Annotated in this window: 44 protein-coding genes (1 of these 44 cut by a window edge); 25 read left to right on the top strand and 19 right to left on the bottom strand. The window is 67.1% G+C overall.

The features are described from left to right. Positions 1–1,332 (bottom strand): tryptophan halogenase family protein (locus ASE83_RS07120; protein ID WP_156352849.1); only part of this gene is annotated, 1,332 nt, incomplete at its 3' end. Between the two features lie 370 nt (positions 1,333–1,702). After that, a complete protein-coding gene (locus ASE83_RS07115; protein ID WP_055785885.1) occupies positions 1,703–4,753 on the bottom strand; it encodes a TonB-dependent receptor in 3,051 nt (1,016 codons plus the stop codon). A gap of 318 nt (positions 4,754–5,071) precedes the next feature. Between ASE83_RS07115 and parA the strand changes: the two genes are divergently transcribed. From parA to ASE83_RS18455, 3 genes are all read left to right on the top strand, one after another. Then, a complete protein-coding gene (gene parA / locus ASE83_RS07110) occupies positions 5,072–5,725 on the top strand; it encodes a ParA family partition ATPase (RefSeq protein WP_055785882.1) in 654 nt (217 codons plus the stop codon). After that, positions 5,722–6,006, top strand: coding sequence for a ribbon-helix-helix domain-containing protein (locus tag ASE83_RS07105; RefSeq protein ID WP_055785880.1), 285 nt, complete (start codon positions 5,722–5,724; stop codon positions 6,004–6,006). Before parA ends, ASE83_RS07105 begins: the two co-directional genes overlap by 4 nt. Positions 6,007–6,100: 94 nt before the next feature. Further along, positions 6,101–6,286 carry a hypothetical protein gene (locus ASE83_RS18455; RefSeq protein ID WP_055785877.1) on the top strand — a complete coding sequence of 62 codons (186 nt, stop codon included), beginning with the start codon at positions 6,101–6,103 and terminating at the stop codon, positions 6,284–6,286. Between the two features lie 417 nt (positions 6,287–6,703). Here the strand turns inward: ASE83_RS18455 and ASE83_RS07100 are convergent, their stop codons facing one another. From ASE83_RS07100 to ASE83_RS07090, 3 genes are all read right to left on the bottom strand, one after another. Further along, complete coding sequence (locus ASE83_RS07100; protein ID WP_055785874.1) at positions 6,704–7,273, bottom strand: class I SAM-dependent methyltransferase; 570 nt, start codon at positions 7,271–7,273, stop codon at positions 6,704–6,706. A gap of 244 nt (positions 7,274–7,517) precedes the next feature. Then, positions 7,518–8,636 (bottom strand): sensor histidine kinase, encoded by a 1,119-nt coding sequence (locus ASE83_RS07095; RefSeq protein ID WP_055785871.1) that lies wholly within the window; start codon positions 8,634–8,636, stop codon positions 7,518–7,520. Between the two features lie 174 nt (positions 8,637–8,810). Beyond that, the gene (locus ASE83_RS07090) at positions 8,811–9,992 is read right to left on the bottom strand and encodes a sigma-54-dependent transcriptional regulator (protein ID WP_235513142.1); all 1,182 of its coding nucleotides are present in this window, start codon (positions 9,990–9,992) and stop codon (positions 8,811–8,813) included. Positions 9,993–10,140: 148 nt separating this feature from the next. On the opposite strand from ASE83_RS07090, the gene ASE83_RS07085 reads away from it, so the two are divergent. The 7 genes from ASE83_RS07085 to ASE83_RS07060 all read left to right on the top strand — a co-directional run bounded on the left by ASE83_RS07085 (position 10,141) and on the right by ASE83_RS07060 (position 17,108). Continuing rightward, a complete protein-coding gene (locus tag ASE83_RS07085) occupies positions 10,141–11,427 on the top strand; it encodes an efflux RND transporter periplasmic adaptor subunit (RefSeq protein WP_235515976.1) in 1,287 nt (428 codons plus the stop codon). Between the two features lie 10 nt (positions 11,428–11,437). Continuing rightward, positions 11,438–12,115 carry an ABC transporter ATP-binding protein gene (locus ASE83_RS07080; protein WP_055785868.1) on the top strand — a complete coding sequence of 226 codons (678 nt, stop codon included), beginning with the start codon at positions 11,438–11,440 and terminating at the stop codon, positions 12,113–12,115. Between the two features lie 191 nt (positions 12,116–12,306). Beyond that, positions 12,307–13,053: a GIN domain-containing protein gene (locus ASE83_RS07075; protein WP_055785865.1), complete on the top strand. Its 747-nt coding sequence runs from the start codon at positions 12,307–12,309 to the stop codon at positions 13,051–13,053. Between the two features lie 16 nt (positions 13,054–13,069). Continuing rightward, positions 13,070–15,499 carry an ABC transporter permease gene (locus ASE83_RS07070; protein ID WP_055785862.1) on the top strand — a complete coding sequence of 810 codons (2,430 nt, stop codon included), beginning with the start codon at positions 13,070–13,072 and terminating at the stop codon, positions 15,497–15,499. A 200-nt stretch (positions 15,500–15,699) separates the two neighbouring features. Further along, positions 15,700–15,873, top strand: coding sequence for a hypothetical protein (locus ASE83_RS18450; RefSeq protein WP_156352846.1), 174 nt, complete (start codon positions 15,700–15,702; stop codon positions 15,871–15,873). A gap of 408 nt (positions 15,874–16,281) precedes the next feature. Continuing rightward, positions 16,282–16,575, top strand: coding sequence for a hypothetical protein (locus ASE83_RS07065; protein ID WP_055899572.1), 294 nt, complete (start codon positions 16,282–16,284; stop codon positions 16,573–16,575). Positions 16,576–16,673: 98 nt separating this feature from the next. Then, positions 16,674–17,108, top strand: a complete 435-nt coding sequence (locus ASE83_RS07060; protein ID WP_055785856.1) for a hypothetical protein — start codon at positions 16,674–16,676, stop codon at positions 17,106–17,108. A 22-nt stretch (positions 17,109–17,130) separates the two neighbouring features. Here the strand turns inward: ASE83_RS07060 and ASE83_RS07055 are convergent, their stop codons facing one another. Next, on the bottom strand, positions 17,131–17,517 hold the full coding sequence (locus ASE83_RS07055; RefSeq protein ID WP_055785853.1) for a type II toxin-antitoxin system VapC family toxin: 387 nt from the start codon (positions 17,515–17,517) through the stop codon (positions 17,131–17,133). Then, on the bottom strand, positions 17,514–17,804 hold the full coding sequence (locus ASE83_RS07050; protein WP_235513137.1) for an AbrB/MazE/SpoVT family DNA-binding domain-containing protein: 291 nt from the start codon (positions 17,802–17,804) through the stop codon (positions 17,514–17,516). Before ASE83_RS07050 ends, ASE83_RS07055 begins: the two co-directional genes overlap by 4 nt. Before the next feature lie 209 nt (positions 17,805–18,013). Here ASE83_RS07050 and ASE83_RS07045 point away from each other — a divergent pair, with 209 nt between their 5' ends. Then, positions 18,014–18,574, top strand: coding sequence for a recombinase family protein (locus ASE83_RS07045; protein WP_055785847.1), 561 nt, complete (start codon positions 18,014–18,016; stop codon positions 18,572–18,574). A gap of 133 nt (positions 18,575–18,707) precedes the next feature. On the opposite strand, the gene ASE83_RS07040 is transcribed toward ASE83_RS07045, so the two are convergent. Further along, a complete protein-coding gene (locus ASE83_RS07040) occupies positions 18,708–21,071 on the bottom strand; it encodes a bifunctional diguanylate cyclase/phosphodiesterase (RefSeq protein ID WP_082443178.1) in 2,364 nt (787 codons plus the stop codon). Between the two features lie 244 nt (positions 21,072–21,315). On the opposite strand from ASE83_RS07040, the gene ASE83_RS07035 reads away from it, so the two are divergent. Next, a complete protein-coding gene (locus ASE83_RS07035) occupies positions 21,316–22,482 on the top strand; it encodes a nucleotide sugar dehydrogenase (RefSeq protein ID WP_055785844.1) in 1,167 nt (388 codons plus the stop codon). A gap of 437 nt (positions 22,483–22,919) precedes the next feature. Here the strand turns inward: ASE83_RS07035 and ASE83_RS07030 are convergent, their stop codons facing one another. From ASE83_RS07030 to ASE83_RS07005, 6 genes are all read right to left on the bottom strand, one after another. Continuing rightward, positions 22,920–23,684 (bottom strand): hypothetical protein, encoded by a 765-nt coding sequence (locus ASE83_RS07030; protein ID WP_055785841.1) that lies wholly within the window; start codon positions 23,682–23,684, stop codon positions 22,920–22,922. Beyond that, positions 23,684–24,166 (bottom strand): hypothetical protein, encoded by a 483-nt coding sequence (locus tag ASE83_RS07025; RefSeq protein WP_235513136.1) that lies wholly within the window; start codon positions 24,164–24,166, stop codon positions 23,684–23,686. The genes ASE83_RS07030 and ASE83_RS07025 overlap by 1 nt, the downstream gene beginning before the upstream one ends. Next, positions 24,163–25,578 (bottom strand): hypothetical protein, encoded by a 1,416-nt coding sequence (locus tag ASE83_RS07020; RefSeq protein WP_055785836.1) that lies wholly within the window; start codon positions 25,576–25,578, stop codon positions 24,163–24,165. The genes ASE83_RS07025 and ASE83_RS07020 overlap by 4 nt, the downstream gene beginning before the upstream one ends. Positions 25,579–25,600: 22 nt before the next feature. Continuing rightward, complete coding sequence (locus ASE83_RS07015) at positions 25,601–26,236, bottom strand: hypothetical protein (RefSeq protein ID WP_055785833.1); 636 nt, start codon at positions 26,234–26,236, stop codon at positions 25,601–25,603. A 96-nt stretch (positions 26,237–26,332) separates the two neighbouring features. Beyond that, positions 26,333–26,950 (bottom strand): helix-turn-helix transcriptional regulator, encoded by a 618-nt coding sequence (locus tag ASE83_RS07010; protein ID WP_055785830.1) that lies wholly within the window; start codon positions 26,948–26,950, stop codon positions 26,333–26,335. Positions 26,951–27,060: 110 nt separating this feature from the next. Then, positions 27,061–28,416 carry a tetratricopeptide repeat protein gene (locus tag ASE83_RS07005; RefSeq protein WP_055785827.1) on the bottom strand — a complete coding sequence of 452 codons (1,356 nt, stop codon included), beginning with the start codon at positions 28,414–28,416 and terminating at the stop codon, positions 27,061–27,063. A 293-nt stretch (positions 28,417–28,709) separates the two neighbouring features. Between ASE83_RS07005 and ASE83_RS07000 the strand changes: the two genes are divergently transcribed. Together ASE83_RS07000 and ASE83_RS06995 are read left to right on the top strand one after the other, a co-directional pair. Continuing rightward, positions 28,710–28,979, top strand: coding sequence for a type II toxin-antitoxin system ParD family antitoxin (locus ASE83_RS07000; RefSeq protein WP_082443184.1), 270 nt, complete (start codon positions 28,710–28,712; stop codon positions 28,977–28,979). Beyond that, positions 28,976–29,272: a type II toxin-antitoxin system RelE/ParE family toxin gene (locus ASE83_RS06995; RefSeq protein WP_055785823.1), complete on the top strand. Its 297-nt coding sequence runs from the start codon at positions 28,976–28,978 to the stop codon at positions 29,270–29,272. Before ASE83_RS07000 ends, ASE83_RS06995 begins: the two co-directional genes overlap by 4 nt. Before the next feature lie 6 nt (positions 29,273–29,278). Here the strand turns inward: ASE83_RS06995 and ASE83_RS06990 are convergent, their stop codons facing one another. The 3 genes from ASE83_RS06990 to ASE83_RS06980 all read right to left on the bottom strand — a co-directional run bounded on the left by ASE83_RS06990 (position 29,279) and on the right by ASE83_RS06980 (position 34,619). Then, positions 29,279–30,616, bottom strand: a complete 1,338-nt coding sequence (locus tag ASE83_RS06990; RefSeq protein ID WP_055785820.1) for an ABC1 kinase family protein — start codon at positions 30,614–30,616, stop codon at positions 29,279–29,281. A gap of 281 nt (positions 30,617–30,897) precedes the next feature. Next, positions 30,898–31,986 (bottom strand): Ca2+-dependent phosphoinositide-specific phospholipase C, encoded by a 1,089-nt coding sequence (locus ASE83_RS06985; protein ID WP_055785818.1) that lies wholly within the window; start codon positions 31,984–31,986, stop codon positions 30,898–30,900. Continuing rightward, on the bottom strand, positions 31,986–34,619 hold the full coding sequence (locus ASE83_RS06980) for a TonB-dependent receptor (RefSeq protein ID WP_055785816.1): 2,634 nt from the start codon (positions 34,617–34,619) through the stop codon (positions 31,986–31,988). Before ASE83_RS06980 ends, ASE83_RS06985 begins: the two co-directional genes overlap by 1 nt. Positions 34,620–34,914: 295 nt before the next feature. Here ASE83_RS06980 and ASE83_RS06975 point away from each other — a divergent pair, with 295 nt between their 5' ends. The 8 genes from ASE83_RS06975 to ASE83_RS06940 all read left to right on the top strand — a co-directional run bounded on the left by ASE83_RS06975 (position 34,915) and on the right by ASE83_RS06940 (position 39,870). After that, on the top strand, positions 34,915–35,349 hold the full coding sequence (locus ASE83_RS06975) for a DcrB-related protein (RefSeq protein ID WP_156352843.1): 435 nt from the start codon (positions 34,915–34,917) through the stop codon (positions 35,347–35,349). Between the two features lie 16 nt (positions 35,350–35,365). Next, positions 35,366–36,589, top strand: a complete 1,224-nt coding sequence (locus ASE83_RS06970; protein WP_055785812.1) for a glycohydrolase toxin TNT-related protein — start codon at positions 35,366–35,368, stop codon at positions 36,587–36,589. Then, a complete protein-coding gene (locus ASE83_RS18445; RefSeq protein WP_156352840.1) occupies positions 36,589–37,164 on the top strand; it encodes a hypothetical protein in 576 nt (191 codons plus the stop codon). The genes ASE83_RS06970 and ASE83_RS18445 overlap by 1 nt, the downstream gene beginning before the upstream one ends. A 123-nt stretch (positions 37,165–37,287) precedes the next feature. Beyond that, the gene (locus ASE83_RS06960; protein WP_055785807.1) at positions 37,288–37,728 is read left to right on the top strand and encodes an SMI1/KNR4 family protein; all 441 of its coding nucleotides are present in this window, start codon (positions 37,288–37,290) and stop codon (positions 37,726–37,728) included. 79 nt (positions 37,729–37,807) lie between these two features. Next, positions 37,808–38,278 (top strand): SMI1/KNR4 family protein, encoded by a 471-nt coding sequence (locus tag ASE83_RS06955; protein ID WP_055785805.1) that lies wholly within the window; start codon positions 37,808–37,810, stop codon positions 38,276–38,278. Next, on the top strand, positions 38,275–38,850 hold the full coding sequence (locus ASE83_RS06950; protein WP_156352836.1) for a hypothetical protein: 576 nt from the start codon (positions 38,275–38,277) through the stop codon (positions 38,848–38,850). Before ASE83_RS06955 ends, ASE83_RS06950 begins: the two co-directional genes overlap by 4 nt. A 41-nt stretch (positions 38,851–38,891) precedes the next feature. Further along, a complete protein-coding gene (locus ASE83_RS06945) occupies positions 38,892–39,548 on the top strand; it encodes a hypothetical protein (protein ID WP_156352833.1) in 657 nt (218 codons plus the stop codon). Positions 39,549–39,633: 85 nt separating this feature from the next. Continuing rightward, on the top strand, positions 39,634–39,870 hold the full coding sequence (locus ASE83_RS06940) for a hypothetical protein (protein ID WP_055785795.1): 237 nt from the start codon (positions 39,634–39,636) through the stop codon (positions 39,868–39,870). Between the two features lie 174 nt (positions 39,871–40,044). Here ASE83_RS06940 and ASE83_RS06935 read toward each other — a convergent pair whose 3' ends face one another. After that, entirely contained in the window at positions 40,045–41,526 is a 1,482-nt protein-coding gene (locus ASE83_RS06935; RefSeq protein WP_235513143.1) for a TonB-dependent receptor, read from the bottom strand. On the opposite strand from ASE83_RS06935, the gene ASE83_RS06930 reads away from it, so the two are divergent. The 3 genes from ASE83_RS06930 (at position 41,522) to ASE83_RS06920 (ending at position 44,320) form a co-directional block, all read left to right on the top strand. After that, entirely contained in the window at positions 41,522–42,478 is a 957-nt protein-coding gene (locus ASE83_RS06930) for a DUF4272 domain-containing protein (protein WP_055785790.1), read from the top strand. The two genes, ASE83_RS06935 and ASE83_RS06930, sit on opposite strands and share 5 nt — an antisense overlap. Positions 42,479–42,558: 80 nt before the next feature. Then, positions 42,559–43,026: a suppressor of fused domain protein gene (locus ASE83_RS06925; RefSeq protein WP_055785788.1), complete on the top strand. Its 468-nt coding sequence runs from the start codon at positions 42,559–42,561 to the stop codon at positions 43,024–43,026. Between the two features lie 256 nt (positions 43,027–43,282). Continuing rightward, positions 43,283–44,320, top strand: coding sequence for a GSU2403 family nucleotidyltransferase fold protein (locus ASE83_RS06920; protein ID WP_055785784.1), 1,038 nt, complete (start codon positions 43,283–43,285; stop codon positions 44,318–44,320). A gap of 22 nt (positions 44,321–44,342) precedes the next feature. Here the strand turns inward: ASE83_RS06920 and ASE83_RS06915 are convergent, their stop codons facing one another. Then, positions 44,343–45,858, bottom strand: partial view of a TonB-dependent receptor gene (locus tag ASE83_RS06915; protein WP_055785780.1) — the 3' portion only. 938 nt of this gene lie beyond the right edge of the window; the window shows 1,516 of its 2,454 coding nt (coding positions 939–2,454); its start codon lies beyond the right edge, outside the window; the stop codon is at positions 44,343–44,345.

Raw genomic sequence — 45,858 nt, 5'->3', positions numbered from 1 at the left:
CAGCCAGCTCGGGTCCTGGAACGTATCCCACTCGTTGCGCACGAATTCTCCTCCCGAACGCCATGCGTCCAGCTTGATCTGCAGGGGTTCTGGCGGTTCGACCGCACGGATGGCCTGCCAGAACGGCTCGGTCCGGCCATTGGCAAGGTAATGGAGGAACAGGAAGTCGCGCAGCCGTTCGAACTCCAGCACCGATTGCCGGTTATAGGTGGCGGCAAGGCGCGGGTCGCAGTCCCGGTCGGGAAACAGCGCGACGAAGCGTTCGAGGCCGGACTGGATCAGCGAGATGCTGGTCGATTCCAGCGGTTCGAGAAAGCCCGAGGCCAGCCCCAAGCCGACGACATTGCCGCTCCAGAACCGCTCGCGGTGCCCGGTGACGAAGCGCAGCCGGTTGGGACCGGCCAGCGGTTCACCCTCGATCGAGGCGAGCAGCGCGTCTTCGGCATCGCCGTCCGACTGGAAATCACTACAATAGACCGATCCGTTGCCGATGCGGTGGCGCAAGGGGATGCGCCATTGCCACCCTGCCGTGCGCGCGGTGGCGACGGTATAGGGGACCGGATCGCCCGGCGCGGCACGACACGGGATCGCCACCGCCCGGTCGCACGGCAGCCAGTGCCGCCAGTCGACATAGGGCACGCCCAGCGCCTCGCCCAGCAACAGGCTGCGAAAGCCGGAAGCGTCGATCCACAGGTCGCCGGCGATCTGACGCCCGTCGTCCAGCGTGACATGGGTGACATGGCCGCGCGCCGGATCGGTCGTCACCTGCTCGATCCGCCCGTCGACATGCGCGACGCGGTTGGCGAGCGCGAGGCGGCGCAGCAGCGCGGCGAACTTCGCCGCGTCGAAATGCAGCGCGAAGTTGAACACGCCTAGGTCATTGGCCGGATGGTCGGCCGGCGGCAGGAACAGGCCGCCCCGCGCCAGCTGGGTCGCGAGGCAATAGTCGCCGATCGGCCCGGCGCGGCCCGCCGCGTTCAGTTTCAGCCAGTATTGGTGGAAGGCGACGCCCCCCGCCCCGACGCCGTACAGGCCAAACGGGTGGAAGAAACGGTGGTCGTCCCCGCCCCAGCCATCGAAGCGGATGCCGTATTTGATCGTGCCGCCGGTTTCGCGCAGCACATCGGGTTCGCCCAGCTCGATCGCCGACAGGAAATCGCGGATCGCGGGCACCGTCGCCTCGCCCACCCCGACCGTGCCGATCGCGGCGCTGTCGACGACGGTGATCGACAGGTTCAGATGGGTCAGCCGCCGCGCCAGATAGGTCGCCGCCATCCACCCGGCGGTGCCGCCGCCGACGATGACGATCGAGCGGACCGGTTCGTGTGGCATGGTCGGTTTCCCCTTCGATCCGATGGTCCCTTGATACGCCAATTCCGTTCGTCCTGAGTAGCTGTTGAGCTTGTCGAAACAGCGTATCGAAGGACCGTTTGAGGCAGGTGCTTCGATACCGTAACAGGTAAACCATGCCCCGCATGGTTTAGGATCGTCCGGGGGACGATCCGACCTGTTACGCTTCGACTTCGCTCAGCCCCTACTCAGCACGAACGGTCTGGTATTTCTCGCGCATCCCGCATCCGTTCGTGCAACTGTCCTACCCCCATATCGTCACCCCAGCCTGCGCTGGGGTGACGTGGGAGGGTAGGTGCTGCCACCCGGCCATGGCGACATGTCGACAATCCGACACGTCGCCACCGGGTCATCAGAACTTCGCCCGCACGCCGGCGATGAAGCGGCGTTCGTAGATGTTCTCGTTGAACACCTGGTCCTGCCACGTGAGGTAATAGCGTTCGGTCTCCCCGGTCAGGTTCGATGCCTGGCCATAGATGCTGAACTGCGGCGTCACGTCGTAGCTGATCGACGCGTCGAGATAGCTGGTCGGCTCCTGATACTGGGCGAGGCCCTGGATGCCGCCATAGTTGGACGAGGCGAGCCGCTTCGAACGGAAGTTATAGGCGACGCGCGCCTGCAATCCGTATTTCTCGAACCACAGGGCGGCGTTGACCTGATGCTTGCTGTTGTCCTGGAACGGCATCTTGTTGCCGGCCAGGTCGACCTGCCCCGCATCGCCCAGCGACAACGTGTAGTTGGCATCGACGCCGAACCCGCCGAGCAGGCCGTTCACGCCGTAATCGGCCAGCGACTGGCGCGCCGACGCCTCGATGCCCTTCAGCGTGCCGCCCTCGCCCTGCGCCAGCGTGTTGGTGATGACCGGACGCCGGATCACGCCGTCATTGTCGGGGATGTCGTTGCGGGTCTCGGTCGTCGTCGTGATGAAGCTGTCGACCGAGATATAGAAGGCGCCGACCGCCACCAGGCTGGAGCGCCCGGTATAATATTCGAGGCTCGCCTCGGCATTGGTCGCACGCCACGGGTTCAGGTTCGGGTTGCCGCGCGAATCCGCGGTCCGCGCCTCGAACCGGGCCGGGTTCACCTGCGTGTTGATCGCGTAATTGACGTTCAGACCGCCGCCCCATTGCAGGAAGTCGAGGACCGTCATCGTCTTCGAGAAGGCGGCGCGCGCCCGCAGCTTGTCGGTCACGTCGAACGCGACGTTGAACGCGGGCAGGAAGTCGGTGAACTCGCGCTTGGTCACGACGTCACCGGCATCGACCCCCGACACGCCGTAAGGCTGCGGCGCGCCGACGATGTTCTGGCGCACGTTCAGGCGGGTGTTGACCACCTGCAACCCGCCATTGGCGCGGAACGGCATCCCGAACAGCTCGCCCTCGCCCGACACCTGGCCATAGCCCGAAATCTGGCGGACGTTGACCGTGAAGCTGTCGGCCGGGTTCACCAGATTCTGGCTGCCCGGATAGAATTTGTTCTGCCACGCCTCGCTGTCGTCCATCGCATGCGGGTCGAGCGCATAGAGCGCGGGCGTACCGCCGGCGGGCAGCGCATATTGCTTGATGAGGCCGGCAAAGACCGGGTCATTCGCCTGCCGGGTATAGCCTGCGGTATAGGCATTGCCCTGCGCATCGCGCACTGCGCACTTGTTGTCGTTCAGGTTGACGTCGAACGCCTTCCACTTGACCAGGCAGCCGCCCGCCGGATTGGCGGCATTGTCGCGGTTGCCGGCATAGAAGGGCGATACCCGGTCGAAGGTGAACTGGTCGACGCTGCGTTCGCCATAGCGGCCGCCGAACGACAGCTTCACGCCGTTTTCGGCGGTATATTCGCCATCGGCGCGCACCGCCCACAGGTCGCCATTCTGATACTGGTTGCCCTCCGACGAAATCGTCTTCAGGCCATAGCGCGACGGATCGGATGCCTGCGCCAGGAAGGCGGGCGAGAAGCCGAACACCGGCGCGCCGCTCGAATAGTCGACGGTCGCGGTCTGGCTGTAGATCTGGTAGCCGGTCGGATTGAACTGGCGATCGCCGCCGACCGATGCCGGATAGTTGCCGACGCCGTTATACGCCCATTGCGTGCCGTTGGTCAGGCTGAACTGGGTATAGGCCTGGTCGCGCTTGCGCGATGCCTTGCCATAGATGCCGCGGATCGTGCCCTTGAACTGGTCGCTCGGCTGCCAGTCGAGCTGGACATTATAATTCTGCGACTCGCTCTTGGTGCGGAAGGTTTCCGAATAGCTGTCGAAGCTGGGCAGGCTGTAGGTGTATTGCTGCACCGTGTTGACGTTGTAGCCGTTCACCACCGCGCCGGTATCGCGCGACTTGGTCGGCAGGAACGGCGACGACAGCCAGTCGACATTCTGGAACTGGAACCCGGCGGTACGGTCATACTGCGTCTGGCGGGTATAGAAGCCGTCGGCGGTCAGCTTCAGCGCGTCGTTGATCTCGAACTGGAGCGAAGCGTTGGCACCGAAGCGTTCGCGGTTGGTGATGCGGTTCCACGCGGTGTGCGACTGCGGCGTGATGAACGCGTCGTTGGCGTCGCCGTCGCCGTTCACGTCATAACCGATGATCGTGCCCGCGCCGTTGCGCACCGCGCGGCCCCGGCTGACGCCGTTGTTGCCGGTCGCGAACGCGCCCTGGTTGGTGGCGCTGCCGGCTTCGGTGTTGAGCGCGACGCCGTAATCCTGCAGCCCACGGAAGCTGTTGCCGAGCGTCAGGTCGCTATAGGCCGCCGACACCAGCACGCCGAAGCGTTCGCCATGATAGGCGACCAGGCCGTTGGCCGACGGGCTCCACTTCTCGGTCTTGTCGCCATATTGCCCTTCGGCGGCTGCCGACAGGGTCAGGCCACGCTTCAGGTCCATCGGCCGGCGGGTCAGCAGGTCGACGGTGCCCGACAGGCCGGCCTGTTGCAGCGAGGCGGTCGGCGACTTGAACACGGTCGCGCCCGAGAACAGCTGCGACGGGATGTCGGTGAAGTTCGGCTGCACCGTCGTCACCGAATTGGCGCCGAGGAACTGTTCGCCGTTCATCAGGGTCGTGACCTGCGGCAGGCCACGGATGTTGACCGCGCCGCCCTCACCCGCTTCGCGGCGGATCTGCACGCCGGGGATGCGTTGCAGCGAGTCGGAAATGGTGACGTCGGGCAGCTTGCCGATGTCCTGCGCGCTGATCGCCTCGACCACGCTGTCGGCGTTGCGCTTGATTTCGACCGAGCGCGCCTGCGACGCGCGGATGCCGGTGACGACGATGTCGTCGGCCGGGGCCTCCGTCTGATCGGCGGTGGCGGGCGGGCCGGCCGGATCGGTCTGTGCCAGCGCCGGTGCGGCAAGCCCCAGCACGGACACTGCCCCGAGCAGCATCGAACGAACGATCGACGACGAACCGTAACGCATGAAAACCTCCCCATGCTGCGGCGACACGACATGGTGCTCCGCTTCTAATTAGAAAAATTGATATTAAATTAGGTCCAGCGTTGTCAAACGATCAATCGCTCCGCGGCGAAGTTTTTGACGACGATTACATGGCCGTACTTGCTCGGGCATCGGATGGGTGTCGACAGTCAGCTACTCCCGGTGTCGTTCCTGATCGACTCCTCCAGCCTCCCCGTCACCCCGGAACACGTCCCGGATGACGAAAGACCGGTGCATGTCGATCCGGCTTGGTATCCGACAACTTGACCTGTCGGCATGTCGACACGTAGAAGCGCCGACATGCCGACAATCGCCATCATCTCCCAGAAGGGCGGCGCGGGAAAGACCACGCTCGCGCTGCATCTTGCCGCCGCGGCCCAGGCGTCGGGCCGGGTCGCGCTGGTCATCGATACCGATCCGCAGGCCACCGCCAGCCAATGGGCGGCGTGGCGGCAGGAGGCCCCGCCCGAAGTGATCGACAGCCCCCCGCCCCGCCTGGCCGCCAAGATCGCGGCGGCAAAGGAACAGGGTGCGGAGGTGATCGTGATCGACACCCCGCCGCACGCCGACAGCGCGGCGCGCGCGGCGGTGGAGGCGGCGGACCTCGTGCTGATCCCGTGCCGGCCCAGCGCCTTCGACCTGTCGGCGATCCAGACGACGGCCAAGCTGGTGCAGCTGCTGCGCCGCCCGGCCTTCGTCGTGTTCACCGCTGGCCCGCCCAACGCGCCGCGCATCTATCAGGAGGCGGGTGAGCTGGTCGACAGCTTCGGCACGCCGCCCTGCCCCGTGCTGCTGCCCGATCGCGCCGCGTATCGCCATGCCAGCGCCGAGGGCCGCACCGTCATGGAAAGCGAACCCGCCGGCAAGGCCGCCGAGGAGGTTCGCGAACTCTACAAGTGGACATGTCGACAGCTCGACATGCCTGTTCCCCGCTTCAAAAAGGTCGCGTCATGAGCCGCAAGCCGTCCTTCGCCAATCTGCGCGACCGCAGCGCACCCGCCGCCCCTGCCCCCGCGCCGGCAAAAGCCGCAGCAGCGACGCCGGCCGCCGAAACCGAGGCAAAGGGTCCGGCAAGCCGGCAGGGCCGCAAGCAGATCGCCGGCTTCTTCACCCCCGACATGTCGCTGGCGATGCACATGCTCGCGCGGCGGCAGGACCGCAGCCTGCAGGCGCTGATGGCGGAGGCGTTCAACGATGTCCTTCGAAAATATGGGGAAAGCCCCATCGGCGATTGATTGTCGATCTGTCGATTTGTCGACCTGTCGACACACTATGCGGTGGTGCGGCATATTTTGTCGGTGAACCACCGGTTCAGATGAACAAAAGTTAATGTCCGGCATGGACAATCCGGCCGCCGGATTGCAAGAAACCGGCATGGACGTCTCCCGCGAACTTCTCGCCTATGCCATTATCGGCCTCGTGCTGCTGATCGGCGGGCCGGCGCTCGGCGTCATGCTGCACCGCCGCAAACGCCGCAAGCTGCGCCAGCGCGGGATCAAGCGCTACGGCCACTGACGCGCGTTCGGCGCGCTGTCGTTCCGTCGCATCGGACCCAGACGTCCTGCCAGCGAAGGCTGGGATTTCCCGGTTGCAGCACGGGACAGCCGCCGCCCGCGCCGGCCCCCTTTCCTACATCGCGATACCCTGACAGGCTCGCCCCACGCTCTGTCCCATCGTCGACGCCCACCATGCTCCCCGCGCGCCCTGCTGCAAATAGCGTGCGAGAGTGAACTTAGTGACCTTTGGCGGTTTTCCGCCGGTTTTCGGGTAAGCATCAGCCGCTCCGAACATCCCCAGCCCGTACCCCGGCGAAGGCCGGGGCCCAGTTGGGGGACGTTGGCGAGATGCGGATAGGCTTTCCCAACTGGACCCCGGCCTTCGCCGGGGTACGGCGCATGGTAAGTCTGCCCACAGGCCCCGACCCGATCCGCCCTACCCGACCGCCGCGAAATAATGATTGCCGCCACTGTCTTCGTACCCCTCGACCAACCGCAGCCCGGCCTTCTGCAGCAGCACGCGATATCCCGCCTCGCCCAGCGATTGTGACTCCCGCCCGGTCAGCGTGTCGGTCCAGCGACAGGCGACCGACGGCGCACTGAACAGGAACCGACCACCCGGTTGCAGCACCTGCGCGACCCGGCCGATCACCACTGCCTGCGTCGCGGGCGGCAGCAGGAACAGCAGCCCGATCGCCACCGCGCCATCGAAGCGCCGCCCGAAATAGCCACTCGCCTCCGCTGTCTCGCACGCCGCCGGTGCATGGGGCAGGGCGCGGCGGAACGCGGCGAGCAGGGTAGGCGAGGGGTCGATCCCCGACACCGCGAACCCCGCCCCGGCCAGCGCCAGCGCGACCGGCCGTCCGCTGCCGCACCCGATATCGACGACGCTGCCCCCCGGTGGCAGGTCCGCCGCCCAGCGGCGCACAACGTCCGCGCCGATATCGCTGCGGATCGTGGCGAACTGCCCGGCGATCGCCTCCCAGCCTCGTGTCACATCCGTCATCGATGATCCGACAGGTAGAGGTGTCGACATGTCGGGCGGTCCAATCTGTCCTGCCATAGAGGCGAAGTCCTGCTATCCGACAGCAACCCGTACCCCGGTGAGGGCCGGGGTCCAGTTGGCGAACGGCGGCGACATGCGGAACGGCTTTCCCAGCTGTACCCCGGCCTTCGCCGGGGTACGCTATGGCTGCGGTCCCGCCGCCCGCTATTATTGATGTCGATCCCTCTACCTGTCGACATGTCGATCATGCCGGCACCGTCAGCCGGAACCGCGTTTCCCCCGTATCGAGCAGCGCCAGCTCCCCGCCATGCGCCCGGGCGATGCGGCGGGCCAGCGTCAGGCCGATGCCTGACCCGCCGGGCTTGTCGGTGTGGAAGGCGCGAAAGATACGGGCGCGGTCGGCGGCGGCGATGCCGGGGCCGCTGTCGGCGACCTCGATCGTTAACCGCTCGCCGCCCGCGATCGACAGCGTGACACGCGCCGGGGCGGGGGCGGTGCGGGCCGCCTCGGCACCGTTCTGCAGCAAGGCCCAGACCGCCTGAACGACCTGCGCCCGGTCGATAGTCGCCACGCCCTCTGCCGCTACCGCCAGCGTCACGCCCGTGCCGAAGCGCCCCCGGAACAGCCGCGCCAGATCGTCGGCTAGCGCGTCCAGCGCGACCGGCGCCACCATCGGATCGGGCAGCCGGGCCAGTTCGCGATAGGCGCGGGTGAAGCCCTCCAGCCCCTCGGCCCGGCGGGCGAGGGTGGCGAGGATGTCGCCCAGCATCGCGTCGCCCTGCTGCGCGGCGGTCACCGCGCTGTCGGCCAGCGACACGATCGGCGACAGGCCGTTCAGCAGTTCGTGGCCGAGAATGTCGATCATCTCGTCCTGCGCCCGCTCCTGCGCGGCATGTTCCTCGGCATCGACATCGATCAGCGCGGCGAGGCGGTGGGCGCTGCCCAGCGCCACCGAATCGATCCGCCAGCGCCGCCCGGCGTGGCGCAGGTGGCGCGCGGCCGGATCGGTCAGCGCGGGCGGCGGCGCAGGGATGCGGTCGTCGGCGACGAACAGCGCACGGGCCGCGCGATTGATCGCGCGGACCTGTTCCCCCTCGATCCGCAGCAGCGGGACCGGCACCTGGTCGAGCAGCGCGGCGATCGGCCCGTCGCTCCGCGCCGCCGGTGCCGGGGCAGGGGCGCCGCCGCGCCGCGCCGCGACCCAGCAGCCGAGCGTCAGCGCCCACGCGACCACGCCGCCCGTGCCGAGCAGCGTGCCCCACATCCCCGCCTGCGCGGCGGCCAGCGCGGCGGCCCCGCCGGCGGTGAGGGTGATGCCCGAACCAAGCGCGGCGAGGGTGCGACGGCGCTCGGGCGTCAGCATCGCGGGCCGCTTTCGTCGTGGGACGGCGGAATAAGCCGGTGACGGGCCATCGAGCGACAGGCCCGCCCAGCCTCCGCCGTACCCCCGCGCAGGCGGGGGTCCAGGGTCCCGAACGCAGGGGGTGCTGCTGGGCTCTGGATCCCCGCCTGCGCGGGGATACGGGGCGGGATCACCCTACAACCCATGGCGCGCCATCCGGCGATACAGCGCGCCCCGGCTCAGCCCCAGCGCCGCCGCCGCGTGGGACACGTTATGGCGATGTTCGTGCAGTGCCGCCTCGATCACCGCGCGTTCGTTCTCGTCGAGGTCGAAGCGGGCGGCGGGGCTTTCGGTCACTGCCACGACGGGATCGGGGGCGAGCAGTGCCGCATCGATCATGTCGCCCTCGCCCAGCAGGATCGCGCGCTCGACCGCTGCGCCGAGGCCTCGGACCTCGTCGGCCCATGGCCCCGACAGGATGCGCGCCTCCGCCGCCGGCGTGAAACGGGGTACCGGACGGCCATAGCGCACCGCCGCGATCCGGGCGAAATGGCGGGCGAGCAGCAGCGCATCGCCCGTCCGCATCGCCAGCGGCGGCACCGCGATCTCGACGGTGGCGATGCGGCGGGCGAGGGCGGGTAGGATGCCGCCCGCGCTGTCGGCAATGGCGATGCAGCGCGTCGCGGGCGGGATGCGCGCGAGCAGGCGGGCCTGCGCCACTTCCCCCAACCGGTCGGGATGGCGCAGCAGCAGGGACGCGGGACCGTCGAGCAGCCCCCACGCCGTATCGTCGCGCAGATCGATCACTGGCATCGCCATCGCCGCATGGGGCGAGGCGGCGTGGAGCGTGGCGGCGGTCAGCCCGCGTCCCGATCCGGGCGGGCCGGTGACGACCACCCCCGCCTCGGTCGGGCCGATCCGGCGGACCAGCGCGCGCAACCGTTCGATCGCCGGGCTGTCGCCGAGCAGCCGGGCGGGTTCTGCCGCGACAGAGCCGGTCACGGCCACCGCCCGCGGCGCGGCGGCGGCGGCGATGCGGGCGAGCAGGTCGGCGTTGCGCCACGGCTTCATGATAAAATCGCGCGCGCCGGCGCGCATCGCCTCCACCGCGATCCGCACCCCGCTATGCGCGGTGATGACGACCACCGCAGCTTGCCGGTCGTCCGCCAGGATGCGCGCGAGCAGCGCCAGCCCCTCCGCCCCGTCGGTGCGGTTCGCGGCATAGTTCATGTCGAGCAGGATCACGTCGTAGCGCGCGGCGGCAAGGCGCGACAATGCCTCTTCCGGACCGCACGCGCAGTCGATCCGGTGCCGGCCGAGCCGCAGCGCCAGCGCGATCGATTCGGCGACGCTGGCATTATCGTCGATCAGTAGCACCGACAGTCCGCTTGACGGCGCTGGCGACTGTCCATTTCCGGACAGGCTGTCCACGATCGGACGGTCACCCGGCGGACAGTCGGTGTAATATAGCGATATTTCAGGCACTTAGGATTTTCCGCCCCGATCGGTGACACTGGGTCCCATGATGACCGAAGCGACACAGGGCGCAAGCACCACCGAAACACCCCCCGGCGCGGCGATGGACAAGCGCATTGCGCGGCCGAAGCGTGCATGGTGGCAACGGCGCGTGACGTGGATCGTGGTCGCGGCCGTGCTGGCGGCGGTGGCGCTGTGGCGCTGGCTGCCCGCCGCCGGATCGACCGACATCGCCGCCAGCGCGATCGAGACGGGGGAGGTGACGCGGGGCGCGTTCGACGATTACCTGCCGGTGCGCGCCACCGTCGCGCCGCGGCTGACCACATTGGTCGGGGTGCTGGCAGGCGGGCAGGTCGAACAGCTGCTGGTGCAGGACGGGGCGATGGTCGCCGCCGGCCAACCGCTCGCCACGCTCGCCAATCCTGAACTGCGCCTCGATGTGCTGACCCGCGAGGCGGCGATCGCCAGCCAGCTGGGTAGCATCGCCGGCGAAGGGCTGGGGATCGAGCGCAGCCGGCTCGACCGGTCGGCACAGGTGTCGCAGGCGGAATATGACCTCATCAAGGCGCGGCGTGAACTGGCGATCCGCCAGCAGCTGTTCGACAAGGGCATCGTGACCGAGGCCGGCGTCGCGGGCTATCGCGCCGAGGCGGAGTATCAGGCGCGGCGCCTGGCACAGCTGCGCGCCGGCACCAGCACCGAGGCGCGCATTACCGCGACGCAGGGGCAGCGGCTTGCCGATACCCAGGCACGGTTGTCGGGGAACCTGGCGGCGGTGCGCGGCGGGCTGTCGGCGCTGACCATCCGTGCCCCGGCGGCCGGGCGGCTGACCAACTTCACGCTGCAACCCGGCCAGACGCTGAAACCCGGCGACCCGGCGGGGCAGGTCGACAGCGAAGGATCATGGAAGCTGACCGCCGATGTCGACGAATATTATCTCGGCCGGGTGGCCGTTGGGCAGAAGGCGCGCGCAGAGGGAGCGACCCTGACCGTCAGCAAGGTACTGCCCGCCGTGAAGGAAGGGCGGTTCCGGGTCGAGCTGACCTTCGACACCACGCCCGCCAATCTCAACCGGGGCCAGACCCTCGACATCCGCATCACGCTGGGCGCCGCGTCGAAGGCGGTGGTCGCACCCGTGGGCGGGTGGCTGGCGGCGGACAATGGCGCGTTCGCCTTCGTCGTCGATGCCGACGGCACCCATGCCACGCGCCGTCCGGTGAAGCTCGGCCGCCGCAATCCCGAAGCGGTCGAGATCCTGTCGGGCCTGAACCCCGGCGAGCGCATCGTCACCAGCAATTTGTCGTCCGTGAAGGGCGACGCGATCAACATCCGATAAGGGGAACGCCATGATTCGGCTAGAAAATATCCAGCGCCGCTATGTCTCCGACGAGGTGGAGACGACTGCGCTGACCGACATCAACCTCCATGTCGAAGCGGGTGAGTTCGTCGCGATCATGGGGCCGTCGGGCTGCGGCAAGTCGACCCTGCTCAATACGCTCGGCACCGTCGACCGCCCGACCGGGGGCAAATATCTGTTCGGGGCGCAGGACCTGGCGACGATGGGCGAGAGCGAGCTGGCCAAGTTCCGGGGATCGACGCTGGGCTTCGTGTTCCAGAGCTTCAACCTGATCGACGAACTGACCATCGAGGAGAATGTGGCGCTGGGCCTCGCCTATCGCGGCGATGCCGGGGATCGCAAGGGCCGGGTGGCGGCGGCGATGGACAAGGTCGGTATCGCGCATCGCGCCCGCCATTTCCCGCACCAATTGTCCGGCGGGCAGCAGCAGCGCGCCGCCATCGCCCGCGCGATCGTCGGCGATCCGAAACTGATCCTGGCGGACGAACCGACCGGCAACCTCGACACCGCCAATGGCGAGCAGGTGATGAACATCCTGATGGGCCTGAACGCCGAGGGCGCGACCATCGTGATGGTCACCCACTCGCCCGCGCACGCCGACATGGCGAAGCGGCGGATCGACATGCTCGACGGGCGCATCGTCGCCAACGCCATGCGGGCGATGTGATGAAGCCCCGGACCCATCCAATACCGTACCCCGGCGAAGGCCGGGGTCCAGTTACGGCGCGGTCGTTGCCTTGCACAGGCGTCCCCCAACTGGGCCCCGGCCTTCGCCGGGGTACGGCCTGAGATTTCAAAGGTCCTGCCCCGAACCGCGCGGCGGACCTCCCCCACTCCCTCCCAATCGGAAACCTCCCCATGAAACTCTTTCCCCTCGCCCTGCTCGCCACGCTCCTGCCGACCCCGGCCATGGCGCAGGACACGCGCAGCTTCGCCGCCGCCGGGTTCGACCGCATCGCCGTGCAGGGCTGCGACCATGTCGCGATCACCTTCGGCGCAGGCTTCGCCGTCCGGGCGCAGGGGCAGGCGGGGTCGCTGGCGGCGATCGGCGTCGCGGTGCGCGGCCGGGTGCTGACGTTGCTGCGTGCCAAGGGTAGTTGCGACAGCCGCGCGGGCAAGCCGGCCGCGACGATCACCGTTACCCTGCCACGGCTGCAGGCGATCGAGGCGAGCGGCACCGGATCGGTCCGCATCGCCGCGCTCAACAGCCCGACCTTCGCCGCCCGGATGAACGGCACCGGCAGCCTGACGATCGATGGCCTGCGTGTCGACCGCGCGGTCGTCACGATGTCGGGCACGGGCGCCGCGAAGCTGAACGGCGTGCAGGCCGGGCGGTTGTCGCTGGAGCTGGGCGGCACCGGCGCGATCACCGCCGCCGGCCGCGCCGACGCGCTGGCGATCGTGGCCAGCGGGACTGGACATGTCGACACGTCGACAATCACCGCCGCTGCGCTGTCGATCCGCGCCAGCGGCACCGGATCGGTCCGTGCCGCCGTCAACGGCCCGGCGGGGATCGACGCCAGTGGCATCGCGCGGGTGACCGTTACCGGGCGTCCAGCCTGTTCGGTCGCGAAAAGCGGCCTGGCCCGCGTCACCTGCGGCTGACACAGGAGCCACCACGATGAACCGCTTCGCGCTGCTGTCGCTCTATCGCTCGCTTGTGCGCCACAAGCTCTATGCCGCGCTCAATATCGGGGGGCTGGCGGTCGGGATCGCGGTGTTCCTGATCCTCGGCCTCTATGTCCGGTTCGAGACGAGCTATGAGAAATGGCTGCCGGACTATGACAAGGCCTATGTCGTGGAGACGGTGTGGAACCTGCCCGACAGCCCGATCAACGGCGCCTTCACCTATACGATGGGCGGGCTGATCGAGCAGATGCGCGAGGATTTTCCGGGTGTCGTCGGCACGCGGATCAATGGTGGAGGTAATGCCGGATCGATCCTAGCCGATGGGCGTGCGACGCAAGTCGATGCGGCACAGGTCGACGCCAATTTCTTCACGGTGTTCCCCCTGCCGCTGGTCGCGGGCGATCACGCGACCGCGCTGGCGCAACCGGGCAATGCCGCGATCGATGAGAAGACCGCACGCGCCTATTTCGGTGGGCGCGATCCGATCGGGCAGACCCTCGTCCTGTCGATGGACAAGGTGCGCACCTATCGCGTGGCCGCCGTGTTCCGCGACTTGCCCAAGAATACCGATCTGAAGCTGTCGGTACTGGTACCGCTCACGCGCGAGATGGGAACCGAGAACTGGTATCACTGGGGCAGCACGTCGCTCCAGACCTATCTGCGCTTCGACACGCCCGCCGCCGCGCGCGCGTTCGAAGGCAAGCTGACCGCGTTTGTCGACCGGCGCGGCAAGGAACTGGCCAGTATCGGCGAAAAACCGTCACAGACGCAGCAACTGCGACTGCTGCCACTCGCCGACCTGCACCTCGAACCGCAGGGGGGGGACAGCAGCAGCGCCAAGACGACCGTCATCACGCTGGGGCTGGTCGGCGTGCTGACGTTGCTGATCGCGGTGGTCAATTACATCAACCTCGCCACCGCCCGCGCCGGCCTGCGTGCCCGCGAAGTGGCAATGCGCAAGGTGCTGGGCGCCGATCGCGGCACATTGGTCCGCCAGTTCCTCGGCGAAGCGGTGCTGACCGTCGCCATCGCCGCTTTGGGCGGGCTGATCCTTGCCGAGCTGGGGCTGCCGCTGGTCAATGCGGCGGGTGGGCTATCGCTGACCATTCCCTACGAGTTGGTCGTGCCGGCGTTGGTGGTGCTGGCGGTGGTCGTCGGGGTATTGGCCGGGGTCTATCCGGCGATCCTGCTGTCACGCTTTCCCGCCGCCGCCGTGCTTGCCTCGGCCCGCTCGCCCGGCGGTGGGCGAGCAGGGACGCGCATCCGCGAACTGCTGGTGATCGGGCAGTTCGGTCTTGCCATCGCCTTCATGATCGGGACGGCGGTGCTGGTCGCGCAGACCCGCCATGTCCGCTCGACCGATGTCGGCTTCCGGCGCGACGCTTTGATCGTGCTCCAATCGACCGCGGATTCGGCAGTGCCCAAGGACCGGCTGCCCTCGATCCTGACCGCACTGCGCGCCCTGCCGCAGGTCAAGGACGTGACCGTCTCCAATGCGGCGGCCGGCGGCAGCGGCGACGTCAACAGCGACAATATGCCGTTGCCGGGCGTCGCCGGGCCGGGTCCATCGCTCAAATGGGAATTGGTCAGCCCGCGCTTCTTCGAAACCCATGGGACGCGGCGGCTGGCCGGGCGCTGGTTCGACGATGCCCATGGCGCGGATGATATTGCAGGCCGCGACCAGGCGAAGGGGATGAATATCGTCATCAACCGCCGCGCGCTGCCGACGCTGCGCTTCGCCAGCCCCGAGGAGGCGATCGGCAAGACGATCGGCGGCGGTCGTCCGCGCACGATCATCGGCGTGGTCGACGACATGCGCTTCGACACCCCGCGCAAGGCGCTGCCGCCGACCTATTATCTCTATTACCGCCTGCCCGAAAAGATCGGTACCTCGGTCACGACGATCCGGACGACTGGCGATCCGCGCACTGCAATGCAGGCGGTGCAGGCGCTGTGGCAGCGGATGATGCCGCAGGTGCCGTTCAACGCCAAGACCGCCGACCAGCGGCTCACCGACTTCTACGAGGCCGACGACCGCGCCACCCAGCTGTTCGGGATCGGGGCGGGCCTTGCGGTGCTGATCGGGTGCGTCGGGCTATGGGGCCTCGCCTCGTTCAACACCGCGCGGCGGACGCGGGAGATCGGCATCCGCAAGACGCTGGGCGCGTCGTCAGGGGATATCGTGAAGCTGCTGGTCGGGCAGTTCCTGCGTCCCGTGCTGATCGCGAACCTCGTCGCCTGGCCGCTGGCGTTCCTGGCGATGCGGACCTGGCTGGCCGGGTTCGAGGATGCGATCGCGCTATCGCCGCTGTTCTTTATCGGGGCCAGCGTGGTGGCAGTGGCGGTCGCGGTGCTGACCGTGCTGGGCCAGTCGCTGCGCGCAAGCCGGGCGGCCCCGGCCTGGGCGCTCAGGCGCGATTGACGGACGGGCGGGCGTGACCGGTGGTCACGCCGCTTCGTGCCGGTTGCCATCGTCATCGGCCGGCCTATCCTCGACAAAATGATCGAGACAATTCCTGTCGGATGCGGTGCTCGGACGGGCGGCCGCATGACTGCACCCGACGTATTGCGCAGCGACCTTGGCGAGCTCGGGAAAGGGCGTTCGCCCGCCTCGACAGTCGGATGATGGCGGACCCGGAAAACAGGGTCGGAGAGGGAGCGTCGGCCGGTGACGAAGGTCGCTCTCGCGAACCGCAAGACAGCATTCTCGACGCGCTCGATATGGCCGAAGTCGCAGACATCGACATCGAGTTCGCACGACCCGTCAGCCATCCGCGTCCGGCCGAGTTCGACTGACGTCATTCGGCGAACCGGCGACGTCCGTTCGTGGTTCGCAGGCGATGGTGTCGCCGCCGCTTCACAGCGGTTTTTCGCACCGTGGAACGACCGAAGGCATCCTCGTCGTCGTACATGCTTCCCGGCCCAACCACGACCCTGAAGACAGGTGATCCTACAGCACACCTTACGCAAGCTACGCTTGCCTGTTTCGGCGCAACTTCAGTGGCTTAGATAGCAGTCATAAGCTGTGACAACGTCTGACGTTTTGTCATACATTGTAATCACCCTGATATTATTGAACTTTTTTGTCCGACATTGTCAGACCATACTCTTTATGGCACTCGTTGTTTTCCATAACCACCTGTGCGGATATCCGTGCGAAAGCACGAGGTTCTAGCCGCTTGTGATGCTTCCTCCGGAGGTCCAATGTCAGCCCGTTCCAAGCGCTATACGTTTCGCCTCGATCAGTCACTTTTCGAACAGGTCGAGGCCACCGCAGAGCGGCTTGGCATTTCCCCCGCCGATGTTATGCGCAACGCTTTGGATGCCTGGTTTCGGGACGAGAAAAAGCGCAGCGCCAGCGATCTTCGGCACCTCCGCGTGACCGAATATATTCAGGTCGCCATGGATGCGATCATCCGCGAAAACCATCCCGAACTACGCGAGACGCTTGTCCTCGAAACCGATCGTCGCATGAAGATCCATCACATTTTGCCTTGATCAAAAATCGTCGGATCGAAGCCATCGTCTCCGAACCCTGAACGGCATAGCTGCAGGATATCGAACGTCAGGAATTACAGCAACGAAGGCACCAACCGATGAGCCAATATCGCAGCCAGGTCCGTGAGGTCATCAACCGCAATACGGTGATCTCGTTGGCGCTAGATCAGGGGTTCAACGCCTTCCTTCCGGTCTATGACGGCGGGGTCGATTTTATCCTCCATCGCGAGCGCGACGGGGTGCTGCGCAAGGTGCAACTGAAAGGCCGCTGGACCATCGATCGCAAGTATCTCGACCGGGATATCTGGATGGTGTTTCCGATGGCCGGCGAATGGTATCTGATGCCGCATGACGTCATGGTCGCGCAGGCCGAAGCCGAGGGTGTGACCAACACGGCGTCGTGGATCGCAGGCGGTGGTTATTCGAAGCCGAAACCCTCCGCGGCAACCATCACGGCATGCGCCGAATACCGCATGGGAGCGATCGAGAGGGTCGTCGACATCGCCGGTCATGAAGCCGAGCAGGCCGGCTAGATCGACGGAAGATCCTTCCCGGCTAGCGGATGTGTTCGACCTTCAGGTTCCGGACCCGCACCTTCTTCCACTCGCGATCGGCGGTGAGGGCGGGGATGCCTAGCTGCATCGCCAGCGCGAGGCAGGATCGGTCGCCGAGCCCGTGGCCAACTTCACGGGTCTGTACATGGAGCGCAGCGGCGGCATAGGCGGCATCGGTATCGTGCGCCCGAACGTCGAGCCGCAGCTCGCCTAGCAGTTCGCGGATGGTGGCCTCGTCCAAGCCGCTGAGCAGCAGTTCCTTGACCACCTCCTGAAGGTTGACCGCCGAAATCGCCGCACGGCCGATATGGGGTGCGACCTTGTCGGCGCCGGGTTCGTCACGGATCAGTGCGAGGACGGCGGATGCGTCAAGGACGGCGGACGTCATTGGGCATCGCCAAGATCAGCGACGGTCTCTGCCTTGCGGTCGGTCAGGAAGTCGTTGGTTGTCCGCGCCTGCCTGGCATGTTCGCGATACAGCGCCTGCGCCCGCGATACGCCATGTCCGATCGGGGACAGACGCACCTGATCGTCCTCGATGGTCAGGATGACCTTTGCGTCACCGTGCAGCCCCATTGCCTTGCGAACCGATGCCGGAAGAATCATCCGGCCATTACTGGCCACTTTGATATCTATAGTCTGTGTAGTCATGTCGCAATCTGTAAAATGATACATAATCGTTCAAATGACGAATAGACCATAATGACATATTTTGCAAAATGTCCTTTCAGTATCTTGTGCCAGTATGACGATGTTCATGAGGGTATACCCCGTATAAACAGTACGCTGGAACGCTGGTTACCGTCCGATCAGGGTCATTCGCAGTGAGCTTGAACACTTCCTGCAAAGGGTCTAGAGCCTGATCGAACAGAAAGGGGGTTCCGATGGCCTTGTTCGGCTATGCCCGCGTGTCGAGTGACGATCAGGACCTGACCCTTCAGGAAACCGCCCTGCGCGCGGCGGGGTGTCAGGCGATCCGGTCGGAAAAGAAATCCGCCACCGGCCGGACCGGGCGCAGCGAGTTGCAGGTGCTGCTCGACTTTCTGCGCGATGGCGACACGCTGGTCGTCACCCGGATCGATCGGCTCGCACGGTCGATGAAGGATCTGCAGGACATCGTGCACGAGCTGAAGGGGCGGGGCGTCGCGCTGAAGGCGACTGAACAGCCGATCGATACCGGCACGGCGGCGGGCAAGGCGTTTCTCGACATGCTGGGCGTGTTCGCCGAGTTCGAGACGAACCTGCGCCGCGAACGCCAGGCGGAGGGGATCGCGGCGGCCAAGGCGCGCGGCGTCTACAAGGGCGGCAAGCCGCGCATCGACCCGGAAGCGGTGCGGGCGCTGGCGGCGCAGGGCATCCGCCCGGCGCATATCGCCCGCGACCTGGGGATTTCGCGGGGCACGGTCTATCGGTTCCTGCCGCGGGCGGGGGGCGTGGAGGAATAGGATAAGCGAACCGTTCGTCCTGAGTAGTCGCTGAGCTTGTCGAAGCGACGTATCGAAGGACTGTGGAAGGTGCTTCGATACGAGCCTTCGACAAGCTCAGTCTCTACTCAGCACGAACGGTCCTGTTTCGATGCTATTTCGAACCGGTGATGCGGTCCTGCCCCGCCAACCGCACCGCATCCTCCCGCCCCTGCGCCGGCAGCGGCCCCGGGCGGCCGAGCAGATAGCCCTGCGCCTCGTCGCAGCCCTGTTCGCGCAGGAAGGCGAGTTGTTCGGGCGTCTCCACCCCTTCGGCCAGCACCGGGATGTTCAGGCTCTCGCCCAGCGTCAGCACCGCGCGGACGATCGCCGCCGATTGCGGTGCGCCGTTCAGTTCGGCCATGAACGACCGGTCGAGCTTGATCTTGTCGAACGGGAAGGCGCGCAGCGTTGACAGCGACGAATAGCCGGTGCCGAAATCGTCCATCGCCACCGTCACGCCGATCGCCTTCAACTGGCGCAGGATATGGAGCGTGCGGACCGGATCGGTAATCATCGCCGTCTCGGTAATCTCCAGCTCCAGTCGCGCGGGCGACAGGCCGGTGTCGAGCAGCACCTGCTGCACCAGACGCGGCAGGTCGACATGGCCAAGCTGTACCGGCGACAGATTGACCGCGATGCGATGCGGTTCGGCCCAGCGCGCCGCCGCCGCGCAGGCGGTACGCAACACCCATTCGCCGATGGCGAGAATCAGCCCGGACTGTTCCGCCAGCGGAATGAAGTGTGCCGGCGACACGCTGCTGCCATCCGCGCGGGTCCAGCGCAGCAGTGCCTCATAGCCGGTGATGGCGCCGGTCCCGACCGATTCCTGGACCTGCCAGTGCAGCGACAGTTCGTCGCGGTCGATCGCGGTGCGCAATTCCTCCACCATCCGCCGACGCAGCCGCACCGTCTTGTCCATTTCCTCTTCGTAGAAACAGGCATCGGTCGCGATCGACGCCTTGGCGCGGTACATCGCCAGATCGGCATTGTTGATGAGCGTCGACAATTCGCTGGCATCGCGCGGCCACAGCGCCACGCCGACGCTCATCCCGCAATTCGCCTCGGCCCCGTTTTGCTCCAGCATCACCGGGGCGGTGATCGCGTCGCGCAGCCGGTCGATCAGGGCGACGGCATCGTCGGGTTCGGCGACCGGCATCACCGCGACGAATTCGTCCCCGCCCAGACGCGCGACGAACTCGCCGGGCAGCAGCGCGGCCTTCATCCGTTCGCCGATGCGCGTCAGCATCTGGTCGCCCGCCGCATGGCCGTGCATGTCGTTGACTTCCTTGAACCGGTCGAGGTCGATCGACAGCAGCGCGACGGCGCGGTGCGCGCTGTCCGGGCCGGTCTGATGCGACAGCCATTCGAGGAAGGACGTGCGGTTGGGCAGCCCGGTCAGGCTGTCGTTGCGCGCCAGATGGGCGATGCGGCGTTCCTGTGCGATCCGCGCGCGCAGGTCGCGGATCGAATAGATGGTCTGCGGAATCGCGCGGCGCTGGTCGATCCGCATCGTGACCTCGACCGGAATCTCGCTGCCGTCCCGCGTGATCAACGTCAGCGGGGCGAGCCGGTCGGGCCGGGCGGCGGCGATGTCGGCGATCCAGCGCGCCAGCGGCTGTCCGACCATCGCTGCATCGTCGTCGACCAGCGCGGTGAAGGCGGCGTTGACCGCCGTCACGGCGTCGTCCTGCACGATCACCATGCCGTCGACATTGCCCTCCAGCAACTCGCGCAGCCGGCGGCGGGTGTCGGCGCGTGCCTGCGCATCGAGGATATAGGTGGCAAGGCCGGTACCCACGACCAGCGTGCCGACCCCGGCCACCGCGATCGCCATCACGATCGTCGCGGTGCTCGATCCCGTCTGGCCGATCCCGGGGGCAAAGGGGGTGACGACCATCGCCGCCATGCCGGTGAAATGCAGCAGCACGATGCTGGCGACCATCATGGCCGTCGCCCACCACGGTCCCGAACAGCGCCCGGTGGCCCGTGCTCGGTCGAACGCCAGCGCCCCCAGTCCCAGCGCGAACAGCACCGATGCCGCGACATAGCCGTGCGACCAGCGCACCATGCCGTGCGCGACGAACGCCTGCATCCCCACATAATGCATTACGCTGACCGTCAGCCCGAACAGCGCGCCGCCCAGCGCGGCCGACGGACGCCAGCGGCGGGTGGTCAGATGCAGCGCGCCGGCGCTGCCGAAGATGGCGAGCAGCAGCGATATTCCGGTCAAATGCGGTTCGTAGGCGACCTCGACCCCCGGCTGATAGGCGATCATTGCGATAAAATGGGTGCACCAGATTGTGGCACCGGTTGCCGCTCCTCCCAGGAACACCCACGCCATGCGCGTGCCGCGTTCGGCGTGGCGGATGCGGTCGAGCAGCCGGATGGTAATCAACGACCCGACAAGACAAAACCACGCGGCCAGACCGACCAGCGCCAGATTATGGTCTTCGGTCAGGCAGGTGAGGAAACGCATATGCCGGACTCCGTTCCTCCGGCCGTTACGATTGCGTTTCTAAAAGAAATGTTATTTTCGAACGATAGCAATATCAGTGGTACGATATGGTACGAAGCCGGAATGTCGCGGAACTTTTCCGGCCGGCGTACCGCGCCGCAACATGAACCTGCTTGGTTCGGGCTTAAAAGGCTTGTTGACGGCCTGTTCCAGCGGCTAGGCGGGACATTGCGCGGCAGCGGGCCGGGTGGACGAAGGATAATCCATGAAGATCGCGGTTTTTGGCCTCGGCTATGTCGGTATGTCGAACGCGGTGCTTCTGGCGCAGCATAACGAAGTCGTCGCCGTCGACATTTCGCAAGAGCGCGTCGCGCTGGTCAATGATCGCAAGTCGCCGATCATCGATGCCGAGCTGGAACGGTTCCTTGACGAACGCACGCTGAACCTGACCGCGACGACCGATGCCGCCGCTGCGCTCACCGGTGCCGATTACGTCATCGTCGCGACCCCGACCAACTACGATGTCGAAACCGACAAGTTCAACACCGGGTCGGTCGAGGCGGTGATCGCCCGCGCGACGGCGGTGGCCCCGCAGGCGACGATCGTCATCAAGTCGACCATCCCTGTCGGCTTCGTCGACGATGTGCGTGCACGGCTGAACGCGCCGGGCGTGGTGTTCAGCCCCGAATTCTTGCGCGAAGGTCGCGCGCTGTACGACAATCTCCACCCGTCGCGGATCATCGTCGGCGAACGCTCGGAGCGCGCGTGCATCTTTGCCGACCTGCTGCTGCAGGGGGCAGAGAAGAAGGACGTGGCCGTCCTGTTCACCGACACGCGCGAGGCGGAGGCGATCAAGCTGTTCGCCAACACCTATCTCGCGATGCGCGTCGCCTTCTTCAACGAACTCGACAGCTATGCCATCGCCGGCGACATGGACACCCGCCAGATCATCGAGGGCGTCGGCCTCGATCCGCGCGTGGGGATGCACTACAACAATCCCAGCTTCGGCTATGGCGGCTATTGCCTGCCCAAGGATACCAAGCAGCTGCTGGCGAACTATTCCGAGGTGCCGCAGAACCTGATCCGCGCGATCGTCGATGCGAACCGCACCCGCAAGGATTTCCTGGCCGACCAGATCATCGCCCGCCGCCCGAAGCGGGTCGGCGTCTATCGCCTGACGATGAAGGCCGGGTCGGACAATTTCCGCCAGTCGTCGATCCAGGGGATCATGAAGCGGGTGAAGGCCAAGGGGATCGAGGTCGTCGTGTACGAACCGAGCCTCGACGATGACCTGTTCTTCGGGTCGCGGGTCGTCAAGGACCTCGACACGTTCAAGGCCGATTGCGACGTCGTCATCGCCAACCGCGCGGCGCCGGAGCTGGCCGACATCGGCGACAAGCTGTTTACCCGGGACATTTTCGGGTCGGACTGACGATAGGCGCTGCGTCGGGTTTCGGGCGGATCGATGCTGACACTTCCTTCGTCACCCCGGACCGGTTCCGGGGTCTACCGCGCGGCGATCGATGCGGCTTGAGGCTTGATCGGCAGCGCGTGCGGCCGGGTCGACCCCGGAACAGGTCTGGGATGACGATGTGCGTGTGCATGTCGACCCGCCCTGACCTGTGATCCGCCTGCCTGGAAACGCCGCCCCAGCGAAGGCTGGGGCCTCGCGTGGCTCCTGCCTCTCGCTATCCCGCCGAGATCCCAGCCTGCGCTGGGATGACGCCTGATCCAAACGGGATGGACCTGCCTAGGGCGGGACGTTGTCCGCTCGAAGCCAGGCTGGGTAGGCTGGCGGGTCGTGGCGCGCGTACTTTCCCCAACGGCCTCCGCCGCCGCGCCGGGACCGGTGCACGGCGGCGAAGCGGGTCAGCGGCGGGACAGGGCCTTCATCGCGTCGAGCGCGATCTGGCGGCCGACCGCATAGGGGCCGGCATCGGGGGCGGTCGCGCGGACGAAGCCGCGTTCGCCCGCGACCCAGGGCATCGGGCGCGGGGCGGGACGGCCGGCACTGACACCGCGCGCCACCACCTGTCCGTTGCCTAAGTCGCGCGCGACGATCCGCCAGCGGCCGTCGTTCATCGCCACGACCTCCAGCGTCCATTCCGCCTTGCCGAGCAGCGCGCGGGTCTCGATCGCCTGCACATTGGTCGTGTCGGCCCCCAGCGCCCCGGTACGCAGGATCGCGGTGCGGTCGATCAGCCGGACGCCGGCTCCCGACAGCCCGTCGGCCAAGCCGCGTTCCATGTCGAAATCCGCGCCTTCGTTGGCCGCCGCCGCGCGCGCGCCGCTGTCATGGGCGCGGGTGGTGCTGCGCAGTTCGGCGTCGAGCCGACCCGGTTCGCGCTCGACCGACAACGTCGCCACATCCTCCCGCCCCGTCTCGACCTCGGCGGTCAGTTCGCGGTTCCACAGCAGCGCGACGCGCGGGCGGCCGGCACGGGCATAGGCGGCGGCGAAGCGGTCGATCGCGGCGCGGTCGGGATCGGCGGCCGGGGGCGGGGCGTCGAGCGTCGCGGGCTGGCCGGGGCGCATCCCCTGTCCGGGGGCGGCCATCGGCGGGCGCCCCTCGCGCCACTGGCCATGGGCCGGCGCGGCGGCGAGCAGCAGCGCGAGGAGGGGGAGCGCGCGCATCACTGGTCGCTGCGCAGTTCGATCAGATAATGGGCGACCGCATTCGTCGCGGTCGAGCGTTCTTGATAGGTCGCCATCGACAGCGGCGCGATATGCACCACTTTCCAGACCGAGGTCGGCTCGGTCGGGGCCTGCCCCGCATCGAGGAAGGACGAGCGCACCTCGACCACCAGCGGGTCCTTGGTACAGTTCACGAGGCGGGCCATCACCTCCAGCGTGTCGGTGGGCGTGCGACGGGCGAACAGCCCCTCGACCACGACCTTCTTCCACACGCGGTCGTTCATCTGTACCGCATCCAGCGAGACCGGGGTCATCGCGCGCGGCACATTGGCGACCAGCGCCGGGCCGACCGGCGCCTGCGCCCGCCGCGCCGCGCCGATGCGGCATTTGAGCGGACGGTTCTCGCGCGCGGCGACCGGTGCGTCGGGGACCAGCCCCGACAGCAGCACGGCAGCGGCGCCCAGCATCAGGGCGATCCTCACAACTGCTGCCCTTCCAGTGCGGCGCGGAACGCCTTGTTCTTCAGGATCACCGGCTTCTTGCGCGCCTGCGATGCGGCGACGCCGGCATCCTCACCCATCACGCCCTCGCCATAGACGGCCGGACGCGAGCGCAGCCATACGATGCCACAGCCCTTGGCATCGGCGCGCATCGTCATGCCCTTCAACTCGACCGGACCCTTTTCGCCGGCATAGGCGACGTTGTAGGTCCAGTCGGGCGACGCGGCCTTTGCTGTGCCGATCATGATCCGGTCGGGCAGCCCGTCCCAGGCGCGAATGTCGGCGTTGGTCTTCATCGCGCTGGAGAACAGCGACAGGGCAAGGCCGGCCATCGCCATATAGCCGCCGGCATCGCCGCCGCCGGTCAGCCCCTGCGTCATCAGCGCGGTGCCGACGCCGTCGGTCCCTTCCTTCCAGTTCGCCTTGCCGTTCATCAACCCGTCGATTGCGCGGCCGCCACGGGTCGTCGCCTGATAGGTGACGCTGCTCGCCTCGGTGAGCGGCAGTGTTGCGGGCGTGCCGGCGGGGCCGTAGGTGACGGTGGCCAGCGTCTCGGGATAGGCCTCGCCCGCCTGGAACAGCAGCTTCTGCGCCTGTGCCCCGTCGCGCGCCTTCACCGGACCGTTGCCCAGTTCGGCGATGAACAGGATGTTGTCGCCCTCGGCCGGGGCGGTCAGGCCCTTTTGCGCCTTGGCCGCGAGGTCGAAATATTCGCGCGCCTTGCCATCGTTGCGGCCTTCGCAGCGGCGGCTCCAGCCCTGGAGATAGTTCATCGCGGCGAAGTCGCTCTGGAACTCCTCGGCATCGGACAGCGTGTCCATCCGCTCGGCATTGTCGAACGAGATCCGCGCATTCTGGTAATCGCCATCGCGCAGGTACAGCAGGCCGCGATAATAATAGGCCATGGCGCGCTCGTACGGCTCGCCCTTGTAATCCTTGTTCGATTCATTGTGGAACACCGACCGCGCCGTCGCCGCCTGCGGGTTGTTGGCATAGATCGTCTCGATCCGGCCCAGCGCCTGGTCGAACGCCCAGGCCGCATCCTTGTAGAACCCGCCCTCGAACGCGGCGAGGCCGAGCCGCTGGAAGTTCAGCACCGCGTTGCGCTCTCCGCCGGTATAGAGGGTGCGATAGAGCGGGCGCAGCGGTTCGGGGCGCGCATCGACATAGGCGGCGATCTGGTCGGGATAGGGGCCTTCGCCATATTTGGCGCGCAGTTCGCGCAGGCGGCGCTCCTCCGCCTTGGCTGCGGCCTTGGCCGCGCGGGCGGCTTCCTTGGCGGCGGCAGGATCGGTGGGCGCGGCTGCGGGTGCCGCGGCATCCTGTATCGGTGTAGCGATGGACGGCGTGGCCAGCAGAGCGATCAGGCTGGCGGCGGTGATGAAACGACGCATGAGTATCCCCCCGGATATGGTTTCAGCGATAGACGACGTCGTCACCCGCGGCGCGCAGGATGACATAGGGCTGGCTGGTCCACGGCAGGTCGCCGGTTTCGAGGTCGACCAGTTCGAACACGACCTGCGTCCGGCGCTGGACGAGGCCGGATTTCATGTCGCGGGAGTCGAGCGAGCTCATCTTGCCGACCAGTTGATAATCGACGCCCGACACGCCCTGCGTCATGCCGCGCGTGCCGCTGTCGGCGACGCCGGTGCGCTTCAGCTCACGCTCGCGCATCACGATGTCCATCGATTCCCGGCTGACGAAGCGGATGCGCCCGGCGGCGGCGCGGCTGAGGCTGGCGCGCAGCGCGCCGGTCACCATGTCGCGGTCGATCCGCTGCGAGCTGTCGTTGTAGAATTTCTCGCTGTCGATGACGATGCGCGGCGGGGTGGGCGTGCCGGCGATGTCGGGGCGTGACAGCAGGTCGCGCACGATCTGGTCGGCGATCATGTCGATGTCGCGCGATTCCAGCCCGACGCCGAAGATCGCACCGCGTCCGGTCGGGTCCAGCTCGGTCGCCTGCGTGCCGCGCCGGTTGCGCTGGGCCGATGCGGTGTCGGCCGGCGCCATAGCGGCCAGCACGACCGCCGCGATCATCAACGAACTCCGCATCTTACTTCCCCCCAGAACGGGAGCACCATGTCGCGCCGGCGTGCGTGGCGACATACACCGAAGCGTGTACGCCAAATGGGGTAGGGGCGGGTCGGGCTACCCCCGGCCCATGCGGCCGAGCAGCGCGACCAGTTCCGACTGGCGCGACACCCCGGTCTTGCCGAAGATGTGGCGCAGATGGACGCGCAGCGTCGCCGGGCGACAGTCGCGCGCGGCGGCGGCGGATTCGAGTGAATGGCCCGCCATCAGCAGCGTTGCCAGCGTGGTTTCGGCGGGCGTCAGCTCGAACGCCTCCTGCCATAATTGCGGCGCGGGGGCGGGGCGGCGGTTGGGTGCGAGCAGCGTCGCCACCGCCACTCCTGCCGGCGCATGGAGCAGCCGCGTCGCCCAGGGGATCGGCCGGACGATCAGGATCAGCGTGTCACCCCCCCGGCGAAACCGCACCGCCGCCGCCGCCGGGGCGACGCGTGCCGTGGCGCGGCCCAGCGCGGCGTCGATCCGCGCCTGTTCGTCCGCCGCCCCGCTCCATGGTGCCGCGCCCACCAGCGTGTCGAACGCTGAGGTCGTGGACAGCGTCCGCCCGTCGCGGTCGATCAGTGCCATCGCATCGTCGCGATGGTCGACCTGCCCCTGCCAATAGGCGTCGCGCGCCTGCTCCGCCCCCTCACGCTCGCGCACGGCCTCCGCGATCGCGACGACATCCGCCCCTGCCATATCGGTTCCCCCGAACCCGTTGCCCCAACAGGGAAAGGCTTAGCGGGCGGCGGTGGCGGAGGGCGGTCGCATCGTGTCGCAATGCGTCGCATTGCGTGGTGCGGGGTGGCTCAAGCCGGTTCGATGCGATCCTGCGCCAGCGCGTCCAGCGCCTTGCCGATCGCGGCATCGCCCGGATAGCGCGCGCGGATGCGGCGCACGAACCCTGCCGATCCCCAGCGTTCGCCCCGTGCGCGGGCATAGGCGATCGCGGTCAGCAACGCTGCGCGATCGCCCGCGACACCGGCGATGAACGCCGACCAGCTATGGTCGGGCCGCCCGGCATTCTGTTCCAGCGACACCGCGCGGCTGAGGACCACGGCATAGGTCGCGGTATGATCGCCGTGCCGGTCGGCGGCGAGCGTGCGGGCAAGTGCGGCGCTGTAGGCCGCCAGTTCCGGTTCGTTGCGCAGTTGCGCGCGTTCCACGAGATGGCGGACATAGCCCGCGACATCCCCCTCGGCGAGCGCGATGACGCTCAGGCAGTCCTGCACGCTGGCGAGTTCGGGATGCTGCGTCGTCAGCATCCCGAACACCGCGTCCGCCTCGCTTATACGGCCCGCCGACCACAGGCCCCACGCATAGTCGGCGAGGATGTAGGGCGCTCCGGGGGCGAGCATCCGCGCGGCATCGAACTCGCGCATCGCCGCCGCATCCTCGCCATTGTCGGCCAGGATGTTGGCATACCAGAGATGCGCCAGCGGATCGTTCGGGGCATGGCCGATCGCGCGACGGAACAGCCGTCCGGCCTGTGCCGGATCGCGATCCCACCAATAGGCGGCGACTGCATCGACCCGGTCGGCGACGGCGGAGGCCGGGTCGATCGCCCGCGCCGCCGCCGTCGCCGACCGTGCGCGGGCAAAGGCCTGCGCATCGGCGGCCGATCCGAACTCGCGCGCCAGCAGCCATGCCTCGGCCAGCGCTTCGTGTACCGGGGCATTGTCGGGATGATCGCGGGCGAGGGTATCGAGCGTCGCGATGGCATGGCGCAGCCGGGGCGCGGCGCGCAGTGCGACATCGTCGCGCGCCGCGACGAACCGGGCATGAGCGGCGGCGTCGAGGGTCGCGGGCGTATCGGACCAGCGATCGGCGGCCAGCACACCCCCGGCAAGCAGCAGCGCGGCCACCCCCGCCATCCACGGCCAGCGGCGTCGGACGGGAATGGCGGGGACCGGCGGCGGGGCGGGTTCTTCGGGGAACACTTGGGGTGACGCGGGTTCCGGCGTATCGGGCAGCACACCCTGTCCCGACATCCAGGCGTCGAGCTCCGCCGCCAGCGCATAGACGCTGCGTGCCTTGCCACCGGGCAGGGCATGGACCGGCAGCCCCCGGTCGCGCGCCCAGCGGATCACGGTCGACCGATCGCGACCCAGATGGCCCGCGATCGATTTCCACCCCTCGATCCTGTCCGTCGGCCCCCCGGCCATGGCGATCCCCCGTCACGCCGCCCCCGCAGCGATTGGCCCGAGCGATACCGGGGGGCGGCCGGCCGGTCCATAGGGCGCGGACGCGGCCAAAGTTCACGAAGTTCACACTCGCCACGCAGTTTGCGCACGGTGCGACCCCCAATGGCTGTCCGGTGCGGGGCAGGCGAGCGCAAACGGGGGCGAAGCGATAGTGACGGGGCGGCGGCGTGTAGGAAAGCGGTTTGGTTTCAATTGTTCGTCCGAACGGGATGGCATATATTGCCATTCTGTTCCGGAGACGGCCGATGGTATCGATGAACATATCCCTGCCCGACCCGATGCGGGCCTTTGTGCAGCGCCGGATCGATGCGGGAGACTATGCCAGCGCGAGCGATTATGTGCGTGACCTGATCCGGCGCGATCAGGCGGAGGATATGGATGTCGCCGCGTGGTTGCAGGCGCTCGACCAATCGATCGAGCAGGGACTGGCCGATGCCGATGCCGGGCGGGTCCGCGATCTCGATGCCGTGTGCGACGACCTGATCGCGAAGCTGGAACAAGGGACTGGCAAGGAAGGCGAATGAAGGTCGTCCTGACGCCGCAGGCGCAGGCCGACCTCGGGCGCATCGCGCTATGGATCGGGAACGACAACCCGTCCCGTGCCAGCAGTTTCGTCGATGAACTGCGCCATGCCGCGAAGGCGCTTGCCGGCCTGCCGCGTGGTTATCCCCTTATTCCCCGGTACGAGCGGCAGGGCGTCCGTCGCCGTTCCTATCGGCGCTATGCCATCCTCTATGCCGTTCGCATGGACAAGGTAATCGTGCTGCGCTTTCTCGAACCCGGTCGTGACCTCGACCGCGCGTTGAGCTTGCGCTGACGCCCTCTACATGTCGACACGTCGAGCTGTCGCCTGTGCTGCCAGTCCACGTACATCGACCCGTGCCTTCAACCGTGCGCCGAGCAGCGCGGTGCCGCTGATCTTGCGCTGGACGAACAGCGTTTCGACGTGCGGCACGTGCCAGGTCGCGCGGTCGGCGGCGAGGGTGCGGGCTTCCTCGCGCACGACGGGCACGAAGGCGCGGTCGCCGAAGTCGAACGGGCCGGGGCGGGCCATTGCCTCGTCGATCGCGGCGATGATCCGGTCGACCGCCGCGCGATGCGCCTGCACCGCTGCTGCGCCGAGGAAGCCGGTTTCGACCGCCACGTCGCGGATGGTGTCACGGTCGTGGGCGAGGCCGGCGGCGATCAGGCGGCGATACGCATCGGCGGTGTCGGGGGGCACCGGGCGGGTCGCGCCGAAATCGAGCAGGACGATGCGGCCGCTGTCCGCCTGCCAGCGATAATTGGCGAAATTGGGGTCGGTCTGCATCTCGCCGAACTCGAACAACTCGCGTAGCACCAGGTCGATCATCGCGGTCATGGCGGTGTCGCGCGTCGCTTGGGCGGCGGTCGCGAGGTTCTCGATCGGGGTGCCGTCGAGATAATCCATGGCGAGGATGCGGGTGGTCGTCAGTGCCTCGACCGGCAGCGGCACGGCATAGCGCGGGTCGCCGTCGAGCCGCTGGGCATAGCGGCGCATCGCGTCCGCCTCGCGCGCGTAATCGGCTTCGTCGGCGAGCTGGCGCTTGGCCTCGGCCAACAGCGGTTTGAGGTCCAGTTCGCGCGGCAGCAGGTTCGACACGCGCAGCAGCGTGGCGACATTGTCGACATCGGCGTCGATGCTCTCGCGCACGCCGGGATATTGCACCTTGATCGCGAGGCGCCGGCCGTCCTTCAGCTCGGCACGATGCACCTGCCCGATCGAGGCGGCGGCGATCGGGTTCGCGTCGAACTTGGCAAGTTTCGTGCGCCAGTCCGGCCCCCATTCGGCGATCAGCAATTTGTTGAGCTGTGCCGGGGGCATGGTCTGCCCCTGATTGCGCAATTGGGCGAGGATGGTGGCCAGTTCGGGCGGCAGCAGGTCGCCGGCATCCATCGAGATCATCTGTCCGAGCTTCATCGCCGCCCCGCGCAGGTGCGACAGCCGGTCGGCCATGCGCTTGGCATTGGCGGGGGTCAGGATCAGGTCGCCCATGCGCGGGCGCTCCCCGCTGGCGATCCTGCGCGCGCCCTCGGCCAGCATTCCGCCCGCGATCCCGCCGGCGAGACGCCCGAAACCGGACAGGCGCGACAGGCGACCGCTGGGCACGGCGCGGCCGGGGCGAAGGGGTTCGTCAGTCATGTGAGGTGGAGCGATCCGGTGGGGGGAAGGGTTCCGGTGGGTGCCCGAAGGGGTGAGACAGGCGTACCCCTTCGGGGGCGGGGCCTGTGCGAAAACAGCTCGCGTAACCGAGAACGCACTGTACCCTCGCGCAGGCGGGGGTCCAGAGTCAGGCAGAACAAAGGCTTGCGTATCTGGCCCTGGATCCCCGCCTGCGCGGGGATACGGTGGAGTGGACTTTCGCAGAGGTTTCGCGGAGGCAGGGGTAGGGCGCGGAACGCTTTCCCCCGACCGAAGCCCCCTTATCGCGGCAGCGTGCACCCCGTCGGGCGCAGCACCGGGCTGCAGCGCTGCATCATCCCGCCGGGCAGCGTCACCGCAAAGGCGATGCCGGGCCGGGTCGGCGCGCCGGGATAATAGTCGGTGCTGACCGCCTGCGCCCCGCTGGCCGCCGCCGCGTCGGCGCGGGCATGGTCGTTCGCGCGCGCGTCGGTGGTCGGCAGGTCGCTGCGCGTCCGCACGATCAGGCCGCCCTGCACCCAGGCGCGGATCTTCGCCGCGTCGACCAGCGGGTCCTGCACGATCTGCACCACCCCTTCGGGCGTGGCGGAATCATACCATCCGAAGATCGGCCGGTCCTTCAGCGAAGGATGGCCGGCGCGGTAGCGTTCGCCGACCTCCGGACGCACGTCGAGCACGAAATACAGCCGCCCGCGCGTGGCATCGAGGCTCGGCCAGCCCCGGCGGCGGACCGCGTCGCGCAGGGTGGTGGCGGTGCCGCGCACCTCGTCCGGGGTGATGATCCGTCCGGGGGCCAGCGTCGCGCGGATTTCGTCGTCGAGCGCGTCGAGCAGCGGTGCGGTCAGCTCCAGCGGGGCGGTGATCCCCGGGCGTCCCGACGGGCGGTCGGCGGCGTTGATCGTAATCATGATCGGCACATGGCCGGGGTGCGCCCGCGACCAGCTGTCGATCTCGCGCAGGCAGCGGCGCAGCGTCACGCAGCCCGACAGATAATCGACATCGGGGATATGAAAGACCTTGAACCCCGGCGCCAGCATCGCCGCGCGGTCGAACCCGGTCGCCTCGCCCGCCGCCTTCGCCAGTCTTTCGCCCGCCGGATCGGCATAGCGCCCGCCCTGCGGATCGGCGAAGATGTCGAGTTCGAGCTGGCGCACCCCGCGATCGAGCTGCGCTGTCAGCGGCAGGTGATCGTAATTGAGCGCGTCGGCCTCCTGCGGGGCCTTTGCCCGGATCGCCGCCATCACCGCATCGGGAATGCGCGCCTTGAAGCTGTTGTGCGACCCGACGACCTGGACGTCGTTCATCCTGAGCGGCGGGCGCGGGGCCGCCGCCATGCACAGGGCGGCGGCCAGCAGGGCGAGGCCACGCATCAGAATGCCGCCCGCACGCCGAACAGGATCGTCCGCCCGTAATAGTTGATCTCGCCGAAGCGGGCCTGGCTGTCGTTATAGGTATATTGCCGCGCGCCGGCGAGGTTGATCCCTTCGAGGCTGAAGGTCACCCGGTCGGTCGCGCGGACCGAGAAATTGCCGTCGAGCGAGCCGAAGGCGTCGACATAGGTCGGGGCCTGTACCGTGCTGCCGGTGCTGGAGAGATACCGGTCGCGCCAGACATAGGACAGCCGCGCCGCGATCGGCCCCTTGTCGTAGAAGCCGACGAGGTTGAAGCTGTTCTTCGACAGGCCGATCAGCTGGTCGCGGATCGCGCGCGAGCCGGCGGTATAGTCGGCCTTGACCGAAGTATGGGTGTACGACCCCTGCATACCCAGCCCGTCGAGCGGCGCGGGCAGGAAGCTGAACACCTGGCTATAGGCGACTTCCGCGCCATACACCTTGGCATCGCCGCCGTTCACCTGCGTAGACAGGCGGACCAGACCGCGGCCGGGGATGGTGATCTCGGTATTCTGCTGGGTGATGTAGTCGTCCATCGCCTTGTAGAAGATCGCGCCCGACAACATGCCCGTGCGGGTGAAATACCATTCGAGCGACCCGTCGAACTGGGTGGCGAGGAACGGCACCAGCTGCGGGTTGCCGCCGCTGGCGGTCGGGGCGTCGGTCGACACGGTGATGCGCGGCGCGCTGTCGGTGACGTTGGGACGGGTCAGCACCCGGCTCGCCGCCAGACGCCCGACGATGCTGCCGGTCAGGTCGGCGCGCAGGTTGAAGCTGGGCAGCCAGTTGCGGAACGTCTTGGGAAAGCTCGCCGGGGTAGCGGTGTTGCCGCTGGTCAGCGTGCCGCTGGCGATCTGATCGGTATGGACGTAGCGCACGCCGACATTGCCGCTGACCGGCACCTTGCCGGCGTCGAAGCCGTAATCGGCGCGGACATAGGCGGCGGCGATCTTTTCGGCGGTCACGAACGACGAACGGCGGTCGCCCAGCGTCAGCGCGGCGTTCCGGACCGCCGGTGTGAAGAAGGCGTTCAGATAGGCGGCGCTGACCGGGACCAGCCAGTTGCGCGGGGCGTTGCCGCTGACCCCCTTCAGGAAATCGTCGAACGGCATGGCTTCGTACGCGCCGCTGCCAAGGGTGGTCAGCGGGGTATTGGCCGCCGGGGTGACGTTATAGTCGCGGCGGAAATAGTCGCGCTTGCGCCAGTGATATTCGCCGCCCGCCGACAGCTTGGTCACGAACCCGTCCATGTCATAGCCGGCATCGGCGCGGGCATAGACGTCGCGGTCCTTGCTGTCCTTGGGCGCGATGTTGAACGGAGAGATCGCATAGGATGCGGCGCTGGTCGGGTCGACCGTGGTGGTGAAGGTCGGCATCACCTTGTACCCGCCGCGCGCGTCATAGGTCAGCGGCGCGTTGAAGAAGGCGCGGCTGCGGACCGTGCCTTCGCGGTAATCGGGGTGGTAGCTGTGCGCCGACGACCAGTTGCCGCTGGCCGCCAGATGCCAGCGATCGCGGTTCCACGTCTGCTTCAGGCCGATGGTCAGCAGTTCGTGGCGGTTGAGGCTGATTTCGCGCGACGCCATGAAGCGCACGCGGTTGATCGTCGCGGCGACGATCGTGTCGCCCTCGATCACCGTGCTGCCCGGTACGACCGACGTGCCGGAATCGTCGGGATAGATGTCGAGGCCGAATTCGTCATAGGCGACGTCGAGGCGGGTCGCGATCACGTCCAGCGTCGTTTCCAGTTCCGGCGTCGGCCGCCACTGCGCCGACACGATGCCCGAGATGCGCTTGCGGTCTTCGGTCTCGACGGTGGGGCGGGTGCGCGTCGGCGAATAGAGGCCGGCGGGCAGGCCGCCCGCACTGGCCGCCGTATAGCGGTTGAGTAGCCACCCGAAGTTCATGAACCGGTCGTTGCGGACCGCCTTCCCCCAATATTGCGCGCCGGCCAGGATGCCGAAGCTGCCGTCGGCGGTGGTCGCGCTGGTCAGGACCGTGGCGTTCGGCTTCACCTTCTCGGTCTGCGTCGTATAGGTGCCGCGCAGGTTCAGCGTGGTCGTGTTGCCGATGTCGAGCGGGCGGAACGTCTTGACGTCGATATTGCCGCCCAGCGCCCCTTCGTTCATGTCGACGGTCGGCGTCTTCACCACGTCGATGCTGGAGGTGAATTCCGCCGGCAGCATCTCGAACCGGAACTGCCGCCCCTGCGCGCCGCCATTTTCGATCAGGTCGTTGAGCGCGACGGTGCGCCCGTTGAGCAGCGTATTCTGGAACTGCGGCCCCAGCCCCCGGACGCTGACATACAGCCCCTCGCCGCGCGGGCGGGTGATCGCGACGCCGGGGATCAGCTGCAGCGCCTCCGCCACGTTCTGCGTCGGGAACTTGCCGATATCGGTCGAACTGATCGAATCGACGCCGTGATCGGCGCGGCGCTTGGTCTCGATCGCGGCCGACAGGCTGCGGGCATAGGTGCCGTTGACGACGATTTCCTCGCCGTCCGCTTCGCCCGCGTTCGGCGCGCCGCCGCCGGTCTGGGCATGGGCCGTGGCGGGCAGGGCGATGACGAAGGCGAGCGCGGTCGTGGCGCGAAGCCGGCGCGAGAACAGCATGGAAATTCCCCCAAGAGCGTCGGCATAGGCTGCCGTCGACGTCGGCGCCTATGGCGGTTTCATTTCGCCGCGGTGACGGATCGGCGGCAGATTAAAGGCAATTGGTTTGTTTATTTGCCGGATCGCCCCGGTCGATCGACAGACGACGCCATCGCGCCGTCCGTGTGGTAGCCCAGGCAGGCCATTGGTCGGGAGCGGGCAACCGTCTGACCCAGGCACCGGAACTTGCGGATTGGCAGTGGCGATCATTGTCGGTTACCTTGGCGATCACGGAACGGACGACAGGAGCAGGTTGGTGGAAGCACCGGTGACCGTTACGGGCAGGATGCCGCCGGGTTGGATCGACAAGAGCATGGTCGTTCATGCCGCGCCGCTGGCCCCCGGACAGGCGATCGCGCCGACCATCGTGATCGCGCGCGACGCGCTGGGCCGGCAGGAGACCTTCCGCGAATATTGCAACCGCCAGATCGACGGGTTCCGCGCGACGCTGCCGCAGTTCGACCGGCGCGGGGAAGGGCCGGGGCGGGTCCATGATTTCGACGCGTTCCGCATCGATTTCAGCTGGATGTCGGGCGCGGGCCGGTTGCGGCAGGAGGTGTTCTTCATCGCCGCGCCGCACGGGGTCGTCGTCACCTATACCGCCACCGCCGCCGAGGGCGACTTCGCTGGGCAGGAGGCGGTGTTCCGGCAGGGGCTGGCCGATCTCGTGATCGTGCCGGTGCCGGGATAGCGGCAGGCACCGCGCCATGACGATGATGCCCGCGGCCCGGGTCGGCGACGACATCGCCCACAGCAATGCCGGGACCGGCATGTTGCTGGGCGTGCTGGCCGGGGCGGCGGTGGGCGCGGTGCTGGTCGCGGCGACGGTCGCGACCGGCGGCCTCGCGCTGGTCGCGGCGGCGGGCGCGGCGGCGGGGATGGTATCGGCCGGGGGCCTCGGCGGCATGTATATCGGCGAGGCGTCGATGGGGCCGGCGTGCGGCAAGTTCACTGCCGGATCGCCCGACGTCTTCATCAACGGCAAGGCCGCACTGTTCACCGCCGGATCGTTCGCATCGTGCGACAAGGACAGCGGCGCGATCCCGCTGGCGACCGGATCGTCGACCGTCTTCATCAACACGGGCCTTGCGGGGCGGGAGGGCGAAAAGGTCGGGTGCAGCGCGGTGTCGGTGCCCACGACATCGCCCAACGTCTTCATCGGCGGCGACAGCGCGCAGGACCCGCGGGTGGAAATCCATCCGGAGGTGCCGCAATGGGCGGTGACGGGGTTGCAGATCCTGGGCATCGCCGGGGCGATCGCCGCGCTGCCCTATGCGGTGGTCGCGGTCGGCGTCGCCGGCATCGGCGTCACGGCGGGGGCCGGCATCCTCGGCAGCATGATCGGCGCGAGCGGCGGACGGGCGCTGGGCGAGGCGCTTGGCCTGTCCGAGGCAGGTACCCGCGCGCTGGAAGTCGGTGGCGGCTTCCTTGGCGGGATGGGTGGTGGAGCGGGTGGCGCGAAGGCGATCGCCGGGCGGCGGGGCTGGCAATGGGGCACACCGCCGGCGACCCGCGCTGCCCTGAACAAGATGCCGCTGCCCTATCAGGCGCAATATGCGACGGCGAAGTCGAATAACTGGAAATGGCCCAACAAGGGCTGGCCGCCCAACAACGGTGCGGCAGGGCCGGAACGATTGACGACGCTGTCGGCCAAGACGAAGCTTGACCGCTATGGTGGTGAGGGCGGCGGGTATATGTCGCCTAGCGGTGAGAGCTTCCCAAGCCGCGCGATGCGCGGCGACCCACCGACCGATCCGCCCAATCTCTATACTGTCCGCAAGGATATGCCGGTGGCGGAGGCTGATATCGCGCCATGGTTCGACCAGCCCGGTGGCGGTAAGCAGTATCGTCTTGTCCATCCCGATGGCAGCGGAAACCAATTCAGCGTTCTTGACGCTATCGGGACCAAATATCTGAGACGAGGCCATTGATGATTATAGTTTCTCCGGATATTTCCGACTGGGACTGTCGCTTGTTGGCGCAGATGCAGGCGTTCTTCGATGCCAAGGGTGTTGATCGGTCAAGCTATATTGTAACTCCGGAAGATAATGTATCGTCGGCAACGTTCGAACTCTGCTATACCAGTAAAGCCTATGCCGGTGGTAACAGGCAGACACGGGTCCGCTTTCCACTAGGCCGATCGACAGTCGAACTGCGATGCGGATTGCCCAGGGCCTTGCAGTTTCTGGTCGCGATCGTGCTGGATCACGAGATGGTCGGGTATGCGACACGGCTGCGGCCGGACATGTCGACGGATGAAGCCATGATTACCCTAGACATGGCGCCCGATAGTCTGACGCTGCAGACGCCACCGTCCACCGCGACCGGCGAGCATGTCGGACGATGTGACGACCGCTGGTGCGCCTTCATCGTGGAAGATAGAGGTGCCGCGCTGCAAGTCGCGGATGCGGCGAACGTGGCGACGGTCCTGTTCTTTCTTCGCGGGTTCAGGCAGCTTGAGCGCACTGATCTGATCGAGGAAATGGCCGAGTATTTTCCGGACTGAACAACGGCCCATGATGCATTTCGATGGCGCGATCACGGCGCAGTCCGGCATTGCCGAGGAATATGCCGACGCGCTGATTGCAATCCGTGCGTTGTGTGCCGCCCTTGGCGATCGGGAAGGATCATGACTGAATTCTATCGTACGACCCTGTCGGACCGGGGCATGTCGGCGCGCTATCAGGATCTTGTCGGCAACAAGGGGAGCGGCACTCCCTATGACGATCTGGTCCCGGTACCGGACGCGCGGATCGCTGCGTTACGGCAGGAATATCCCGGCCTGCCTGCCGATTTTGCGGATTTTCTGACGGAGATCGGTGCCGGAAGCCTCGCCGGCGATCGCTATCAGCTGTACGATGGTCTGGTCGGCCCCGATGACATCTATGGCGTGGTCGAGGACGGGTTCGACACGCTGGCATTGTTCGGCGACGACCTGCAGGGATTGGGCGACGGGTTCGACACGCAGGATTGGCGGGTGGTCGAGGTGGATCCGACCAATGCGACGTTCCATACGGTCGGGGCATCGTTCGAGGATTTCATCCGTGCGAAGATCGCCGAACTGGCGTGATCCTGTATGGTGAAGAAAGCTCCCGGCACCGTGGCCTCGATCCGATGATCGCTGGCGGCGATATGCAGCGTGGAACGTCATGACCGAGGCAATGTGGGAAGCCTATATCGGCGAGGATCTGCCCGCGCCGGGTGATACCGACCGTGCGCGGATCGAGCGGGCGGTCGGTGCGCGCCTGCCCGACGATTACTGGGCGCTGGTCGTGGCGCATCAGGGCCAGACGCTGGGGAGCGATCCGATCGCCGTGCCGGAGCAGGGCGAGGTCGATTTCGGCGTGCTGTTGCTGGCGCTGTCACCCGCGACCGCGGGCGACGATGCGTCCTATTGCGTCGAGCGATGCCTTGAGAACCTGCAGGACTATTATCCCGCAGGACTGTTGCCCTTTGCCGACGATACCGGCGGCAATTACTGGGCGTTCGATTTTCGCCGGGACAGCAACCAACCGGAGGTGGTGTTCATCGACCATGAGATCGAAGGCGGGGAAGGGGTGACCCCGGTTGCGTCCGATTTTGCCGGTTTCCAGGCAAAATGGGCCGGGATGACGGCATGATCGATCACCTGTCCGCGTTACCGGCACGCTCGCAGGAATGGTTGGCGGTGTTGAAGATCACCGACCCCGTGCTTCATGCCGAACTGGCCGAGACGATCGTGATCGCGCCTGCCGCTACCCCGGTCGCGACCGGGCTGCCCGCCGGGGTCGATACGGCGCTGGCGGTGGTCGACCTGACGGACAAGGAGATCGGCGCGTTCCGCTTCGCGCCGGCTGCCGGGCGTGATGCAAGGGAGCGGATCACGGCCCATGACGCCCGAATTCGCGAAGATTTCGACACCGGCGAAGATATCGTGTTCGTCGGCGATCACGATGCGGGGCATGTGTTCGTGTCGCTTCAGGGGGTCGGGCTGCTCGACATCGTCGCACAGCCGCCGCGCATCCGCGCCTTGGCTCACGATTTCACGGGCTTCCTGATCGCGCAGGCCAATGCCTGTGACGCGTACAAGCGCTGCCTGGTGCAGGCCACCGACCTTGCCGGCTATCATGCCGCCGCGGAGGCATGTGCCGCGCTGCCGGCGATGGCGGGGGTGGAGGTGGCGACGATTTTCGACGCGCAGCGTCGCGGGTGATATGCGGATCACAGTCGAGTAGACGATATGCTTCGTACATGATGGAATCGGTCTGGCAGGAATATGCCGATGCTCTTTCGGCGATCACGGCGTTGGAAACGGTATTGGCCAGGCGGACAGCTACCAACGATACGCCCGATGGGCGGTTGTTGCTGACGCTGGCGTGGTTGCGGCAGGAGATCGCGGCGCAACGCCTGCCGATTCCGGTGGATCGCAGTTATGTGAGCACCGTCCATTACCTGGTCGGATCCGGCGAGGTGGACCATATTCCGGGGGTCAAGCAGCCTTTGGGCGAGTTATATATCGTTCTCAAAGGTTTCGGACTGGTCAAGGAACGGCATCGCGCAGGGCTGATCGCTCTTATCGACGGACTGCTGGCCGACACCGCCCGGTGCGACGCGATAACTTCGCCTGAGATGGCGGCGTTGGCCGAGTTTCGCGAAATTGCGGGGATACTACGCGCCGGAAACTGGCCGGCGTGGCGTGGCCCGGCCGACTATCCCTTTTCCGGTATCGACAGCGACGGGTTGGAAGCGTGCATCCCCGACTTCTTCGAACGCTATTCCGAGATCGAGGACGCTGTGTTCGAAAGGATATGTCCGTCACCGCTGCGCAAGCCGCCGTTACCCGCACCTGTGCCGGGATTGCCTCCGGTCGCACCGTCGTTGCCCGACGCACTTGCGGGCGATCTGCCATAAGGGGAACAGGATCGGTATGAGGAGGCGGTACCGATCCGCGACTGACAGGTGGTTCGGGTAATCCTGTACCCGCAATGCCGACTGGATGTTCACGCTGTTCCGGCAGGACGGGCGTGATCTGATGACCGTGGTGGCAGGCGGGGTGGGGATGTACGAGATTACCATCCGCCTGTCGGCGCAGGAGGTGGCGGCGTTGTGCGCCGACGAGACCCGCGCGATCGCCTTGGCCCGCGACGTGGTGACACGAACGGCGGCCTATGCCGATCGTCGCGTGTCGCCTGCGATTGATCCTCGGAACGACGCCGACACCGTCACGCCATAGGTGCGCGAGGCGCCGGGCTGGCCGACGATCAGGCGGGTATCGCCCGACCGCGTGGCGAGCAGTTCATGGTAATTCCGGTCGAAGGCGTCGCGCAGCTACAGGAACGCATTCCACCCCTTGTCCGTGCGGCAGCCGAGGCGTTTGCCTCGCCGCGCCGCGCGGACGGCGGCCCGATCAGAAGTTGAACTGGATCGTGCCGCCAAAGGTGCGCGGGTCGCCGGCATAGGCCGCGATCAGGCCGGTATTGCCGCCGGTACCCGCCAGATACAGGTCGATATAGTCCTTTTCGAAGGCGTTGCGCACCCACAGGAACGCGTTGAACTTGTCGGTGCGGAAGCCGCCGCGGAAATTGTGCAGCGAATAGCCGTCGACCCAGGTGTAGATCGAGGGCGACGGGTTCGACGACCAGCGCGACCGGTAGCTGGCGTCATAGCCCAGGTAGAAATTGCCGCCCTGTTCGAACAGCGATCCCGGTTGCACATATTCGGCACCCCACGACGCGGCCCATTTCGACACGCCGGGCAGGACCGATCCGGACACGTCGACGAACGGCGGGCTGACCGCGCCCGGCGTTGCGGGCGCCCCGATCGCGCCGGTATAGGAGCAGCGGCCCGTCACGACGATGCCGGTGCTGCTGCCGCCGGCCAGTTCGGGCGGGGGCGGGGCGTCGCAGAATTTGGTGAAGCGCGCATCGGTGAACGCCCCGTTGACATAGGCGCTGAACCGGTCGGTCGGACGCAGCGACAGGTCGGCTTCGAACCCGCGGCTGCGGACCCGGTCGGCATTGGCCAGATAGCCGCGCACGGTGCCGAGCTGGCCGTTGCTGACGCTGGCCTGGAAATCCTTGATCCCGGTCCAGAAGCCGGTGAGGTTGAACGTCACGCGGCGATCCCAGAACTGGGTCTTCACCCCCGCTTCGAAATGATCGACCTTTTCCGGCTTGATCGTGAAGGTCGACGGGATCGCGGCCCCGGTCGAATCCGCCGGCACGCCGTTCAGGTTGATGCCTGCCGTCTTGAACGACCGTGCATAGGTCGCATAGACGTTGATGTCGTCGGCGACCTCGTAGCGCAGGTTCAGGTCGTACGACACGTTCCATGCGCTGAGCTTGGGCGCGTAGAATTGCGACGCCTGGATGCCGCGCTGCGCCGCGGTCCACGGATCGTTGTAGGACGGCGAGCCGGGAACCGCCGAGACCACCTGGCGGGTGCCGTTGGAGGCGGTGCCGGTCACCACGGAATCGTACAGGCCGTCCTTCTTGTCGTAATTGATGCGGATGCCGGGCGAGACGACGAAGCGGTCGGTCGCCTCCCAGTTGAGCTTCGCATAGGCGGCGACGCTGGTGTTATCGAGCCGGATGTCGTTGATCGCGACGACGTTGTTCAGGACGTTGGGATTGTCCGACAACGCACTGCTCGGGGCGAGCAGCCATTTGCTGGCGGCCAGGCCCGTCTGCTGGATGCCGCTGGTGCGGATCTTCTGGTGGAAACCGAACAGGCCGACGACGAAGTCATACCCCTCGCCCTTGTGGTTGAAGCGGAACTCCTGCGTGTACTGGTTCTGCTTCGTCGGATTGTTGACCTTGGTATAGATCGGAAAGGCGGTGTAGTCGCGGTCGTTGGCCGGGCTCCAGTCCCAGTAGCGCCACGCGGTGATCGAGGTCAGCGTGTTGCTGGCGTCGATGTCCCAGATCGCGCGCGCCGACAGGCCGCCATGTTCGTTGACCGCGACGCGTTATTATGTCTGGCGCCACCTGCAGCGGGTTCGGCATCATGTGAGCTTCGAGGTCGACGATGCCGACCTTGCCCATATCGAACCCTGGGCGCAGGCGGCGAATGCGCTGTTGTTCCTGCCCGACGGATCGATCCGCGCGCCCGACGGGGCGGTGGTGATCGATGCGGCGGGGGAAGGTGATCCGCAGGCGGCGCTGCCCCACCCGGCCGATGCGGTCGCGCGCCGCGCCCGGACCCGCACGCTGCTCGCCGATGCACCGCTGCAACCGCCCGCCGGCATGGCCCCGGCGCTGGGCGAGGGCGAGCTGGTGTTGCGTGGCGCCGGCGAGGTGCTGGCACCCGCGCTGGGGCTGCTCTACGTCGCCGCGCGCGCCCATGCCCGTGCTACCGGACTGCCGGCGATCCCGGCAGGGCAGGAGGCGCACAACCCGATCGGCGCCGCCGCGCTCACGTCGCAGAAACAGGCGTTCGTGACGGACGAGGGCACGGATACCGATGCGGCGGCGGCGCTAACGTGGCGCTACGAGGCGGCGAACACCCTGCTCTGGGCGCTGGGCGTTACGGGCGCGTCGATCGACGACAGCGCCGCAATGGCCGATGTCGACCGGCTCTGGGCATCGGTCGCGCCGCTGGCACGGCGACCGGACGGGCAGGCGATCCGGCTACGCCCGGCGGGCGAATCCTCGATGCGCTGGACCGTGCGTGGCTCGAACACTGGATCGTCCGGCAGGCGCGCCAGAAAGAGGTGGCGCCCTGAACGGCGACGTGGTGATGGAGCGGCACCTCGCGCTCAACTGGCTGACCAATTTCCAGAACGATGCCGGTATCGCGTGGGACGATACCGATACGCCGACGTGACGGGGGAAGCATCGTGACGTGGAGCGGGTCGATCCGCCGCCATTACCAAATATGCTGGGGCCGCGCTGGGGAAACGGGTGCGTTCAACCGGGGGCCGGTGTCCGAGCTGCCCACGGATTTCGACGTGGTGGTATTCCCGCACCACGGCGAACGCGACATATGGACCTATGCAACGGTCGGCATGGCGCAGCCGGGGGACGACGCGCCGATCGAACTGCACCTATTCTCGCCCGATCGTTCGGACGCGATCGTCGAAATCCTGTATGCCGTGGTGCATTATCATCGAACCGGAACGCGCCTCGGCCTGGGCGACAGCGTGAATTTCGGTCGTCCGTGGTTGTCGGGAGCGACGTGCGATCATGGACTGATCTCGCTGCCGTATCTCGATGGACCGGAACTGGAGATCGGGACGATCGGCATCAATACGGTCCACTTCTACTGGCTGGTGCCAATCACGGCGGCGGAGAAGGCGTACAAGGCGCGGCATGGGCTGGAAGCGTTGGAGACGCGGTTCGAGGAGGGCGGCCTAGACTATTGCAACCCGGCGCGGCCATCGATGGTATAGCGCTGGTGCTTCGCGCCGAACCGAATGGACCAGCAAAACGGCAGGAGGCCGCGCTGCTGGCGCGCGCGGCAGAAAGCTCCGGTCGATGACGGCGGGGCCGGGGCGCGACCTGTTCGTCGCCGAAATCCCGTATGCAAGCGGAACGGTGCGCTTTCGATATGCGCGCTATCTGGCCGAGGGCGGGCGCCGTCCCTCCCGACACCTCGTTATCCCTTTTGCATTGATTGTTCCCATAAAAGGGATAACGCTCGTTTCCATGTTGGACCTGAGCGCGCAGCAGACCCGGCAGCTGATCGATTGCGAGCAGCTTTACGCGACGTATCGCGACACGATCCGCGAACTGGCCACGCGCTATGCCGGGTCGATGGCGTGGAAGACGGTCAAGGAGCGGACCTATCTGTACCGCAAGACCGATGGCGTCTGGAAAAGCCTGGGGGGCGAGGACGATCGTACGCGCGAAGCCCATGCCGCCTTCCATGCCGGGCGCGATACGTTACGCGACCGGCTCGACCGGCTCGACCAGCGGTTGCGCGAAATGGCGCCGGTCAACCGGGCGCTGCGTCTGGGCCGGGTGCCGGTCATGTCGGCGCGGATCCTCCGCCGGCTCGACCGGGAAGGGATGCTGGGCCGGGGGCTGAAGATCGTCGGGACCCATGCGCTCTACGCCTACGAAATGATGGGCGGGGTGCAGTTGGGCGCGGAGGCGATGACCACGATGGACATCGACATCCTGTACGATGCGCGCCGGTCGCTGAAGATCGTGGGCGATATGCGGGCGGACGGGCTGATCGGATTGTTGCAGCGACTGGACGGCAGCTTCCACGCCACCGCGCCGGGCAGTTTTCGGGCGGTCAACGATGCGGGCTATATGGTCGACCTCATCACCCCGACGACGCGCTTTCCCGCCGAGGCGCGGTCCCTGGCGCGGATCGGCGATCCGGCCGACGACCTGGTGGCGGTGGAGATTGCCGGGCTGGCGTGGCTGGAAAACGTGCCGGTGGTCGAACGGATCGTCATCGACGAACGGGGATTGCCGCTGTGGATGGCGGTGCCCGATCCCCGCGCGTTCCTGTGCCACAAGCTGTGGGTGGCCGGTCGCGAGGATCGCGACGTGATGAAGCAGCGCCGCGACCGGCTTCAGGCGGAGACGCTGGCTCGCATGCTGGCGACGCGGTTGCCGGCGATGCGGATCGACGATCCGGCGCTGGCCGCCGTGCCGAAGGCACTGCGCGCACCGGGGGCCGCGCTGCTGGCGTCGTTTGCCGGTGGCGACGCGGCGGGGTGGGACGATTGATCCCACGCCCGCCGCGCGTCGCTCAGAACGACGCCGACACCGTGACGCCATAGGTACGCGGGTCGCCGGGCTGGCCGACGATCAGGCCGGTATTGCCCGACTGGGTGGCCAGCAGTTCGTAGTAATTATGGTCGAAGGCGTTGCGCAGCCACAGGAACGCGTTCCATCCCGCGTCGGCGCGGTAGCCGAGGCGGAAGTTCGCGATGCTGTAGCCGTCGATATAGGTATAGGCCGAGGGCGAGGGGTTGGACGAGAAGCGCGAGCGATAGCTGCCGTCGAAGCCGAGATAGGCATTGCCGTCGGTATCGCCGAGCTTCGCCGGCAGGGTATATTCCGCGCCATAGCTGAACGCCCATTTCGAGATGCCGGGCAGGCGCTGGCCGGATACGTCGCACGCCGTCGGGCTGATCCCGCCGGGGGTGCCCGGTGCGCTCGGCGTCTGGCCCGTCGCTGCCGCCGTGCCGCCCGATAATTCGGGCGGGCAGGGGGCGTCGGTGAAGCGGACGTATTTCGCATCGGTATAGGCGGCGTTGGCGTAGAGATTCAGCCGCTCGGTCGGGCGGAAGGCGGTGTCGAGTTCGATCCCGCGCGTCCTGACCGCTTCCGCATTGGCGAGGTAGCCGCGCAGCACGCCGAGCTGTCCGTTGGTCACCGTCGCCTGATAATCGGCGATGTCGGTCCAGAAGGCGGCCAGGTTGGCGGTGATCCGCCGGTCGAGCCACTGGGTCTTCACGCCCAGTTCGTAATGGTTGACCCGTTCGGGCTTCACCTGCGCCGCCGCGAGGATCGGGTTGTTGTTCGCATCGAGCGGCAGACCCGACAGGTTGATGCCGCCCGATTTATAGCTGCGGGCATAGGTCGCATACGCATGGACGTCGCGCGCCACGTCATAGGCGATGGTGACGTCGCCCGACGCGTTCCAGTCGTCAAAATCGGGGCGATAGCTTTGCGGGGCCAGCACGCCGCACCGGTCGCGGGTCACGCTGCTGGCGGCCTGCGACGCGGCCGAACAGTTGAGCAGCGCGCCGGTGCCGGTGGTGACGACCGACACGTAATCGCCGGTCTTCTTGTCGTAATTCACCCGCAGCCCCGGCGCGATCGACAGCGCGTCGGTCAGGTGCCAGGTCAGCTTGCCGAACACGGCGGCGCTGGTGTTCGAAAACCCGATCGTGTTGCGCGCGGTCAGGCCGTTCAGCATCGCCGGGTTGGCCGCATTGGCGCCGGTCGGGTTGAGCAGGAAGCGCGACGCCGCCGGACCCTGCACCTGCAACCCCTGCGTATCGATGGTCTGGTGGAAATAGAACAGCCCGGCGACGTAATCGACCGCGCGCTTCCCGTTCGAGGCGATGCGCAATTCCTGGCTCCACTGGCGCTGTTGCGACGGGTTGGCCGACACGGTGGTAATCGGCAGCCCGGTGAAATCGCGGTCGTTCGACGGGTCCCAGTTCCAGAAGCGCCATGCGCTGACCGAGGTCAGCGTCGCCGCGCCCAGATCGAGGTTGCCGACCAGCGAAACCCCGCCCAGATCCTGGCGCGCG

This window comes from Sphingomonas sp. Leaf32 (assembly GCF_001421765.1).
In the GTDB taxonomy this organism is placed as follows: Bacteria; Pseudomonadota; Alphaproteobacteria; order Sphingomonadales; family Sphingomonadaceae; genus Sphingomonas.
This window is presented reverse-complemented; position numbering and strand designations above follow the sequence as displayed.

Coding starts and splice junctions, on each gene's coding strand:
- ASE83_RS07100 (WP_055785874.1), bottom strand. CDS start 7,273: ATGACGGATGTGACACGAGGCTGGGAGGCGATCGCCGGGCAGTTCGCC.
- ASE83_RS07010 (WP_055785830.1), bottom strand. CDS start 26,950: ATGGCAGGGGCGGATGTCGTCGCGATCGCGGAGGCCGTGCGCGAGCGT.
- ASE83_RS07085 (WP_235515976.1), top strand. CDS start 10,141: ATGACCGAAGCGACACAGGGCGCAAGCACCACCGAAACACCCCCCGGC.
- ASE83_RS07000 (WP_082443184.1), top strand. CDS start 28,710: ATGAACATATCCCTGCCCGACCCGATGCGGGCCTTTGTGCAGCGCCGG.
- ASE83_RS07075 (WP_055785865.1), top strand. CDS start 12,307: ATGAAACTCTTTCCCCTCGCCCTGCTCGCCACGCTCCTGCCGACCCCG.
- ASE83_RS07005 (WP_055785827.1), bottom strand. CDS start 28,416: ATGGCCGGGGGGCCGACGGACAGGATCGAGGGGTGGAAATCGATCGCG.
- ASE83_RS07115 (WP_055785885.1), bottom strand. CDS start 4,753: ATGCGTTACGGTTCGTCGTCGATCGTTCGTTCGATGCTGCTCGGGGCA.
- ASE83_RS07070 (WP_055785862.1), top strand. CDS start 13,070: ATGAACCGCTTCGCGCTGCTGTCGCTCTATCGCTCGCTTGTGCGCCAC.
- ASE83_RS07055 (WP_055785853.1), bottom strand. CDS start 17,517: ATGACGTCCGCCGTCCTTGACGCATCCGCCGTCCTCGCACTGATCCGT.
- ASE83_RS07020 (WP_055785836.1), bottom strand. CDS start 25,578: ATGCGTCGTTTCATCACCGCCGCCAGCCTGATCGCTCTGCTGGCCACG.
- ASE83_RS07015 (WP_055785833.1), bottom strand. CDS start 26,236: ATGCGGAGTTCGTTGATGATCGCGGCGGTCGTGCTGGCCGCTATGGCG.
- ASE83_RS06960 (WP_055785807.1), top strand. CDS start 37,288: ATGACTGAATTCTATCGTACGACCCTGTCGGACCGGGGCATGTCGGCG.
- ASE83_RS07105 (WP_055785880.1), top strand. CDS start 5,722: ATGAGCCGCAAGCCGTCCTTCGCCAATCTGCGCGACCGCAGCGCACCC.
- ASE83_RS06920 (WP_055785784.1), top strand. CDS start 43,283: ATGTTGGACCTGAGCGCGCAGCAGACCCGGCAGCTGATCGATTGCGAG.
- ASE83_RS07030 (WP_055785841.1), bottom strand. CDS start 23,684: ATGCGCGCGCTCCCCCTCCTCGCGCTGCTGCTCGCCGCCGCGCCGGCC.
- ASE83_RS18455 (WP_055785877.1), top strand. CDS start 6,101: ATGTCCGGCATGGACAATCCGGCCGCCGGATTGCAAGAAACCGGCATG.
- ASE83_RS07035 (WP_055785844.1), top strand. CDS start 21,316: ATGAAGATCGCGGTTTTTGGCCTCGGCTATGTCGGTATGTCGAACGCG.
- ASE83_RS18450 (WP_156352846.1), top strand. CDS start 15,700: ATGATGGCGGACCCGGAAAACAGGGTCGGAGAGGGAGCGTCGGCCGGT.
- ASE83_RS06945 (WP_156352833.1), top strand. CDS start 38,892: ATGGAATCGGTCTGGCAGGAATATGCCGATGCTCTTTCGGCGATCACG.
- ASE83_RS06950 (WP_156352836.1), top strand. CDS start 38,275: ATGATCGATCACCTGTCCGCGTTACCGGCACGCTCGCAGGAATGGTTG.
- ASE83_RS07065 (WP_055899572.1), top strand. CDS start 16,282: ATGTCAGCCCGTTCCAAGCGCTATACGTTTCGCCTCGATCAGTCACTT.
- ASE83_RS07050 (WP_235513137.1), bottom strand. CDS start 17,804: ATGTATCATTTTACAGATTGCGACATGACTACACAGACTATAGATATC.
- ASE83_RS07045 (WP_055785847.1), top strand. CDS start 18,014: ATGGCCTTGTTCGGCTATGCCCGCGTGTCGAGTGACGATCAGGACCTG.
- ASE83_RS07060 (WP_055785856.1), top strand. CDS start 16,674: ATGAGCCAATATCGCAGCCAGGTCCGTGAGGTCATCAACCGCAATACG.
- parA (WP_055785882.1), top strand. CDS start 5,072: ATGCCGACAATCGCCATCATCTCCCAGAAGGGCGGCGCGGGAAAGACC.
- ASE83_RS06980 (WP_055785816.1), bottom strand. CDS start 34,619: ATGCTGTTCTCGCGCCGGCTTCGCGCCACGACCGCGCTCGCCTTCGTC.
- ASE83_RS07095 (WP_055785871.1), bottom strand. CDS start 8,636: ATGCTGACGCCCGAGCGCCGTCGCACCCTCGCCGCGCTTGGTTCGGGC.
- ASE83_RS07080 (WP_055785868.1), top strand. CDS start 11,438: ATGATTCGGCTAGAAAATATCCAGCGCCGCTATGTCTCCGACGAGGTG.
- ASE83_RS07040 (WP_082443178.1), bottom strand. CDS start 21,071: ATGCGTTTCCTCACCTGCCTGACCGAAGACCATAATCTGGCGCTGGTC.
- ASE83_RS06995 (WP_055785823.1), top strand. CDS start 28,976: ATGAAGGTCGTCCTGACGCCGCAGGCGCAGGCCGACCTCGGGCGCATC.
- ASE83_RS18445 (WP_156352840.1), top strand. CDS start 36,589: ATGATTATAGTTTCTCCGGATATTTCCGACTGGGACTGTCGCTTGTTG.
- ASE83_RS06985 (WP_055785818.1), bottom strand. CDS start 31,986: ATGCGTGGCCTCGCCCTGCTGGCCGCCGCCCTGTGCATGGCGGCGGCC.
- ASE83_RS06940 (WP_055785795.1), top strand. CDS start 39,634: ATGTTCACGCTGTTCCGGCAGGACGGGCGTGATCTGATGACCGTGGTG.
- ASE83_RS06990 (WP_055785820.1), bottom strand. CDS start 30,616: ATGACTGACGAACCCCTTCGCCCCGGCCGCGCCGTGCCCAGCGGTCGC.
- ASE83_RS06970 (WP_055785812.1), top strand. CDS start 35,366: ATGACGATGATGCCCGCGGCCCGGGTCGGCGACGACATCGCCCACAGC.
- ASE83_RS06955 (WP_055785805.1), top strand. CDS start 37,808: ATGACCGAGGCAATGTGGGAAGCCTATATCGGCGAGGATCTGCCCGCG.